Source organism: Nostoc sp. FACHB-888, assembly GCF_014696655.1.
GTDB lineage: Bacteria > Cyanobacteriota > Cyanobacteriia > Cyanobacteriales > Nostocaceae > Nostoc.
In genome coordinates, this window is record NZ_JACJQM010000033.1 from 1 (window position 1) to 57,671 (window position 57,671).

Genomic DNA, 57,671 nt, shown 5'->3' on the forward strand with positions numbered 1-57,671 from the left:
TGCGGTTTGTCCGCTAGGAATGGTGATGATATTGTTGCTAAGGTTGTAATCACTGGTGGTGATGCCTGTTCCTGTTACACCTAAATTGACTGTTTGATTACCAGATACGGCACTGGATGCAGTAGCAGTAACGGTGATAGCTGTTGTGTTTGCTTCCAAGCCAGCAGTAGTACTCAGGGATAAGTTGACGCTTGGAAAGGCAGCAATATCATTATCAGCGATAGTGATGTTTTGGGAAGTAGTGCCTAGTGTAATACCTGCGGAAGGATTACTGATGGTCAATGTAGCGGTTTCTGCGCCTTCAACCACAGCATCATCTACAACGCTGAAGGTGACAGAACCTGCGGTTTGTCCGCTAGGAATGGTGATGATATTGTTGCTAAGGTTGTAATCACTGGTGGTGATGCCTGTTCCTGTTACACCTAAATTGACTGTTTGATTACTAGATACGGCACTGGATGCAGTAGCGGTGACAATAATTTGGGTTGTTCCTGCTTCAGTTCCTGAGTTAGTGTTGAGAGATAAGTTGACTGTGGGATTTCCACTGGCGATCGCAAAGTTTATGGTGTTAGGAACTATCCTAGCCCCGTCACCTTCGGTATCAATTGTCCAATTAGCACTGTTGTTAACAAGCGCTTTATAGTTTACAAAACTGGTTTGTCCACTACGGGAACCAGTATACTGACCATAGTCAGTGCTACTGGTGAGTTTAATCGCATTAACTCCATCAGTTAATCCAACAGTAGTCAGACTGTTATTATTCGCCTCAGTTGAGACGGCAGTTAGAATTGTGGTTGGGGCAGTCGCACTATTTCCCAGAAAGGCATAAACAGTCTCATCAGTTGTATTGAGTCCCAAGTCGCTTGAGTTAACAACTGTAAATGTACCAATAGATGATGCGCGACTAGTACTATCAATTGCACTAAAGCGAACTACAGTACCACCAGTAATTTTCTGAGATCCCGTATTCCATACAAACGAGGATTCACTGTTACCAATAGCGGTCGGACTCGCAGCTGTGCCGTCACTAAAATAAATAGTTGTATTCGGATCTATGTCTACAAAGGTGACAATAGACCAGCCATCTTCATCGGCATTGAAAGAGATAAAAGCAATATCGCCTTGTGTCAAAACCATTAATAAGGTTTCCTTCAATTTACTTTGTATTGTTTGAAAAGCGCCTGAAAAGCTGATATTTACGAATAATTTGCAAACGTAATCAAGTAAGGCAATTTTGGATTTTAGATTTCTGATTTTAGATTGATCCCAGCAATCAAGTCACTGGCTCTGCCATTGAATTTTAGATTTTGAGTCTTCAATTCCATTATCCAAAATTTAAAATCCGAAATTTTGTCACATTGACAATCGCAATATCACCATTAAAAAAACTATTTGGCAGTCAAAAAGCTACGGATTTTACTATGATTAATCCACATTCAAAAACCTTAAGTTATGTCAACAACTTTAAGAAAAGATTTATAAAAGGTTAAAAGAACAAATATTTGGTATTGAAAAGAAGTCGGAAGGGCTAACCCTGTTTGCCACCAAGACAAGTACCAAGTTGAATCAAAAAGAATTTAAAATTGGGGTGCGATCGCTATTTCTCCCTAGTGACTAATTGGCGCTTTCGCTCCTGCATCGCCTACATCCAAAAATAGTAACACGGGTAGTGAGCAAATAAACAGCAAGTTTACCACTCGAAAGCAATCTGCGTAAGATAAAGGGGCAGGGAGCAGGGGAAGGAAATTCGTAGTGAAGTCCAGAAATTGGATAATTTATTTTTTAGAGTTCCCTAAGACAACATTTGCGATCGCATATCTAGTTACCATCTAAGATCGCACAAAGGGAAGCTGTAAAAGCGATCGCCCACTTCAATGGGCCCTGCACATAACCAAATTGGTCAAAACTAGAACGTTTAATGTTAGTAGCCATTGTCAGAGCGATCCCCAAAGCAAAAATTTAAATACCTCTTCCCCATTCCCAACTTGTTGCCAAAATAACTTTTCACGAACGGTTGTAAATGAGATGATGGATTAATTAGAGAAAAAGGTGAACAATTGTTATTTTTCTCCTTCCGCTTCTGGTTGCAAAATGGCATTACAGTATTGAATGAGGGTTGTCAAGCGATCGCTAATCGTCTGAAGTCTCGTTTGTACAGTAGATGCTTGCCGCGCTCCTTGCAAAAACATCACATCTATTGCCAACAAGCGCAATTGCTTGCTCATTTCCGTTTGATAAGACTGGACTCGCCAGTTTTCATCAGCCAAGGGCACAATTTGCTGCCCGAAAAATTGCTGCAACGAGGCTACACGCACTCGCAGTTCGGGCGCAACGATTTGGGTAGTTGTGGCATCGGAGCGTAATTGCTCTAGCAAGGTTACGAGTGCCTGATATTTCTCACGGTTTAAAGACATCCAGTGCTAGTTAAGATAGTATTAATGTCAAGTAATTTTTCTTCTACAATAAACTTTCTTAAACACTTATCAGCACCAAAAGCCTCAAATCGTTATTTGAGGCTTTGTTTGCCATCAATGGATTATTCTTTCTTTATGATCCTTGAAACTAAAACAGGATGACTACCGGACGCTCCTGCGTCGCTCTAAGCGAAGCCATGCCGCAGGCTTTACGCTACGCTATCGGCAATTGGACAATCATCCTTACAGTGTTTATTCTACCCGACTCTGGGCGAAAGCATCTTCTTAGGTTGATGCTGCCGGTTTTATTTATCATTCACTTATCTACCGATCTTATCCAAACTCGATTTTATGAGCAGTCTAGCTATAAATTCATCAGTTGATCTAACCATTCCAGAATGGTTAAAGAAATGTTTGAAGGAGTCATCTACAAGTAACAGCGTGGTAGAAGATGACCGAAGGCATAGTGATACGGTGTTAATTGGTCGCGCATTTGAATTTGCTTACCAACTGCATCAAGGCCAATACCGCAAATCAGGGGAACCATACATTGCTCATCCCATTGCTGTGGCTGAATTGTTGCGTGACTTGGGTGGTAGTGCTGCTATGATAGCAGCTGGATTTCTTCATGATGTCGTTGAAGATACAGAAGTTACAAGTCAAGAAATAGAAGAACGCTTTGGCCCAGAAGTCCGGCAATTGGTTGAAGGTGTCACCAAGCTTTCTAAAATCAATTTCACTAGCAAAACCGAAAGCCAAGCCGAAAACTTCCGCCGGATGTTTTTGGCAATGGCGCAAGATATTCGGGTAATTGTGGTGAAATTGGCAGATCGTTTGCATAATATGCGAACTTTACAATATATGTCAGAGGCCAGCCGCCGCCGCAGTGCCCAGGAAACGCGAGATATATTCGCGCCTCTAGCCAATCGCTTGGGGATTTGGCGAATTAAATGGGAACTGGAAGATTTGGCTTTTAAGTATTTGGAACCGGAAGCCTACCGCCAAATGCAGGAGCATGTTTCCGAAAAACGGACGGCGCGAGAAGAGAAATTGGCTAAAGCTACCAATATGTTGCAAGAACGTTTGCAGCAAGCCGGAATCCGCTTTCAGGAAATTAGCGGTCGTCCCAAGCACCTTTATAGCATTTACCAAAAAATGCACCGCCAGCAAAAGGAATTTCATGAAATTTACGATTTGGCGGCGCTGCGGATTATTGTTCAAAGCAATGAGGAATGCTATCGGGCGTTGGCGGTGGTTCATGATGCTTTTCGCCCAATTCCTGGGAGATTTAAAGACTATATTGGACTGCCAAAACCTAATCGTTACCAGTCGTTACATACTGGGGTGATTGGATTAACTGGCCGTCCTTTAGAGGTGCAAATTCGGACAATCGAAATGCATCATATCGCCGAGTATGGGATTGCCGCTCATTGGAAGTACAAAGAAACTGGAGGTTCTAGTATTAGCCATTTGACAGGGACGGATGACAAGTTTACTTGGCTGCGACAGCTGCTGGAATGGCAAACTGATCTTAAAGATGCACAAGAATATCTTGATAGCGTCAAAGATAATCTATTTGAAGATGATGTCTATGTCTTCACCCCTAAGGGGGATGTTGTTCCTTTATGCCCCGGTTCCACCACTGTAGATTTTGCTTATCGCATTCATACGGAAGTGGGAAACCATTGTTCAGGGGCGCGGGTGAATGGGCGAATGGTATCTCTATCAACGCGGCTACATAATGGCGATATTGTAGAAGTTCTCACCCAAAAGAACTGCCATCCGAGTTTAGATTGGTTAAACTTTGTCAGAAGTTCGGCGGCGAAATATCGGATAAAACAATGGTACAAGCGATCGCGCCGGGAAGAAAATGTCGCCCGTGGACGGGAATTGTTAGAAAAGGAACTCGGTAAAACTGGTTTTGATAGTCTGCTGAAGTCTGATGCGATGGAGACTGTCGCCGAAAAGTGTAACTACCACAGCGTGGACGATTTACTTGCTGGTTTGGGTTACGGAGAAGTTACGTTGAACTTGGTGCTAAATCGTTGGCGAGAAGTGGCGAAGGCACATCAACCAGTTTCCACTGTGCCTTTATTTATTCCCAAAGAACCAACTACATCAAAAGCTTTACGAGATGCACCGCCAACTACCTCTCGCTCCACAGATTCGCCAATTATTGGGGTAGAGGGGTTGGTATATTATTTAGCTGGATGTTGTACCCCGATTCCTGGCGAACCAATTATTGGTGTGGTGACGCGAGGTAGGGGGATTTCAATTCATCGCCAAGGCTGCAATAATCTGGAGACTGTAGAGTACGAGCGCTTAGTCCCAGTTAAGTGGAACCCAGCCGCCGAAAATAGTGGTCGTCCGCACACGTATCCTGTGGATGTTCAAATTGAAGCTCTTGACCGTGTAGGGGTGCTAAAGGATATTTTGTCAAGGTTGAGTGACCAAGGAATCAATGTTCGTCATGCTCAGGTGAAAACCTCTGTTGGTCAACCTGCATTGATCGACTTAGGAATAGATATACGCGATCGCTCTCAACTAGAGCAAGTGTTTGTCCAAATTAAGAAAATGAGCGATATTTTGAATATCCGTCGCGTTGGTCAAATTGACGAGTAGGTAATTGTTAGGGTGCGTTCATAGAGTGTAACGCACCAGTTTAAGTTCATTAGAATTGACAAACAGCTACTACTGCAAGGCGGAAGTCAAAAGTCAAAAGTGTTATGGAATAAGCTCTTTAGAGATTTTAAATGGTTGCTATCTTTACGCCGTGGTGTACTAAGTCGAGAGTCCTACTGGAGCTGGAAAATAAAGAATCTCTAGAGAAACACTAGCTTCTATCGTCTCAGGACTACCAATAATAGGAGTTGTAGCACCTGCTGCCAAAGCCCTATCTTCTGCTAGATTGAACAGTAAAGGAGATGGGCTAGGATTGTTAGCTGAGTTAATATCAATGTCAATAATCTCTCCAGGGGTTAACTGCAAGGTATTAAAAACAGCCCCAGCCTGAGCTTGAGCATCTTTAACAGCTTCGCTAAGAACTTGCAGGCGTGCCTGCTGCAATGCTTCGTCTGAAGCAGTAAAGCTTATATTCTGTATTACATTCGCGCCTGCTTGAATAGCTGTGTCAATTGCTGCCCCAGCTTGCTCCGTTGGTAACTCAAACTGAAGTGTATTGATTCCTCGAAAGCCAGTTAAGGTTTGAGTATCATTTTCAAAGCTAAAGACGGGATTTAGTTGAATAGATGTAGTTTGAAGTTCTTGTGCCCCAAGGTTTTGCAGCACATCAACTACTGCTGTTGAACGTTGAGCAACTTGTTCTTGAACTTCGCTTGCGGTTTCTCCCTGTACTTCAATCCCCAGTTGCACCTCAGTTAAAGTAGTAGGAACAGTGACCTCTCCTTGACCAGTAACTTCCAATATCTGAGCAGTGTTTGGATTAATGCTACTAGTCAGGGGAGCGACGAACACAAGAGTCTCCTCACTCGCACCCGTGGGATTATTTGTGTCAGCCATCTTATTCTCCTTACTTAGATGATGTTTGATATCTGTTAATGTTTTAATCTTAGGAGTACTTTGTTAAGGCCATGTGCGAGTTAATATTCTGTAACACGTTTGTCTTCTCGAACTGAAGAGGGTCACAATTGTTGGGGTTAAGCCAGAAAAAGACAGTATGAATTAGAATCTTTACGAGTGAGAACGACTAGTACGGCAAGGCGGAAGTCAAAAAAATCGGCGGGAATCGTATCCCCTCAATGGGTGTTTGGGATAGCCATCCACGGATTTAGCCATTAGTCCAATGACTAATGACTAATGACCGAAGAAAGGCAGAGGGCAGGAGGCAGAAGGCAGAAGGAAGAAATACAATTTTTGCTCTCTGCCAAAAGGGACACAAGCCCCTAAATTTATTTATGAAAAAATAAAGAAATATGTATTTCGATAGCGCAGCGTATACCCTTCTCTACGAGAGGCTGCGCCAACGGGATGCTTCGCTTAGAGCGAGTCTTGCCTACGGCACGCTACGCGAACGAGCGTCGACGCGCAGCGCAAGAAATACTGTGTCCTTGTTAAATCCCCTAAATTTATTTATGGGGATTACCTCCAGCAAGAACTGCCTTGTCTACGACACGCTGCGCGAACGTCCTCCTGCCTCCTTAATCAAAAGCGTTTCGATAGTCATACCTGAGCGTAGGTGGAGCCTGTTGTAGGCATCGGTTCTAATGGCAAAATTACTGTAAATGTAGACCCTTTTCCTAGGTGTGAATCTACTTTAATTTCACCATCCATTAACTGAACCAATCGAGAGACTATTGCTAAACCTAATCCTGTACCATCAGAACTTTGCACTTGGGGAGCAGTTACTTCCCGAAAATAGGGATTGAAGATTTGGGCTTGAGCATCTGGAGAAATACCAATACCACTATCAGTAATAGAGATAGCCCATTGCTGTTGAGATACCGTCCAGCACTCCAAATGAATTGAACCAGATTCTGTGTAGCGAACTGCGTTACTCAGCAGATTTGTCAAAATTTGCTGAAGCCGAAGCGGATCTGTGCTAACTTGACTTGGAGCGCGTTCGCATTCAACAACCAAGGATAATTCTTTAGCACGCGCTAATGGCTCAATCATTTCTAAAATGAAGTTGATTAAACTACGCACATCAGTTAAAGTAGGCTGCAATTTCATCTGTCCGGCATCATAGCGCGAAATTTCCAGAGTATCGTTAATTAATCGGACAAGAAGTCTACCACTCTTGAGAACTCGCTCGATACTTTCAAGATTTGCATAAGTGTCTTTGAATTCTGGTTGTTGACGCTGCTGGCGCAGAAATAAGTCTGCGTAACCGATGATTGAAGTGAGGGGCGTTTTCAGTTCATGAGCCAAATGAGAGAGGCTATCTTGATTGGCGCGAACCAAACGAGTTAGCTCTTGGTTAGTCAACCGCAACTGACTTTGGAGCTGTTTAAGCTCTTGTAATCTTCCTTGAGTATAACTGTTAAAACAACGGGCGATCGCTTCATCAATTACTGTATCAATCAGGCGAACAGCCCTAAGTACTTCTTGTGCAGATCCTTGTAATAAATCTTCTTCTAAAAAAGCAAAAATCACAAACCGGAGTAAACGATACTCTCGTGCAATTTCTTCTGGTTCAAATCCCTGTTGGGCGCGAAGTGTACCGTGTTCTAAACTTGCATCTACTACTGTCTGCAAATCACTCGTTTCAGATTCAGAAAGTACTGTTGCTAATGCTTTCAAAACGCGAGGTAAGCTATCCCGTACAGCTTTGAAAGTAAGTTCATTAGTAGCTTCAATTTGTTTATCTTGGTAAACCGCTTCTACCCATTGATGAAGAATGGCATCACTTTTTGCAATTAAAGTTTGACTAAAATCCATTTTTTGCCTAACCAAACAGAGTCAGCGCGAAGCCCCTTGCGCTAAAGCTAGCTTAGTGCATCTGATGTCAAGTTGACAACTGATGGAAGATGCAGGTTAGTGAAAAGACAGCTGATTGTTGAACTAATTACTTTAGTTTATTTTACCATCAACACAAGAGCGATCGCTTAATTAAGTAGATTGTGGCTATAGACTAAGATACTTAACATTCTCAAGTTTTTATTATCTTATTTATCTAACTTTATTAAAAGACACGACAAACATAATATTTCTAATTTTTATAGAATTATAATTTGTAAATATTTGCATCAGTATACTTGCAATACTACTAAATATAAAATCCGTGTAATCAGCAATTTGTAGTTTTTTACTGAGGGCTGCATTGAAAAAGAGTCTGCACAGTCAGCGTGAAGACAATGCAGATTATTTGTGATATCCAAGTTGCTCAGAATTAAGCTTAATTTCCAGTATTCATAGACTGCAACATTTTTTCTCGCTTCTTGCGGGCAATTTCTTGTAAATCAACAGTTCTATCAGTCTCATCTACAATTTCACCAGTTATCACCTCAAGCACATCTTCCAAAGTGATTACACCAGCGATGCTTCCATATTCGTCTACCACTACTGCTAGATGTTCACGAGCTTCTATGAAGTTTTTCAACAGTTTATCTGCCCGAATTATTTCAGGGACAAAGTTAACTTTTCGAGTCAAGTTAGCGATTTTTTGATTGTTACTTCCTTCAATCATTGCTGTTAGTAAATTCTGTTTTAAGGCGTATCCAATTACTTCATCAAGAGATTCATCTATGACAATAATCCGAGTGTGTTGAGACGCAATAATGTTTGCTTTCGCCTCAGTAAGAGTCATATCCCCATGAATGTATGTCAGCATAATTCGGGGTGTCATTAAATCAGATGCTGTCACATCATTTAATCTAAACACCCGCTGGATCATTTCTGCCTCATCACTTTCGATAATTCCCTCTTGATGTCCAATTTTCGCCAATAGCTTTATTTCAGCCTCATTCGTCGTTGGTCGTTTTTTCCCTTTGGCAAAGGGTGCAGTAACATTTTCTAGAATCCAGACTAAGGGTGTGAAAGCGATAGCAAGTCCAGCCACAGGTAGGGCTGCAAATATAGCGATTTGCTCAGAATAACGCTCTCCAATTGTCTTGGGGATGATTTCACCAAAAATGATAATCAAGAATGTCAATATTCCTGAAAATACACCAAGCCATTTATCTCCTAATACTTGAGTAGCAATGCTACCTGTGAGAATACTGCCAATGATATTAAAAGTATTGTTGAGGATGACAATAGTCGCAATAGGTCGATTCATGTTTTCACGAATCGCTAAAAGTCTCACTGCTGACGGGTTATTTGATTGTGCTAATTGTTTGACTCTCAGTATCGAAACAGAGAAGAGGGCTGTTTCTACACTAGAACAAAGTGCTGAACCTAACAGAACAAAAAACACAATGATTAGAAGCTGTGGCATATAGTTTCCCAAGTATGGGAAGCGAAAGTTGAGGTTAACTGATAGTCAAAGGAATTGCTATCTTGTTATCTTCTGAGTTTACCGCTTTCTTATTTTAAGCCCATCACCCAAGAAGGCTTTGTTCCCATAGCACTCAGTTTTCAGCCTTTAGGTAGTTGTATTATGTCTGCTTGATCGCTTACCCCAGAGAACCCCACTCCGCTTGCAAAAGCGATTAATTTAGAACAAGAATGATATTGATTAGCGATCGCTTAGATTGAACTGTCAAAATATAATCATATTTTTCGGTCTTGTGGCTAATTCGGGTAATGCGATCGCACAGCATCGTAGAGAAGCAGCTTGTTGTCAAACAGTGATTGCCACTAAACGAGGCAATGTGACTGATCTACCTGACAATATCCCTGATTTAATACTGGTATATTTTAACGAACTTAACTGCGATCGCTTGGAAACTGAGCTAGATAATCCAATTTCCTAAGAAATACCAAGGCTATAGCTTGGTAATGCTTAAAACAACGTAATTATTGACAAGCTAAGTATATACGCAATACAATTATTGTAGTAGCACCTAACGATAGAGTAAATCAAAATAATTTTCCCAGAGAATAATAGACGAGCAATATTAAAGATAATTTGGATAAAACAATGAACACCAAAATTATTGCTTTCTTGGGGATTATGGCAGGCTTTGCAAGCTTAGGAAGCCAGGTGTACGCACAGGCACCAACATCAAGCTCAAATCCAGGACAATACAGATTAACTGGTAATTCTCTAGTTGGAATTGATAATAGAACAGCCCAAGATGACTTTAGAAGTTTTTTTGAGCAAACTAATCCAACAAGCATCTCCAACAATAATATAAGAGATAATAAAACTCCAGTTAGAATCCAGTTTAACGAATCATTATCATTACCAGACACTTCTGTTTTCTTAGTGCCGGCTCAGTCTGGGAGTGAGAATGATCGATTGCAAGTACAGTTCGATCTAGAGGAAGAGTAATTCAGCTATAAAAGTTGATGCTGTAGTTTTGAATGTAGATCCTTTATTTACTTTTCTTTTAGAGCCAATACATAAAGTATTGGCTCTTCTTCTGTGCCCCTTTCCTCTTTTTTGACCTTGGTTACTGCCCTGACTTTTCACGGTATCTGAAAACCTCACTTCTATTTCTCTCTTCCTTTAAAGAGAGAGACTTTGAATTTTCCCCCTTCCCGGCACGGGAAGGGTAGGTTTTCGTGAACTTTTCCACATAACGTGAAAAGTTAGGGTTAATGCCGACAGTCACTAAGCTAATCGTCATTTGGTGATAAAAGCTGCAAACCCTCTCCCCTGCTCCCTGCCCCCTGCCCCCCTGCTCCCTGCCCCCCTGCGATCTCAATGTGCAAATTAAATGCGTAACAGCTTATCTCATCAGAGCTTACATTCTGCCCGAGTACAGAAACTTTATCCATAGGAAAGCCTGCCGTTTTCAGGTCAGCCTAAAAGTCATGTAAATTAGGTATTATCACCAAAAACTCAAATAATTCTCCCTCATGTCTCCAAAAATACAGGCTAGTGGGATATTCAAGGCGATAGAGACAGCAATTCCAGCAGCGATGTAAATGCCGTCTTAGCTAAATGCACCTTCCTTTACTGCTAATTGTGCAATCATTTTGCAGTAGAATTAATCGTCTAGATAAGAGGAGGGCTTTTAGATGACTCGTGTCATCATTGTGCGCCACGGTCAAAGCGGTTATAACACCGAGCGGCGTATTCAGGGACGCACTGATGCGTCAACATTAACCGAAAAAGGTCGTAACGATGCAAGTCTTGTAGGCAAAGCCCTCAGCAATATTTTATTTAATGCGATTTATAGCAGTCCTCTGCAACGAGCGAAACACACAGCAGATATTATCCATAGTGAGTTAGCTACTCATCCTGAACAATCTGTTGTAATCCAAGTTTCTGATTTACTGCTAGAAATAGACCTCCCTTTATGGGAAGGACTGCTGACTGCTGAAGTTAAGCAAAAGTTTGCCGATGACTACCGCACTTGGCATCAACGCCCTGATGAACTGCGGATGCTGCTAAATGATGCAGAAGGAACAAGAGAACATTTTCCTGTTCTTGCTTTATACGAACAAGCGCGGCAGTTTTGGCAAGAAACTTTGTCTCAACATCAAGGTGAAACCATTTTGATAGTGGGACATAACGGCATTAATCGCGCCCTAATTAGCACAGCCCTGGGAATCCCTGCAAGTCGCTACCATTCAATCCAGCAATCTAACTGTGGTATCACCGTACTAAATTTTGCTGGGGGATTGGGCGAACCAGTCCAGCTAGAATCCTTAAATCAGACGCAACACACTGGGGAAACTTTACCCTCATTGCGACCAGATCATCAAGGAATACGGTTGCTATTGGTGCGTCACGGTGAAACCGAATGGAATCGCCAAACCAGGTTTCAAGGGCAAATTGATGTCCCCCTCAACGACAACGGTAGACAACAGTCGCAAAAAGCAGGTGAATTTCTCAAAGAGGTAGCGATTGATTTTGCTGTAAGTAGCACAATGCTGCGCCCTAAAGAAACAGCAGAGATTATTTTAAAACAACATCCTAATGTAAAGTTAGACTTGCAAGCTGGTTTAAGAGAAATCAGCCACGGACTCTGGGAAGGAAAATTAGAAACAGAGATAGAGCAAGAGTTTCCCGGAGAGTTGCAGCGTTGGCGGTTAGTACCAACCCAAGTGCAAATGCCTGAAGGGGAAAATTTGCAAGAGGTGTGGGAACGCAGTGTTGCAGCTTGGCAATCAATTGTGGAAGCCGCAGCAACTAATCAATTCAAAACTGTATTGGTAGTAGCTCACGACGCAACTAATAAAACCTTACTTTGTCACATTCTGGGTTTACCGCTAGAAAATTTCTGGAATTTTCGCCAGGGTAATGGCGCAGTCAGCGTTATCGATTACCCTGCTGGAATCGATGGTTTACCAGTATTGCAAGCGATGAACATCACCGCTCACTTCGGTGGAGGCGTATTAGATAAAACAGCAGCAGGGGCATTGTAAAAAAGTTAGGAGTGAAAAATTATGAGTGATGAATAAAGTTAAAAATGATGAGCAAGGAACAAATAACTGATAACTCCTAACTCATAACTTATAACTCCTAACTCTTAACTTTATTCTTGACTGCTAACTAAAAAGTTTTATGACTGAACTGCTGCAAAAAGTACGGGTAATTGACCCAGTTTCTGAAATCGACGAACTCTTTGATGTGCTGATTGCTAATGGTTCTATCCAAGCAGTAGCTTCGCACATTGCGGATATAAGTCCCGATACTCAAATCAGAGATTGTCAGGGATTAGTTCTCGGGCCTGGATTAGTGGATTTGTACAGCCACTCCGGTGAACCAGGATTTGAAGAACGGGAAACCCTGTTATCTCTGTTACAATCTGCTGCTGCTGGCGGCTTTACCAGAGTTAACATCTTACCCGATACATCCCCAGCTATTGATAACCCTGCACTTGTGGCACAGTTGCAGCAGAAGAGACGCGAAGAGATGAAAGAGAGGGAAAAAATTAATTTAGCTCCCCCTGCCTCCTCTGCTCCCCCTACCTCTCCTCTCCCCCTGCTTCATCTGTGGGGCGCTATCACTCTAGATGTTGCTGGAAAGCAAATGACGGAATTTGCAGATTTAGCCTCTAGCGGAGTTGTTGGTTTTACCGATGGTAGGCCCTTTGAAAATTTGGCGCTGGTACGACGAGTATTAGAATATCTCCAGCCGTTGGGTAAACTAGTGGCATTTTGGCCTAGCGATCGCCAGTTATCAGCAAATGGTGTAATGAGAGAAGGTCCAGATGCTCTGCGTTTTGGTTTACCCCCAATACCCGCCAGCGCTGAAACTACTGCGATAGCAGCAATGCTTGAATTGGTTGCAGCCATCGGTACACCAGTCCATATTATGCGCGTCTCCACATCTCGCAGCGTGGAACTGATTGCTTCAGCTAAGGCTGCTGGTTTACCCATCACCGCCAGCACCACCTGGATGCACCTTTTACTTGATACAAAAGCAGTTAAGAGTTATAACACTAGCTTGCATTTAGACCCGCCTTTAGGAAATCCCAGTGATGTGGCGGCGTTGCGTGCAGGGGTGCGTGCAGGTGTCATAGATGCGATCGCTATTGACCACACACCCTACAGCTACGAAGAAAAAGTCCAAGCCTTTGCCGAAGCGCCTCCAGGAGCAATTGGTTTAGAGTTAGCATTACCCTTGCTGTGGCAATATCTCGTTGAAACTGAGGAGTTTACAGCTTTAGAATTATGGCGAGCATTGAGTACCAATCCAGCAGAGTGTTTGGGGCAAAAAGTCAGTGCGATCGTACCTCATCAACCAGCAGAACTTGCTTTATTTGATCCCCAGCAAACCTGGAAAGTCGAACGCAAAAATCTTTATACACTTTCACAAAATACACCTTGGTTAGGACAACAAGTGAAGGGCCATGTTGTGCAGACCTGGTGTTGAAAAATGCAAACCAGTCTGAGATGCATGAAATTTAATGAAGATACTAATGCATTGGTATTTTAAACTCAGCCTAACTTCAAATAATTAGACAATAGCTCGTGTAGCTTACCTAAAATCACTAAATACAACTGCTCTATTGATATAAAATTGCTTGGGTTTTGTTTACTAAATTATACCTAGTTTTTATTACTAGATTGTGTTATATTAACGCTTCAATAATTTTGATAACCTCGGAGATAACGTTACAAATAATACTACGATATGAATGGCGTGGCATCTCTCGCAAATACTGGAGCATATCGGAAAGATTTAGGCATCAAGCAGCGAGATTCTTGACTTTTATGTAGTGTTAAATACCTTTGTGCTTATGAACACAAAGCTATTTAACATTAGCCTGTTTTAGAAGGCGGAATAACTCTCATAAACAACAGTATTACTTGTGGAAAAAATTAAGTTGGGAGGGTAGAACTCTTGCTAGTAGCCAGTAATGATACCCCGATATCTATTTAGTACGCCACGGTGGAAATAGAGCAACGATTAAAAATCGCTAAAAACTAAAAAGCCAATTCCATAATCCTTTTGACTTCCGCCTTACGGTACTAGCTTTATAGAAGTCAAACAACCTAGTTTTATATTTAGAATGCAGCCAATTAAATCGAACAGAAAAGCTGCAATTAACGGTTGAATATTATTTTTTAAACGACCCATTTAAGTGTTTCATTTTGGTACATTTTTGCCCCATTGATAACTTGAACAAGGTTAAGTTCATCCCCATCACGCTCAAACGATTTCATTACCAGTTTTTGGTCACTCATTAGTTGCTATGACTTTGGCTAGCATCAAGAACATTATAAGTATTCCGATGTACCTTGATAAAAACTTCCAGCAGTTTACAAACACAAAGTATAGCAATCACTTTCTATTAGCGATCAATACCCTGTTAGCTTTTGACTTATGACTCACTTTGGCATTATTTGCCCGCCCTATCCCGGACACCTGAATCCCCAAGCTGCGTTGGGAAGAGAACTTCAATCGCACGGTCATCGCGTCACCTTTTTACAAATTCCAGATTTGGAATCAAAGGTGCAATTGGAGGGGTTAAATTTCTATCCGATTGGTGAAGCGATCTATCAACCTGGCTCAATGGCTCAAACCTTTGCTCAGTTGGGAAAGTTAAGCGCTTTGAAGGCGTTGGATTACTCCCTCGACTTCTGTCAGCAAATGGTTGAAATTATTTGCCAAGATGCACCTAAAGCGATCGCAGCGACAGGAATAGAAGTCTTACTGGTAGATCAACTCGAACCTGCTGGTGAAACGGTAGCAGAATATCTCAATCTCCCATTCATTTGCGTTTCTTGCGGACAGGTAATTCACCGCCGAGCCGATGTTCCTCCTTTTTTCACTCCCTGGAATTACCAGAATACCCATCTATCAAAAATCCGCAATCTCTTGGCTTATTACTTTTTAGATCGTAGTTGTCAACCGATTTTAAAAACAATTAATCGCTACCGCCAAGAGTGGAAGCTGTCTGATTATCGCCACATCTACGCTTCTAATGCACAACTTGCCCATATTAGTCAACAACCTGGGTTATTTGAGTTTCTCATTCCCAACCTGCCACCGCACCTGCATTATGTTGGCCCGTTGCGAAATGCTTCACCACAATTAGTTACATTTCCCTACGAGAAGTTGACTGGACAGCCGATGATTTACGCTTCTCTTGGAAGCGTGCAAAACACCAAAGAAGCAGTATTTCGTTGTATTGCTGCTGCTTGTAAAGGACTGGATGTACAATTAGTAATCGCTCATGGGGGTGGGATGAGTGAAGAAGCGGTGCGTTCGCTTCCTGGTTCTCCTTTAGTAGTTGAGTATGCTCCGCAACCAGATATACTAGCGCACGCTAGTCTGACAATAACTCATGCAGGCATGAATACGACATTAGATTCACTTAGCTATGGCGTACCTGTAGTAGCGATTCCGATCACCTTTGAGCAACCAGGAACTGCCGCGCGAATTCGCTCCACTGGAGTAGGAGAGGTGATTTCTCTAGAAAAACTAAATATTTCCAACCTGCGAACAGCAATTAAGCGAGTGTTGACGGAAAATTCTTACAAAAACAATGCCCGCAGAATTCAGCAGTCAATTCAACTTTTAGGCGGCGTGAAACGGGCAGCAAATATCATTGAGCAAGTTACTCAATCCCAACGTTCTAAGGTTATAGAGATGGTATAAATCCAATTCGCAATTCGCAATTCGCAATTCGCAATTCGCAATTTGCGATAAATTTCCTGATATCGTTATTTCGAGGTTTTAGTTGTATTACCCACTAAAAAATTGCTGATTCCTAGATTCGGAATTCTTCTTTAATAATTTTAAAACTTTGAAAAAGTAGAGAGTGATAAAGTAGCGATCGCATTCTTTGGAGATACAGATTTTCAGTTAAACTTTAACAGGCATGCCATTCGGTTCTGAGACGAATGGCACGCCTGTTAGGCATAATTAACGGCTTTTGAAAGGTTTCAACCCTTTGGTAAGGGATAGACTTAGGAAGAGGCGATCGCAACTAGCACGGTAAATAACTTGGCTTAAAAACCAACAAATATATCCCGCTTTAGATGTTTTTTCTTACCTTCAAAGTTAAGTATTTGCTGAACCTGCTAATACAGACACATCTGGTATAGAGCCATTATTTAAGATAGGTTGGCGAGTTTTCAAATCAAATTTGTAGCCACGCGGTAATATATGAAGCTTTGCTCCACAAATTGCTAAAGCCTCATCCTTTAAAATTTCGCCCATATTGTCATATGTAGACTCTACATCGACAATTGTAACTGAACCTTCACCAATGATTTCAACTTGTCTATCAGTAACTACCATTGCAGTATTCTCATCAATACCAAATCCTAAATCAGCAGGCTCTTGTATCAAAGCTGAAATTAAGCGTCCCAGGCGTCCACGCTGTAAAAAATGTTGGTCAATTACTACTCCAGGTAGAAAGCCTAAACCTGGACCCATATCTATAATTTCCATCCGAGGGTTAGTTTGAGAATCGCCTTCTACAATCATTTTATCTGGCATCACAGCTGCTCCTGCGCTTGTGCCTGCAATAACTGCCCCTTCAGCAAAACGCTTGTGAATAGCTGTGTCAAGTTCAGTATCTTTAAGAACGCTTGTGATCCGAGCTTGATCTCCTCCAGTAAAGAATATTCCTGTAGCTTTGCTGACAGCTTCTAATGCTGTAGAAGAAGATGCATCATCACGAGTTTCCGTATCAAGAATACGAGCATCTTCAGCTCCTAACCGTTCAAATACTCTAATATAATTTTCTCCAACCTCTCTAGGTAGTTCTGTCGCTGCTGTCATAATTACTATTTTTGCCTTCGTACCCCCAGCACGTCGTACAAACTCGCGCAATATTTCACAATCTTCCTTTTTATCTTCAGCGCCGCCAATAATTATGAGTTGTTTGCTAATACTTTCCACAATAACAGACTCCTAATATTAAGTTAATTTCAATTAACTATAATAATTAACGCTATACCATCAGTCTTTAGAGATATTGAAAGACATCTTTTAAGATGATTTTTTTATTAAGATTATTGAATTTAGGGTGAGTAGTCTAAAATCACAAGCTATAGGCTGTTGTCTAATATAGACAAGTTGTAAAATTGGCAATCATGGAGTTAGTTCGCACTTTCTGGTAAATTAAATGGTTTATAGGAATACGCTTTGACTTCTGCTTGCGTAGCATCGCGTAGCCATACATATTTGCATAGCTAGATAGTAAGGAATAGGGAATAAGAAATCAGTCTTTTGGAGTTCCCAAAAAGCAAGAATTTTGAATTCTTAATTCACCTTCTTCAGATAGTGACGAACTCCTTCACTCATTTGTTGGAAATTAGGTGTAATCTGTTTTCCTAGTGAATTCTCAACGATGCGGGCGATCGCCACTGTTAACTGTTGTGGTGTACCCTTAATCTGCTGCGGGTCAATAATTAGTTCACCCCGGCTCTGAATTAGCGTTCCTTTATCATCTTCGAGAAAGTGATTTTTGCCTGTACAGTGAACTGCTTCACTAAAGACGTGGGTTTTGATCTGCCAACTAGTTGTATATTCAGAATTATTCCAAATAGAATCTTCTGTCCAATTGAGCAAATCTTCGCTTAAAAAAGCACGCGCTAATGCTGGAAGATTGGCACCACCATACCAATCATGGACTAGGTATAAAAGTCCGTTTTGCTCTTGGCTTGATTTGAACTTAATTTGTCTGACCTTTGACATATACGGCACAAGTTCCGTTAGCTTGTCTCGATAAGTGGCATAAACTAAAGGACGAGGAAAAGGGATATGAGCTTCGATGCAAATCAACATGGAAATTCGTGCGGTAACGCACGTTGCTAACACAAAACGTTATTTAGGTTCTAGTCAAGGAAGCTTTCAGTTATTTCTATCAGAGTAGATAGTTACCGCTTTATTCCTAAGAAGTGCGGAATGTGGGTTGAAAATTATTATTGTGGCGATCGCACTGCTACACTATCACATGGTGTTGAAGGCCATCTCACGGTCAAAATAGTACAGTCGGACTGAGCAACCCAACAATGTGGTACACCTGCATACCACAACACATAATCACCCTCACGAGATAGAATCATCTCTCTATCCTCAAACTGAAGGCAAAATTGGCCATTAATCAAAATGGAAAGAGTAGCTGCTGTGTTGTTAACTCCCCACTCGTTTCTACAGTCTCCCGCTTTATGGACACCCCACTTTATTTCCAGCGCTGTGGTTGAGCGAGGATCATCATCTGGGGTGATGAAGTAACCCATAAACCAGCCCCAGCGATTTGCACCTTCGCTTGCAGCATTCCCAAAAATAACTTTAGGCTGCATCACTCACCTCAAAAGAAGGAAGTGAACTATTTACGCTTACCGTAATCTCAATTGACAACAATACCCGGTTATATTGTTGTAGAGAGTGGGGTATTAGTTGCTCTAGATGAGAAAAAGTGCGTAGGCGCAGCCTGTCGTAGACATTGCTCATCACCTTCCTGGAGGCTTCTTCATTCATAACTAATTAAAATAGATGAACACAGATGATTAATTATCAAAATTATTTGTATCCATCCGCGTCCATCTACGGTTTTAGATTAAGGTGAGTTCGACCAACTTCTCCCTCCCAAAGCTACGATGTACACACAAGTCCTAAAATCCTCTAGCCAAATTTTTGTCAACTGTTGACTGTTAACCGTCAACCATCAACGGCGTCGGGGCGTTTCTCATCCCATCTTTCAAAAGAGTGGGTTTCCCGACACCTTTTTATAAATAAATATATGGCTGCGGACTTGTGTGTACACAGCTACTCTTGACTGGGAGCAGCAGGTTGCGATTGAGGTTGTTGGCGTAAACCGCGCAAAGATTCCCGCAACTTGTTCTGATTAGCGTTGTCTGGGCGCCGCCGACGCCGCTTTGCGGTTGGTTGTGGCTTTGGTGATGAATCGGTAGCCGTTCGCTCACGTTGGATGCGGCGTAAGGACTCTCTTGCACTTCCTTGAGTGCGAGTTGTTCTAGCTGGAGATGATGGGCTTGTAGCAGTACTTTCCGCTTTTTGAGGTTCTAACCGTCTACTAAATCCAGATATTACTGGTTTTCTAACTGTAGCTTCAGTAGATGCAGGTATCATCCGTCTGGGCCTACGTTTTGGAGCTTCCTCTGTGGAGTTTGCAGCCGTTGTTTGCCGAGTTCTCTCTTCTGCTTGTCTTTGTGTTTTCCGTTCTTGAGCTTGGCGATATCGCCGTGAACCTTTTATGGCATATTCAGTGGCTATAGCTACCCCTTGTCTACCACCTTCTGTGGGTTTTAATTTCCAGTCACGCGCTTGTCTGATGGTTTCTTCATCCAAGTCACGGTTGCCACTAGAGCGAGCAATCCGCACATTAGTAACATTGCCTTGTGCATCAGTATCAACAGCTACTTCTACTCTGCCTTCGATGCCTCGCCGCCTTGCTGCCTCTGGATAGTTGGATCTACATCCGCCTTCACGGCAATCTGCACGACCATTACCTGAACTGTTAATTTTTGGAGGTGTTGGCGCTGTTGCTATTGGCGGACGCTTTACTCGTTCATTGCCTACACCACTACCAGAGCCAGAGCCAATTCCTGAACCCGTACCACTGCCAGAGCCAGAGCCAGAGCCAATTCCTGAACCCGTACCCAAACCAACACCAGAGCCACTTCCTGAACCCGTACCTAAACCAACACCAGAGCCGGAGCCTGTGAGAACTCCACTAGCACCGCCACCTCCACCAGCATTTTGGCTGGCTTTTGAGTCTCTTAGTTCGCTTAAAACTCCTCTTAACTTTTGACTGTCTTGGTTTGTGGAGGGAGCAACAGTTGTCACAGGGACTTCTGGCTTGGGAGCAATTTGTGTATTTGCTGGCTGTGGGTTTTGAGTAATTTGTTTTGGTTGTTCAACTGGCTGAATTTTTGGTCTTTCAATAAATTCTTGTACTGGTTTTTGTACTGGCGGAGTTTCTATAGACTGTTTTTGAATAACTTCTGGTAATTTTTTGGGTTCTTCTGGAATTTTTTCAAGCGGTTTTTCTGGTTCCGCAGTCGGAGAATCTACGATCGCTAATTCTATTGCTTCATCTTCTTCTTTAGGCATTCTCGTCAAATAATTACCTATGCCTGAGGACAGTACGCCGATATGCAGCGCCAGTGAACCTATCAGACTGTAAGTCAGAAAAGACTTGAGAGCCTCAACTTCTTTGGAACGTTGCTTGACAGTAATGCCAGAAAAGCTCATAGCTATTGCTACCTATTCTCACTAATTTAGCTATCTTAGAATGCAAGGTTACAAATATCAAGTAAAAACTTCAAATTACTTGGGATAGCTTTACGGAACCCTGGACTAGCAAAAAATCTTTTGAAAGCATCACATATCATGGTTTTTGGACAAGATTAATTTTTATTGCAATTTAATTAAATTTCTTTATGTAACGCGAAGAAACGATTAAATAAAAATCATGATAATTACATTTGAAAAAATTATCATTATATTTTATATTTTATTGAGAAAAAGTTTCAGCTTTCCTCTAGATTCTGGTAGTCTAATTTTGTATTGTGGATGACGTTATAGAGGCACTACATGGGAATTCAGAATTTGTTTGCAGCAGGCGGTATCGTCATGTGGCCCCTGTTGGCGTTTTCGGTATTGGGTGTGGCACTTATCATCGAGCGGATCAGGTTTTGGGTAAGGATCAATAAGCGTCAAAACCGGGTAGTGCGAGATGTTTTGAATCTCTACCGTCTCGATAATGTTGTCGGTGCAATGGATAAACTTCAGAAAAACGCAGACTTGCCACTCGCCCGGATTTTTCTAGCGGCTTTAGAATTAGAGGAGCCAAATCCAGAGGAATTTCGTCTAGCGTTAGAAAGCGAATCACAGGCTGAGATACCTGTGTTAAAACGTTTCCAAAACCTTTTTGAGACAATTATTAGTCTGGCACCACTGTTGGGTCTTCTCGGGACTGTGTTAGGATTGATAGCCTCTTTTGCCTCCCTAAACCTTGGTGATGTGGGAGGTACTAAAACAACTGGTGTTACATCTGGGATTAGTGAAGCTCTAGTATCAACAGCATCGGGATTGATCGTTGCTATATTCATACTCATGTTTGCCAACACCTTTCGGGGACTGTACCAACGGCAAATCGCCCTAATTCAGGAGTATGGGGGACAGCTAGAATTACTCTACCGCCGTCGTTATGAACGAGGAGAAAAAACTTATGCGTCTACAAGATGAACCAGAAATTCCAGTGCAGATCAACATTTTGCCGATGATTGACGTGATATTTGCAATTTTGACATTTTTTATTATGTCAACTCTGTTTTTAACACGCTCAGAAGGTTTACCAGTAAATTTACCGAAGGCAGCTACGGCAAAACAACAGCAAGTTCCCTCTAAAATTACGATCACGGTAGATGAACAAGGAATAGTAAGTTTGAACCGCAAACCAACCACAGTTGATGATTTAACAGCGCAAGTGCGTGCTCTAATCGGTTCTAACTCAGAAGTGTTGGTAATTATTAATGCTGATGAAAAAGTTGGTCACGGGCGAGTAGTGGCTGTGATGGATCGCGTACGTCAAGTTGAAGGGGCAAAATTAGCGATCGCTACCCAAAAATAAACAGTAGAAATATTGTATATAAGAAGTTCAGCGAGTCAGGAAAATTTTATATTCTGGCTCCTAGCTCCTTCCTATCTAATGGCTATTACGCATCTGCAATTTTTGAGATATAAGTTTAAATAATAATTCTTGCTGTGAATGGATAAAAAAGTGGTCACTGTTGAACTCATGTACTGAGAGAGCAGCAATAGTCTGTTCTCGCCATGCTTGCAAAGCTTCATGACTAACTTCTTGGTCTTGCAAACCACCAAAAACAGTAATAGGACACTCCAGTGGCTGTCTTTGAGTGTAAATATAAGTTTCTAGAACTGCAAAATCTGCCCGCAAAATGGGAAGGAACATCTGCATCAGTTCCTGGCTTTCTAATACTGCTTTGGGTGTACCGTTAAGACTGTGTAGCTCGTTGAGCAAATCAGGGTCTGATAAAACGTGGAGAGGTGGTTTTGTGGACGAAATTTGCGGGGCGCGACGAGCAGAGATGAAGAGGTGAAAGGGAGTAAGATTATACTGAGAGCGAAGTAGATGGGTCAACTCAAAACTAACTAATCCGCCCATACTATGACCGAAGAAGGCGAATGGTTTGTCTAAGTATGGCATGAGAACTGGAGCGATCGCTTCAATAAGAGGTTCTAATCGCGTCAAGGGTGGTGACTTAATCTGTCTTCCCCGTCCCGGATATTCCACAGCACAGACTTCGACATTACTAGGTAAATTATTAGGCCAAGTCCGAAAAATTGCTGCGCTACCACCAGCGTAGGGGAAGCAGAATAAACGCAGGTTTGCTTGAAGATTAGGTTGGGGACAGATAACCCAGGAATTAAAGCTTGGCGTAGTTGTCATAATAGAGCTTAGAGTTAGAGAACACAACTCTGGTTTAATTTTTAAATATATTCACTGATAATCTTATGACAGGAATGGAACCTTGGGCGATATCAGCCGTTAGTGGTGAGTCTGATAAAGCGATGCCTTGTACAAGGGACTTCCAACTAAAAAAATATTCCATTGCGACTGTTAACTGTTAACAGTCAACTACCTCAAGTGGAATAATTTATTTTTTGGAGTTCCCTAAAAGTACCTTGCCCTTTATTTGAATGTTTACGGTATATTGCTGTTTATGCTGCGTAATTGGATAAAGTTGAGCTAAGGGGATTAAGTTTTTCGTGGCTTTTTTCAGATGACCAAATAATTATTAATTATTCGGTCAATCCAAAGATTCCATTAAGTCAATACACTTGTGCATCTGCTGGCGCATGGTTTCCCTATCAGCATGAAACCTTCGCCCATGACCTGGTAACACCCACTCGAAAGAGTAATTAGCCAAGTTACGCATTGATTTAGTCTGTTCTGACCAAGAATACCAACAGGCATTGTGGAATGCAATCAGTTGGTGCAATCTTTCTGACCAAGCGAGATGGTCGCCAGTGAACAGAAACTTATTTTTGTAGAGTAAAACAGTTTGTCCTTTGGTGTGACCGGGAACTGGGATAATTAATAAATCAGGTGTCAAAGCAAATGGTTCAGAACCAGTTAGCTGTATTTCTACATTGCGAGTATCCGTAGTAATATCATCAGCATGGAGGATGCGATCGCACTGAAAATGCTCGGCAAACTTTTGATGATCTGCCACATCATCCTTATGAGTTAGGTACATATAACGAATTGGCCCCATTTCTTCTAAACGCTTGACTAAAGGCGGCGTAAACCGGGGAGAATCTACCAAAATGTTACCTTCTGGAAGTTGAATTAAATAGCTAGCAGCACCATAAGATTTTTCAGAATGATAGCCACAGTGGTAAACATTTTCTGCTACTAATATTGGAAACTGTTGTTGAGCAACTTTGATATCTTTTGGTTTTTCAACAGTGCCAATAGAACTAGTAGGACATGCCAAAAGTGCTTCAAGCGCTGCTAATCTTTCCGCCTCATTGGTTGGTTGATGATAAACAGCCGATTGATCATCAACATCATAAAATACTTCAGGAGCCATCCAGCGACAGGTATCACAATCAATACAGGTGGTATCTACATAAAAATCGCCGTTGACATTTTGGAGACGACGCTGATTTAAATGAGCCATATTAATCCTTTTGCTTCCAAGCGCTTACTGGGGAGCGATAAACCTTATATCACTACGCTAGCAAAAGTAACTTGAGACTGTAGCCGCCACTAGAAGTAAATCTGCTCAAAAAGATTAAGACTCGTGAAACTCAGTAAGCAGAAATTGGGAAAACTGAACATAGACACTATCTGCTGATATATTCCCAAATATGCTTTACTGTTCTAATTCCAGTTGTTCAAATCCCTTTAACCCTGATGACAATAAGTTTTGCATTAAGTGTGGACAAACACTTACACCATTATTTAGAAACCGTTTCCGAGTAATACGACTTTTGGGTGAGGGTGGATTTAGCAGAACTTATGAAGCTAGGGATGCAGATAAGATAGACGAACCTTGCGTAATTAAACAATTTGTCCCGCAAGTTCAAGGAACGAATGCACTTGAGAAAGCTACGGAGTTATTTAAGCAAGAGGCGAAGCGACTGTATGACTTGGGAGAACACCCGCAAATTCCCCGTCTGATTGCTTATTTTGAACAAGATAAGCGGCTGTATCTGGTGCAAGAGTTAATTGAGGGGCAGAATTTATTACAGGAATTGCAGCAGCAGGGAGCTTTTAGCGAAGAAAAGATAAAACAGCTTTTGGCTGATATATTGCCTATCCTGAAGTTTATCCATGAACGCGGTGTGATTCATCGAGACATCAAGCCAGAAAATATCATGCGCCGCCGCCAGGATGACAAGTTAATATTAATTGATTTTGGTGTTTCTAAACAAATTACAAAAACTTTTGTAGGTGTTGGCACAACAGTAGGAACACCTGGATATACACCACTTGAGCAAATGCGTGGTCAAGTTTTCCCTGCAAGTGACCTTTATAGTTTAGGTGTAACTTGTATTCGGCTATTAACCCAATGTTTACCAAAAGCAGATGGTTCTAATGAACTTTATGATGCATTAAATAGTGAATGGATATGGAAAAATCATTTACTAAAAGATACACATATTATACCTTACTTGATCAAAACTTTAGATAGATTAATTGAGGAATACGTTAAAAAGCGCTATCAATCGGTAGATGAGGTATTTCTAGATTTAGATTTTTATAATAAGCCACAATCTAATCGAGATATAGATTTAAAATCGAATACAACTCAGTTAAGTGGAGAAGGTTGGAGACAACGGAAAAATTGGGGAACCCGTTCAATTTGGGATAATTCAGATGACTCGGATAGTGAAGAAAATTCTAGAGATTGGGATAGTTGGGAAAGTTCCGCAGGCAGCTATACTTGGTAAAGTTATGAAGATTGATGTAGCTGTTGATTCCTCTTTATGCTTGACAATAATTTAATTTTACAGGCAATGATTAAGTATGACTGAAATTGTATTTATCGTTGAAGATAATCCAGATGGTGGTTATACAGCTAGAGCTTTAACCGAGTCAATTTTTACTCAGGCTGACGATATAGAAACACTACGAGAAATGATCCGTGATGCGGTTCATTGCCATTTTCCTAATGAACAAAACCGTCCCAGAAGAATCTTACTTAAATAATAAGGTATTCAAATTTTTAAGTTTTGGATTTTCAGTTTTAGAGATGTGATTGCCCTTGGCGTTGGCGCAGGCATCGCTGTTCCCAATCTACAATAATTACATCCCAGAGGAATAGCTATGAAATGGCGTGTAATTCTTGAATCAGACCCAGAAACAGGCGATTGGGCTATATGCTGTCGAGAGTTACCAGGTTGTACTTCAGCAGGAGAAACTGAAGAAGAAGCCTTGGAAAATATTAAAGAAGCAATTCAATTGTATTTACAGCCGGAGTCAACACCATTAACTATTGGTAGAGTATGACCCAAACGCAATCCTAATACAATCCATCCTTCAAGAGTATCTTGCAAATCCTCCCGGCAAGCTTCTAGCGTTGCAGCGTTTGCCCACACACCTTGACATTCTAGAATTTCCCCATAAAAAGTTCCATCCTCAAGCAACTCATAAGTTGCTTTGTGCATTGCTGTACGAATGTAATTTGTCAACATTCAGCTTTTAATTAATTTGCTTATAACTGAAATTTTGCTTTTAATTGCAAATCCGCCAAACTCCTGAAAATGCGATCGCGCCCCTTTACCAAACGCGATCGCTAAATTTTCCATCCCCTAACCAAGAAAATGCAAATGATTACTCACCGCACTAATTAGATTATGGGTAACGGGAAGACTATCAACTACCATCCCTAGACACAACAGCATCATGTAGGAGATGGAGAAGAGAAACAACTCTTTAGCTACAGCGCGATCTTCTGGATTTTGCAACAAACGCCAAGATTTGTGGATAAATAATCCTCCCAGAATTACAGCGATCGCAGCATAAAGAATTCCACTTGCGCCCAAAGGATAAACCAATAACACGGTTGCAAATACTGTTACCAGCGTATAATACCAAATCTGCTTCACGGTTGCTGTATCACCTTCAATCACAGGTAGCATTGGTATCCCCACCTTTGCGTAATCATCCCGAATCATCAGAGCTAAAGCCCAGAAATGGGGTGGCGTCCACAAAAAGACGATGGCAAAAATTAACCATGCTGACCAGCTTAAAGTGCCTGTGACAGCAGCCCAACCCACTAACGCTGGAATTGCCCCAGCAGCCCCACCGATAACGATATTCTGGGTGCTGTGGCGTTTTAGCCAGTGGGTATAAACCAAAATATAAAAGACGATCCCAGAGAAGGCTAGCAGGGCGGCTAACAGGTTGGCAAATACTGCCAGGAGTGTAAAGGAAATCGTCGCCAGTGCGATCGCAAAAATGAGAGCATCACGCGGCTGAACCTTACCCGAAGGCATCGGACGATGGCGCGTCCGCTCCATGTCATAATCAATATCCCGGTCATAGACACAGTTAATCGTCTGGGCGCTTGCAGCAGCCAAAGTGCCACCAGTGAGAGTTACTAGCAACAGCAATGGGTCTACTTCTCCCTTAGCAGCAATCCACATACTCCCAGCCGTGGTAATCAAAAGCAACGGAATAATCCGAGGCTTCGTTAACTGGTAGTAACTTTGAATTACCTGTAAAAATGTTCCGTGGTGGCGAGAGACATTAGTCTCAATCATTTTGGCTCTGGTTCCTTATTTTTCAACAATTTATATGCAGCCCCCGCTCAAGCTGGCTCTTTTAGGCAAACGAAAACACAGATTTTCTGCACCTGCGTGGGTCGCAATACTCGCCGTTGCGGCTTTCGTCGTTTAGTGGAGAGTGGGGAGCAGGGGGAGATTAAGGAGAAGAACCAATGCTCAATGACGGCAGTTGCTCCACTTGGGGAGACCCCAAGACCGCACTGCCTCCCCAATGCCCAATGCCCCATTCCCTACTCAGCACTTAACACGGGCTAAACGCCCCGCTACCGCTAAGGTGAATCAGCACTAACTGAGTCACGCAGTGCAAGAACTGTGAAAACCACCAAGGTTCCCAGCAAAGTAGCTCCTATGGCTTGGTGAGAGACAGTGAGAGGCTCAACTTGGAGATGTAATTTGAAAGTGGCGAATCCCAACAAGATTTGTAAGGTTAACAACGCACCAGCCAAATTTGCCAGTCGCCGTAAGGCTGGATGTAGTGCTGGTGTCCGCCAACAGATAAATACCATTGCCAAAGTTGCCAAGGAAGGCGGTACCAAACCAGCAATATGGCTGTACATTACAGTACAAAGTTGAGAACCGCCCAGGCATTGGTGTAGCGCCCAGCGAGAGCCTACCAAAGCACCTAGCAAACTTTGCAGGTAAACCAAAACAGCAGCAGTTAAACCGACCCAAGGTAACTTACCAACGGTTCCAGTTCCCTGATACGGAGTGAGTGCCGTGCCAATAATCAGGAGGGTGCAAAAAAACAACAGCGCCGTTCCTAAATGAGCGGTAACGATATCAAACCGCAACAGTTCGGTAACGGTGAGTCCACCCAAGATGCCTTGGAAGACAATTAAAAACAGGGCGAATGTGGATGCCCAAGGCAGCCATTTGGGTAAGAAACGACGATGCCACCAGGACAAACCAAAGAGTGCGATCGCGCTTACACCAATTAAAGCTGCATCTAATCTATGAAACCACTCCAGGAACACCTGGAGATTCATTTGCTTGGCTGGCACCAGTTCGCCATAGCATAAGGGCCAGTCTGGGCAGGCAAGTCCAGCATTCATCACGCGGGTGGCACTGCCTATTGCCATCAAAATTAAGGTGGCTATGCATATTTTCCACACCAAGCGACGAATCATTTCCTTGGGCTTTCGCTGCTGAAGCGCCGCTTCATTTTGTTGTTGTAGGACAAATTCGCTCATGAATGATACCTTCTGCCCGCTCTTGGTGGCTCTCTTAAAATTTTCAATTTTCTTTTAGCGTCCTATCTTCACCCTAGCGTATAGGCTAAGGGTTTATAGATTAGCACTCACTTATACTTTGAATCACTCCAGAAAGGTTTTGCTTGAAGCTTTAGGTATTTTTCAAGATGTGAAAAATTGATTAATGATAATTAATTTAAACATTCTAAATTTTTCCTTAAATTTTCCTACTGATTTGTATCTACTTTCGGCAGTATCTGATAGTCACCTTGTACTCAAAATTAGTAAAATAGTTAAAAAACTTAATAAAAAATTCAGACCTTTTGACTCTATGCCTTCCAGCCTAGACTACCTTAGTAAGTGAGCAGCTTTAAGATAACGTAGTAAATTCAATTAAGTAAGCCGTGAAGATTCCAAGTTCAATCTGGACATTACTGATTGGCATCGTGCTAACGCTAGTCAGCCTTTGGTACGGTCAAAATCACGGACTGTTGCCAGCAGCAGCCACGGATGAAGCCGAATTAGTTGATGGTCTGTTCAACGCGATGATGATCATTTCTACAGGTATATTCCTGCTCGTAGAAGGTATTTTAATTTACTCTGCGTTTAAATATCGTCGGCGTGCAGGTGACAATGAAGACGGCCCACCAGTTGAGGGCAATGTACCTTTAGAAATTCTCTGGACGGCGATCCCAGCAATTATCGTTATCGGTATTTCTGTTTACAGCTTTGATGTCTACAACGAAATCGGTGGCTTTGATCCCCATGCTATTCATGAAGCACCGATGATGAATCAGGAATCAATGGCAATGCCTGGAAGTGCCATGGCAGCAACTTTAAGCGATACTCCTCCTAGCACCGAACCCAACCTCAATCAAGAAAAATCTGATGAGGCAATGCAAGACCCAGCTACTGCAGAAGTCCGCAATGCTGACCAAATTCCCCAACTGCGGAATGCTCCAGGTGTCGGTAGTGTTGCTCCGACAATTGGGGGAACTCCTGATAAAGCAGGCAAACCAGCAGGATTACAAGTCAACGTCACAGGTCTACAATATGCTTGGCTTTTCACCTATCCTGAAACTGGTATAACTACAGGTGAAATGCACGTCCCCATCGGGCGAGAAGTGGAAATCAATATGACAGCCAACGATGTCATCCATGCCTTTTGGGTGCCAGAGTTCCGTCTGAAACAAGATGCGATCCCTGGTAGGCAAAGCGAGATTCGCTTCACTCCCAAAAAAGCAGGGGATTATGTCCTAATCTGTGCTGAACTTTGTGGCCCCTACCACGGTGCAATGAGAGCAACAGTAGTCGTTGAGCCAGAAGAAGCCTTTGACAAATGGATGCAAGAACAGCTAGTTGCTAGTAAAGAAACACTAAATCAAGCCGTTGCTGTTAATCCTACGGATCTATCCCCAAATGAATTTCTCGCTCCTTACACCAAGGATATGGGAATTAAGCCAGAAATCCTCCATCAAGTTCACCATTAGTCATTGGTCATTGGTCATTAGTCATTAGTCATTGGTCTAAATAAATGACAAATGACAAAAGAACAACTGACAAAGCGCAAAGTCTGAGCGGAGGTTTCCTCCGTTCCCCGAAGGGGTTGCCGCAGGCATCAGAACTTTGTAAGAGAGGACAAATGACAAAAGATAACTAACGACTATGACCCAAGCTCAAGTGCAAGAAACTGCCAACGCCCCTGCTCTTGTTGAGGAGCCAGGGATTAGAAAATGGCAAGACTACTTTAGTTTCAACACCGACCATAAGGTGATTGGGATTCAATACCTAGTCACTACATTCATTTTTTACTGTATCGGTGGCGTGATGGCTGACTTGGTTCGTACAGAACTGCGAACTCCAGAAATCGATTTCGTCACCCCTGAAGTTTACAACAGCTTATTTACGCTGCACGCCACGATCATGATTTTCTTGTGGATCGTGCCAGCCGGTGCGGGTTTTGCTAACTTCCTCATTCCCTTGATGATTGGGGCAAAGGATATGGCATTCCCACGCTTGAATGCTGTTGCCTTTTGGATGATTCCCCCTGCGGGTTTATTGTTGATCGCTAGTTTAGTGGTAGGCGATGCACCGGATGCGGGTTGGACTTCCTACCCTCCCTTGAGCTTGGTAACAGGTCAAGTAGGTGAGGGAATTTGGATTATGAGCGTCCTCCTACTAGGTACGTCATCGATTTTAGGGGCAATCAATTTCCTCGTCACATTGCTCAAGATGCGTATCCCGGGTATGGGGGTTCATCAAATGCCCTTGTTCTGCTGGGCGATGTTTGCAACCTCGGCATTGACTCTGGTATCTACGCCAGTGTTAGCAGCAGGTCTAATTCTGCTGGCTTTTGACTTAATTGCCGGGACAACATTTTTTAACCCAACTGGAGGTGGCGACCCAGTAGTTTACCAGCATATGTTCTGGTTTTACTCCCACCCAGCCGTTTACATCATGATTTTGCCCTTTTTTGGGGCAATTTCAGAAATTATCCCGGTGCATTCCCGCAAGCCAATTTTTGGCTATAAAGCGATCGCTTATTCGTCTCTTGCCATTAGCTTTTTGGGGCTAATTGTTTGGGCGCACCACATGTTTACCAGTGGTATTCCTGGTTGGTTGCGGATGTTCTTTATGATCACCACCATGATCATTGCCGTACCCACAGGAATTAAAATTTTCAGCTGGTTAGGAACCATGTGGGGTGGAAAAATCCGGCTTAACACTGCCATGCTGTTCGCAATGGGTTTTGTTGGTACCTTTGTGATTGGCGGGATCAGTGGCGTAATGTTGGCAGCAGTGCCCTTTGACATTCACGTTCACGACACCTATTTTGTAGTAGCGCACTTGCACTACGTGCTGTTTGGTGGTAGTGTTCTCGGCATTTATGCGGCGATTTACCACTGGTTCCCAAAAATGACGGGACGGATGGTAAACGAATTTTGGGGCAAGGTTCACTTTGCCTTAACAATAGTGGGTCTGAATATGGCCTTCTTACCAATGCATAAGCTGGGATTAATGGGCATGAACCGCCGTATTGCCCAGTATGACCCCAAATTTACCTTTCTCAACGAAATCTGCACTTATGGCGCTTACATACTAGCAGTTTCGACATTCCCCTTCATCATCAATGCGATTTGGAGTTGGTTATACGGCGAAAAAGCTGGTAATAATCCCTGGAGGGCACTGACTTTAGAGTGGATGACAACCTCACCACCTGCGATCGAGAATTTTGATCAAACTCCAGTACTAGCTACAGGCCCCTACGATTACGGTTTGGAAAAGGCTGACGAAGGTGTACCTTTATCTGATCCAGATCCAGTCTTGTCTGGTGGGCCAAACTCAGTATTGAGAGCAAAACCCGATCCAGCCGTTGCTGCTAATCCCGAAGATCGTAAATAAACAGGTTCTGGGGTATTGGATATTGGGCATGGGGCATTGGTTATTTCTGCCTTGCCCCATTCCTCATTCCCCATTCCCCATTCTCCATTCCCCAATTTATCCTTTAAAAAATTCATGCAAAGTCAAACGATTGACCCAGCTAAAACCGAATTAAATCATCACCATGAAGCGGAAACGTCCGTCGGTCATCACGAAGAACATCCAGACCATCGTCTGTTTGGGCTAATTGTCTTCCTGATTGCTGAAGGGATGATTTTCCTGGGGCTGTTTGGAGCCTATCTGGCTTTCCGTGCTACCTTACCTGCATGGCCCCCAGCAGGGACTCCAGAATTAGAACTATTGTTACCCGGAGTGAACACCATCAATCTGATTTCTAGTAGTTTTGTCATGCACAATGCCGACACTGCTATTAAAAAGAACGATACACGGGGGGCACAAATCTGGTTAGCAATTACGGCGGCGATGGGTGCTATTTTCTTGGTAGGTCAAGTATATGAATATACCCATTTAGAATTTGGCTTAACTACCAATTTATTTGCTAGTGCATTTTACGTTTTGACTGGTTTCCACGGATTGCACGTTACCCTCGGCGTTTTAGCAATTGTTGCTGTATTATGGCGATCGCGCGTTCCTGGTCACTACAGTAACGAAAAGCACTTTGGCATTGAAGCAGCCGAAATCTACTGGCACTTCGTTGACGTGATTTGGATTATTTTGTTCGGATTACTGTATCTACTGTGAGTATTAATTATTTAGTTGTTCATTCCACGCGGACAACTTAATAAGCCTCCACTAGGGGGCTTTTTTCATTAATAGAATGCTGCTCTTACAGTTAGCTGTCCGGATGTCGCATTATTTTATGTATCGGCTGGCAGCAAAATCTAAATTAGAACTGTTTCTAAAAGGCTAGATATCTAGGTAGTTATCTAAAACGTTTTTTATTTTTATAAAACAGTTTTATCCTTTATCTATCAAAAGTTACAGATAATATATTAAAATCAGCGTAGGCTTTTTTTATTATAACTTTTGCTAAATGCAACTGAGTTAATACAAGTAATACAGCCACGAGTAAAAGGTAGGAAAGGTCGGAAAAGTTGGATGTTTCTTATAAACTATTGAATAAACTTTAATGGTTGAGAAGTTACTCCTATTTATCTAAAAACTCATCACTCGTTATTCACCCCAAAGGCTTACTTCCTCTTTTTTCTTTTGTCGAACATTTAGATATGACAAGGCAATCACGTTTAGTGATGGACGCTGTGAAGATACTTATGTCTTTAAATGCCACTGTTCAAGGCTTTGTCAGCAATCAGACCCAATATTTAAAATAAATCTATCAACTCGTGAAAGTTGTCTTCTACCCACAGTTATAAATACTGTGGGATAGTGTAAAATTTACTTAAGTGATACAATTTATTCAACTATTCCAGAAATAAATTTTTATATTAAGATACCAATATAAGGTATGGAATAAACCAGTTAAGCGGCTAACTATAAAACGGCTTAAAAGCATAGGTCGCCTGAGAAGCTAACTGCCTCAAATACCAACAAACCTAGCCGCAGGTATTCATAATGCCACCCAAGCTCGAATGGTCAGTAAATTAACAAGTAGTATACGCCATATGAGCCAGAACCCTCTAGTTAGAAAAAAACTCCGGAGTCGCTTTGAGACTGTCAAACTGCTGGAAAGTGGAGGATCTAGTAATACTTACTTGTTAAGAGGTGCTATACGTAAAAAACATCAATACTCTCTCGCCAGAAAAACACTTCGGAATCGATTTGAAATTGTCAAACACTTAGGAAGCGGAGGATCTGGTGATACCTATTTAGCGGTAGACCTAGATTTACCAGGACGACCTCATTGTGTTGTCAAACATTTCCAGCCAAAAGATTCCAATCCTGCTATTTTGCCCATAGCTAAAAGTCTATTTGATCGGGAAGCGGAAGTTTTATACCAGCTAGGCAACGACCACGACCAAATTCCTAGACTATTTGCCCATTTTAATGAAGATGGGGATTTCTATTTAGTCCAGGAATTTATTGATGGTCATGCATTGACTCAAGAAATTGTACCGGGTCAGCGTCTTAGCGAGAATGCAGTCTTAAATTTATTGAAAGAAATCCTGGAAGTACTGTCTTTTGTCCACCAAAACAACATTATTCACCGGGATATTAAGCCCCAAAATCTAATGCGTCGGCACTCAGATCAGAAGATTGTGCTAATTGACTTTGGGAGTATTAAGAAAATTGGTGCTTTAGGAGCAGGCTTAACAATTGCTGTTGGGACTCCTGGCTATATGCCAAGCGAACAGGCTAAGGGAAAGCCAAGACTTTGCAGCGATATCTATGCATTAGGGATGATTGGCATTCAAGCTTTGACAGGTTTAATACCTGAGCAACTACAAGAAGATCCTAATACTGGAGAAGTTCTCTGGCGCCATCAGGCACAGGTAAGTAATGTTCTGGCAGATATTTTAGATACAATGGTTCGCGATCGCTTTAGCCAGCGTTACCAATCTGCCTCAGAAGCTTTGCAAGCGCTTAATTCTGATCTGGTATTGTCAAAATCCTCAGAAGCTGATGGTATAGAGCAAAACAGCGACAACACTTATCCACTAACTTATAGAAACTTTATTTTGCTGCTAGGAATAGGGCTTGGTGTTACCACTAGTTTAATGGTATTAGTTTTAATTTATACACTTATTAATACAGGTATATCGCCTCCAAACCAACCAACTCAATTAAATAATTTTATACAAAAATTACTTGAGCCACGGTTGGCTAATGTTAATGTCAATAGGACTTACGCATTGACAGAGAAGCCAAAGTAATAGGTATAGTTTTCAAGGCTTATAGCTAGGTTTTTCAATGATATTTTGGCGATGCTTGCGGCGGGCTACGCCTACGCAACCAATCAAGAGTTATTAATAAAAGCCTGAAACAACGTATTTACCTTAATACATAAGATGGTTATTTTGTACAGTGCGTAACTCTTAGTCAATAGCCTAGTACCTTACGGCGTAAATAGAGCAACCATTGAAAATTCTTAAAGAGCTTATTCCATAATACTTTTGACTTTTGCCTTGTGGTACTAGTAGCTAAATCAGCAGCTTACAGAGGAGTCAATAGGAGCAATTCCACCATTGCAAAGGATACCAAAGAGCAAATTTATCCATACTACATTAGGAAGAATTAATCATCTACCAACAATTAGATAAAATCCGCTATTAACTGGTTTATTCCAAATTTGCTCTTAACCTCAATATTTATAGATTCCTGTAGGATAAATAGAATAAACAAGATTTAAAGATATGGACAATACAAATCAAAAAAAAGCTTTAATTAACGGTGAAATCGCCCTCTTTCTTAGAGGTTTGATTATTGGTAAAGTACTGACACTTATGGTTATTGGCGGACTGCTTTGGTGGTTACTCAAGCCGAACTTAGCTTCCCGTAACAGCGTTAGCTCCTCTAATCAAAATTTCAATAGCCTCTCTAGTACTGCATCAACTTTTCAGACAGTTACTAATGTCCCCACTGCCTCATTTAACTACGGAGGTAGTACAGCTTGGGCATCTATCCGGCAATTGGTAGATTCTCAGATCCAGAGCGATCGCCCGGAACTACAATTACGTTATGTAGACCCTGTTAATGGTAGCCCTGGTTCTAGCTCCGGCATTCGGATGTTACTTGATGGAAAACTAGACTTTGCTCAGTCCTCTCGTCCCCTTACAGATGAAGAACGAGCTATTGCAAAAGAGCGAGGCTTCACCCTTGAGCAACGTCAGGTTGGTAGGGATGCGATTGCAGTAGTAGTCAACCCATCACTCAATCTGCCTGGTTTAACTGTTCAGCAATTGCAGCAGATTTATTTGGGGAAAATTACTAACTGGAACCAAATAGGTGGGCCAAACCTACTTATCACACCTTTATCTCAACGACCAGAGGACGCAGATACAGTAATATTCTCTAGCAACAGCGACTTGAAGGGGCAAACACTTAGCTCTAATGTACAGTATGTCTACTCTACTACAGAGGCAGTGCGGCAACTCAGTAAAACCCCTGGCGGTGTCTATTATGCTTCTGCCCGTTCAGTATTACCTCAATGTAGTGTGAAGGCTTTGCCATTGGGACAGACTTCTAGTCAGCTAATTCCTCCCTATAGCGAACCTTTGGTATCACCTGAGCAATGTCTACGTCAGCGCAACCAGCTAAATACTCAGGCTGTCAAAAATGGTAGCTATCCTATGATTGCTAACTTGTTTGTGATTATTAAGCAAAATAAAGGTCGGGAACAGCAGATTGGGGATGCCTATGCCAAACTTTTATTAACTGACCAGGGACAAAGGGCAATTGAGCAAGCTGGTTTTGTTGGGGTTCGCTAGTAGAGCACAACGTAAATCTAGCTACCATCTCAAATAACAAGATTTGGGGCAAAAATCTCCTTGTTAAAAGAAAGTAGGTAAATTTGGGCCACAGTGTACTATAACTCAAGTTATTAGTTATTGTTGAGTGCGATCACGCTTTCTACTACACCTCATTCAGACTTGTTCAAAAAGTCAGGGTTCTAGAGGAAGCGATCGCACCACTTACTGCTGTTCAATCAATATTAATGTATTCATCACTTGAGTTGAAAATATTTTTACTCGACGGCATAAGAAGTAAATTGGCGTTTAAAAGGAGAATGAAACCCAATGACAATATCAGAAGTGGGTACACCTAACTCAACCAATCGTTCAGCAACAGACTCTTCTGTACCGTTATACTGAATCCATATTTTACCATTTTGAATATCAAAATGCATGACTGGGCCAAACACCCGCTTATCTCCTTGCCAGCCAACATAAGCTAATTGATAATGGTCATTTTCACTATCAATAATTAGTTGTGAATTGACTGTATCCGTATTATTGATATTTTGTGCATGTTCTGTCAATATTTGTTTTATTAGTTGTCGATAATGTTTTATCTTATCCATTGCCGAATCTCCTCCTGTCTAGGATCATAGACTATTAACTTAACTTGGTAACGTTGAAGGGCACGTTGGACGAAGGGAAGTTGAAAAAAATTTTGATAGGTTTCGCTAGGGACAGCTAAGTATCCAATTCTGTCTGCTTCTTGTTCTTCGAGAGCTTGGCAGTAATTTAGATATTGTCCAAGTGCAGTATGAAATTCACTAATATCTGAATCTGCAATAAAACTCTTAATTTCAACAGCTATTTTCTCTGTATTACGTTCTGCGGCAATAGAATTTTCAGCCGCTAAATCTATTTGTAGTTTAATTGCTTCACTAATACGAATTGTAAAAGGATCATGAGTAATTATCCACCCATCTTTAATTAATCTTTTTTAACCTGTTCATGAAAAACATCTTTAGCCATTTTGCTATCTCTAGATTTAGGACCAGATTAACCCAAAATAATGTTTTTGTTTTATGTAATGCGTTCCTCGAAGGGGTTGTCAAAGACATCGCATTCTCCATTATTCTGCATTGCTGCGGCGAGTTTTTCTAGATTTTGACGAACAGTAACACTACGAAGATGATCTACACCCCAGACTCGTTCACAAATATCTAAAGCCTGCAAATAAAGCGGTTCTGCTTCACAGTAACGTCCAGTTTCACGATAAATTTCTGCTAGATTATTGAGACTTTCGGCAACATTGGGATGATTTTCTCCTAATAGGTGCTTATCAAGTTCTAAGGCTTTTATACATAAAGGTTCCGCTTCATTAAAACGCCCTTGCTCCCTGTACATATAACTAAGAGCGTAGATAGTATCTGCTAAAAGCGGATGCGCCTTTTGCAATAGACGCTCTTTAAGTTCCAAGGATTCCAAAAATAAAGATTCTGCTTGATCGTAGCGTCCTTGAGCGCGGTATATCAATCCTAAATTGTGTAAATCTGTTGCAACATCAGGATTTTCTTCTCCTAAAAATCGCTTATCTAATTCTATTGCTTGGAGCGACAACGGTTCAGCTTCAGTGTAACGCCCTTGATGGTAATAAAGTAGCGCTAAATTATTTAGTATAAGAGCCAAAGAAAGATGATTTTCGTCAAGCAAACGTTTTTCGAGTTCTAATGCTTGCAGATACAGGGGTTCAGCTTCGTTATAACGTTCTTGTTCATCATATAGTAATGCCAAATCGTTGAGACTGAAAACGACATCGGCATGATTTTCTCCCCACAAGTGTTTCCTCAGTTCCAAAGCTTGTTGATATAAGAGTTCCGCTTTAGTATATTGTCCAGTAGATTTGTAGAGTCCTGCCAAATTATTCAGGCTAGTAGCGAAAGAAGGGTGATTGTCTCCTAACAAGCGTTTCGTTAGTTCCAAAGCTTGTTTATATAGTGGTTCTGCTTCGCTGTAACGTCCTGTTGCACGATATATTCCTGCTAAATTGTTGAAGTTAGTAGCTAAGTCTATCTGCAAACCTGATTCATTTTGTAGTTCAATCGCCTTACGCCAGTACTTTATTGCTAGTTCTTGTTCTTCTTGATAATTCTGAGACTCACCCCGCTCTAATCTGCTACGGTAAATATCGCCTAATCTTGAGTATAAAGTAGCCAAGGTGGGATGTTTAGTTCCGCGTTCCTGTTCTACTTTTTCGATTAACCCTTGTAAATCTTGGATGGGCAAGAAAAAGGAGTTATCTTCATTAGTATCTGTGCTGGCTAATTCAGTGTCTCTAAAAACAAAGCGTATATGTTCTAGTTCTTTACCAGGAATAGCATTTGTCTTTTTAGATTCAAACCGAAATACCCCGTTGCGCCAACTCCAAAAATCAGGGGCTTTTTTAATCAGGTTGACTAAAATTTGGTTAGTTACCCAAAGTACAATCGCAAAGGGAAACTCGCGCAATCCTTCTCTTGTCCACTGTAAGTAACCAAAAAATTTCTCTTGTTCTGATTGCTCATTTCCCAATCGGAGAAAATAAAGTTGTTCAGCACCCGTCACAGTAATTACCGCCGGGTTTTGCTGACGAAGATATTCTTCTTGTTGTACCAGTTGGTTAAGAGCAGCTTTGAGGCTCGGCTCTTGACGTGCTAAAGTTACTCGATATGTACGGAAAGCAGGTTGTAGTTCAGCTTCATATTGGGCAATAATCTCATCACGAAAATTAGCATCATCACAAACTGCAATCAGTAAATTTAATCCCCTTTTCTGAGCTTCAATAGAAACAATTAAATCATCATACGCGTCTTGATTTTCTCCTTCATCAAATAGTTCTTCATTTAACATTAATCGCTCCCTGTCTTTTCAGGCTTTCGATAATAATTGGATGAACATCATACCAAGTTTCTTCAGTGCGATATTCTAGAACATATAGCCCATGAAGTAAATCCAAAAATTCTGCTTGTTTGGGGTCATTAGGCATGAATTGTTCATAGATACTCTGCAAAATATCTGTATCAACCTTTCCTAAACGTATGGAAAAATCATTACGGATTTTATTGATTGCTTGAAGAAGAATTTTATCGTCAATAATAACTTCGGCTGAGGGATTTCTTCGGATAGTCCGCAAACAAATGCGACAACATTCCTTTGAGATACGAATTAACTCTCGCAACACGCCACCACTGTAAATCACAATTTTTTCAGCTGTTTCTGCTGCAATTAATTCACTGGAAATCCGCTTTTGTAAAACTTCACCGAGAATCATTGTTGCTTCCGGGCGAGGTTCAGCATTAGGAAAGCGATTTTTACCTTTATCAAATATTTTTAAGACAGGCATTGCGACAACCTGATCGTTGGTTTCAGTGGCAATTATTGTACTGATGAATGTTTCCCGAAGTACTGCGATCGGGATAGTATAAATAATTTGGAAGTTTGGTTGACAAAGAGCTTTAATGTTATCTCGATAAATTTCGTTAACTCTTCCTAAGTCCAGTTTATCTAAATCATCAATAATGACTAAAACGTTTTGTTTAGTTGCAGCTTGAATTAGAGCAGCAATTTCATTAATTCTGGCAACTAAATCTGATAACTTGCGTTCAAATTCTTGCTTAATTTCATCCCGAACGCTAGCATCAGCTTTTAATTTAGAGCTAATCAACTTTAGAAGGTCAAAACCTACCCCAGCTTCTATCTGTATATTTGATTCTTCAGTGCGGGTGCGAGTAGCAAACCACTTATAAAGAGCTTCTTTAGTAGATTGCGGAATATCAACTCGGCGTGCTTCTGCCTCTGTCATTAAATTAACTGCGATCGCAAACAGTATATTAATATGATTAACAGCCGACATTTCGATTTTGTCAGCAATAGAAAAGAGGACTACAAAATATTTATTTTGAATTTGTCGGCTAAACTCAGCTAACAAAGTAGACTTACCACATCCCCGATGTCCTGTAAAGACAATTTTGCCATCTCCATTAGGACTATCTTCCACTAATTGGTTCAGGTCTGCAATCAAATCATCGCCATATTCGACTCGAAATCTTTCCATTTCGTTCCGTTCCATCAACGGAAAGAGTTCGAGATTACTGTATGCTTCTTGAAAGGAGTTTAATAAGTCTTGAGACATTGGATAGTGCCGTAAACATGGGAACTATTCATATAATGGCTCATGATTTTTAAAGTAGAAATTCAAATAATTAGAAATTTTCTAACTCTATTAATAAATAATTACTAAGTGGATACTGTCTTATATTTTCAAAGAAGATACTCCAGCTTCCACAATCCCAACCGAGAAATAAGTAATAGAGGTGAATTTAGATAAGAACGAATAATAGATTATACATTCAATAAATAAAAATAAATTATAAAGTATACATTTGAAATAGTGAAAGCTACCTAACAGATAAATAAAATTAAATTTTCCCCATCTTATGTTTGTGTCTCTTCCGGGTATTATTGCAACAGTAGCTGTCTCAGTTACAACATAGGTCGTCTATATTGAAACATTTATGATTTTTGGGCATTAGGATTTTAATTAGTCCAGCGATCGCAAATAGACTAAAGGTGTCTTCAACGAAGGCGCAGGGGGAAGGGAGTAGAGAGAAATGACCCCTTCAAGAACTGCTCCCTTGCCTCTTTTTGAAATTTTCAATCTTTTGATTGGGTAATGCGGAGAATTTTATCTTGCTGTGAAGGACAACTTCCTCGCCCATCACAATTACTGGTTGTGATATACAATTGGCCATCTGGCCCCATAATTGCCTCTCGAAGTCGTCCGTGTTTACCTTGTAAATACACCTCATGGCGCTGGACTTGCTGGGGTGACTCTGGGTTAAAGACGACACGCTGCAAGTGTTCGGAGCGGAGGGTAGGAATGATTAAGCTACCCTTCCATTCTGGAATAGAATTTCCTGTATAAATTGCTGCCCCGCCTGGGGGTAAAGCTTCACGCCAAACAATGGAAGGAGTCACAAGTCCTTCCCCTGATTCACAACGGTAGATGGTGGGCCAGCCGAGGTTGTCGCCTGCTCTTGCTAGGCTGACTTTATCGTGACCGCTTCTGCCTAACTCGCCACTGGGACCATGATCTGTTACCCATAGTGTTGATGCATCGTACCAATCAAACCCTTGAGTGTTGCGAATACCAGTGATATATACGGGATTTTTAAACGGATTGTCTTGCGGTACTTGTCCATCTGGCGTTACACGCAAAATTTTTCCAGCAAGGCTATTAACATCCTGGGAACTTTGCGGATCTCTCGCATCGCCAGTCCCAATGTAGAGCATTCCATCAGCACCAAAGCGAATACGACCACCGTTGTGATACACTGCCACGGGAATATCATCAAGAATTATTCTATCTGACGAGGCACTAAGCCCATTTTGGGATAATTGCCATCGTTCAACACGATTGACCTGTGAACCATTTCTATCAGCAGTGTAGTAAACGTAAAAAAGTCGGTTTTCGGCAAACTTAGGATGAGTTGCAATGCCAAGTAAACCACCTTCACCACTTTCTGTAACATCAATGGTAGCTACTGGTTTTTGAATAAGTTTACCATCCCGTACCAACCGAACCCGTCCAGGTCGTTCACTAACTAACATATCTTGATTTGGCAGAAAAGCTATTCCCCAAGGAACTTCAAAACCTGTTGCCACTTCTTCAACCCGCAGGTTTACCTGTCCTTGTGAACCAAAGCCATCTTTGACTAGAGTACACGCTTGATTGTTGGTAGAAGTTTGTTCACTGATTTGTTTAGTTATTTCTCTTTCTTGATTATTAGTGTTTGCAGATTCAGATGTTGGTGAGGTGCAAGAAGAAATTCCCAGCCAAAATATGCAAACAAGCAATTTCCCTGCAATAATTTTTGTCAGGATCATAATAATTGTCTCCAAAAAATTGCTACTTGCATGGTTTTAAAATAGCTAAATGAATATTTTTCCTTTTGTTGCGAACTTGCTAGAGATGTAGTTTAAGGCTTGATTCTCCGGTTACCATGAAGACCTTCAAGTTTTACAGATTGTATGTGTAGTTAAGTTTTGTTACCTCTATCCACAGGCCTACTTAAAAAGCTACTATTTCACCCTACTTCTTTTTTTCATAGCACCCAATAGTGAAACAAACAGCAGCAACACAGAAACTATTTCCAATCGTCCTACCCAGATAAACAGAATAATAGTGAGTTTACCTCCCCAAAGTAAATTCGGATCTGTAATTCCTGTGGATAATCCGACGTTACCTAATGCAGAAGCGGCTTCTAAAATAATATCGCTGAGTGTATATTCTGGTGGAACAAAATGCTGCAAAGCAAAAGTCCCGATTGCAAGTAAAACTATCCACAATGTAGCGAATGCAGCCGCGTAAAACTGACGATAAGCTTTGGCTGCCGTTAAGACTTCATTATTGATTTTGTGTTGCATCAATTTTTGAGGTTGTAAAAACAATTGTTGAAAGTGCCACAATATAGCCCGATACAGTGTCACAACTCGCCTTAGTTTCAGTCCACCTACTGTAGAACCCGCAGTACCACCAAAAATCATTGCTACACTTAACAGGAATTTAACACCAAAACCCCAAGGTTGCAGTTCTGTTGTGTGGAAACCACAGGTTGTTAAGGCAGAAACCCATTGAAACAATGAATCTATCCAGAGAAAGGTTCCCCTCAATTGCTGGCAAATGCAATAGTACTTAGGTACATCAAAAAATTAAATTACTCAATTCCTGCGTCCAATACGACTGTCCGATTTCTTCTCCCCCTGCTCCCCCTGCTCACCAAAGCGATTGATTATTTTTTTATTTGGAAGTCCCTAAGAGCCAACAGGTTCGCGATCGCTATAATAAATCATAATTTCTACTAAATGGGCATCCTTGTCGTTAGCATTAAGAACATACACAGTTTCATGACTGGTAAACTGAGGTTTCGGGCCGTTGCTGTATGCAGGGATATACCCTTCAGTTATAGCCCAGCAAATACGTTGGTAAGTCTTCTCTCTTATCTCGTGAGACTTAAATTTTAGTTCTGTTTGCTTTACTATTTTTGGCTCTACTTTCCATAAACACTCCCTGTCATCTATCAGTAGGGTAAAATATATAACTCTTCAGAAGGATTGACATTTTAAAATTTTCAATAATTCATCTTGCATATTCTGAAAAAAAGTTATAAATTATTAGTTTATAGGGGAATAATCTGACTTCTTAGTGTCAAAAACTAATCGTGATGAAGTAAATATACCGTAACCAGTTTTAACTTCATGCAAATCCTAAACAGCACTGAAGATATGTTTTTATTTGGTAAAGCTTAAGATTCTGGACATTAAACAGAACAATAAATAATCTAAAAATATATTTTGTGTGACTGTTTTGAAGAATCATGTTACTGCTTGTGATAACAACAACTATAATTCACCAAAACAGTAATCGATTATAAATGAACTAACTATCAATAAATTTGCGTAAATGCCAGCATATTTATTCATCGTTAATTGATTGATTTTCTCAAAATTATATTTGCTATTCAAAGAATCGTTTTTGTTATGCTGAGAATAGCAAAAATAGGAAATGAAGACGTATCTACCACAACTTTACAATCCCAATGGAGCTATTTTGGCGATGCACTTGAACGAATTGGAAACTACTGAAAATTTAAAAGAAGTAGAAGAAGCGTGGCTAACACTAGAAAAATCAATTCTCTATTATCAAGGACGCCCTGTTGGTACGGTAGCAGCTTATGATGTATCCGTAGAGGCGCTCAATTATGACCAATGTTTTATTCGGGATTTTGTCTCTTCAGCTCTAATTTTTCTGATCAAAGGTAGAACAGATATTGTTCGTAATTTCTTAGAAGAAACCTTAAAGTTACAGCCTAAAGAAAGGGCATTAGATGCTTATAAGCCTGGGCGAGGATTAATTCCAGCTAGCTTTAAAGTTGTATCTGAAAATGGGCACGAATATTTAGAAGCAGATTTTGGTGAACATGCGATCGCTAGAGTTACGCCAGTAGATTCTTGCTTATGGTGGATTATTTTGTTGCGTGCTTATGTAGTTGCCACAGAAGACTTTTCTCTAGCCTATCAACCTGAATTCCAAAATGGGATCAGGTTAATCATGGAAATCTGCTTGGCGAATCGTTTTGATATGTACCCAACGCTGTTGGTTCCAGATGGCGCTTGTATGATTGACCGTCGTATGGGCATTTATGGGCATCCTATAGAACTACAAGTTCTCTTTTTTACGGCATTGCGTGCATCTCGTGAATTGCTAATTTGCCAAGGCAATTCCGATATTGTTGAAGCCATTGATAACCGATTGCCTCTTTTATGCGCTCATATCCGCCAGCATTATTGGATAGATATTAATCGCCTGAATGCAATTTATCGTTTCAAAAGTGAAGAATATGGCAAGGGTGCTGTTAATCTGTTCAACATCTATGTAGATTCTGTTCCCTATTATGAATTGGACAAATGGCTGCCGAGAAAAGGTGGTTATCTAGCAGGTAATGTTGGGCCGTCGCAGCTAGATACTCGCTTCTTTTCACTCGGAAACTTAATGGCAATCATTTCAGACTTAGCTACCGAAGAACAGTCACAAGGGATTATGACTCTCATTGAGGATCGATGGGATGACTTGGTAGGAGATATGCCAATGAAAATTTGTTTCCCAGCTTTGGAACATGAAGAATACAGAATTGTAACTGGATGTGACCCCAAAAATATCCCTTGGTCGTATCATAATGCTGGTAGTTGGCCTGTTTTAATGTGGATGTTAGCGGCTGCGGCTGTGAAAACTAACAGAACAAGTCTTGCACAAAAGGCTATTGAAACTGCCCAAGGACGGCTCAGTACAGATGAATGGCCAGAATATTACGATGGTAAGAAAGGGCGGTTGATTGGCAAACAAGCTCGGAAATATCAAACTTGGACAATTACCGGGTTCTTATTGGCAAAAGAATTGATGGCGAACCCCACTTATTTGCCATTAATCAGCTTTGGAAAATTACCAGCAGAACAGGTTTCTAGAGCGTGTGAGTTTGAAATCGCCAGTGTAGACCCCCATATACCTCGATAAGGAAGTTAGGAGTCATTCAATTTTGGATTTTAGATTTTATATTTTGGATTGAAGGAAAAATCTAAAATCCGAAATCCAAAATCCAAAATTGGCAGAGTTAGAATACAAAAGCCTCCTGACTCCTGAATCATGTTTCCATGACAAACCCCCGTCAACTAGCTTTTATTGCCCTGCGAGATGTTCACAAGGGGGCTTATGCTGATGTTGCCCTAGATAGAGTACTGCAAAAAGTCAGTTTGCCTGATAACGATCGCCGCTTGGTGACAGAATTGGTTTATGGAAGCGTCAGAAGGCAGCGCACTCTTGATACTCTCATTGATCAACTCGCCAAAAAGAAATCTCATCAACAACCCCCAGACCTCCGCACCATCTTACATCTGGGTTTCTACCAGTTGCGTTATCAAGAACGTATTCCCGCTTCAGCTGCTGTTAATACCACTGTTCAACTCGCTAAAGAAAACGGTTTTTCTGGGCTAACGGGTTTTGTTAACGGTTTATTACGGCAGTACATCCGCCTTGCAGAAAAGATAAAGGGAGATGCAGATCCGTTACAACTTCCAGAAAATCCAGTGGAACGCTTGGGCATTTTACACAGCTTTCCTGACTGGATTATTCAAGTTTGGTTAGAACAATTGGGTTTGGTTGAGACAGAACAACTGTGTGAATGGATGAACCAATCACCAACAATTGACTTGCGTATCAACCCTCTTCGCACTTCAATCGAGGAAGTTGAGGCGGCTTTGCAATCTGTTGGTATTTTGGTAAGACGGATTCCTCATTTACCCCAAGCTTTACGATTTATTGGTAATACTGGGTCAATTCAAAAACTACCTGGTTTCAAAGAAGGTTGGTGGACTGTACAAGATGGTAGCGCCCAATTGGTAAGCCATTTGCTCGACCCCCAACCAGGTGAGGTGGTAATTGATGCCTGTGCTGCACCAGGGGGTAAAACAACCCACATGGCCGAGTTAATGGCAGATAAAGGAAAAATTTGGGCTTGCGATCGCACTCCTTCTCGTCTTCGTAAACTCCAAGAAAATTCTCAACGGCTAAATTTACAATCTATTCAAATTTGCACTGGCGACAGCCGCCACTTCAACCAATTTCAAAACACCGCAGACCGCGTATTACTGGATGCTCCATGTTCTGGATTAGGAACCATGCACCGTCATGCTGATGCTCGTTGGCGACAGACACCAGAATCTGTCCGTGAACTTTCGGTGCTGCAAAAACAACTTTTAACACATACATCTACTTTTGTCAAGGTTGGTGGTGTACTAGTTTATGCCACTTGTACATTGCATCCAGCAGAAAATGAAGAAGTGATTTCGGCATTTTTAGCTAAGTCACCTGATTGGCAAATTGAGTCCCCCAAAGGCTTTGAGCTACCTGATTTTGCCCAAAACACGCCTCAAGGTTGGTTTAAAGTCTGGCCCCATCGACAGGATATGGATGGCTTTTTTATGGTGCGCTTAAGAAAAACCAATAATTCCGAGTGAATACTGTTTGGGATTGTACGATTTGATGGTGGCCTGAATCTACCAGAGGAGGCAGCAATGGTTACCCCTTCGAATGTCAAAAGCTTAGTTAAGATCCTGATTGGAGCCGCCTGGATTGATGGCAGAATCCAGCCAGAAGAACGGCAATATCTTCGCGAAATAGCTCAAGCAAAAGGTTTAGCTAACGATCCCGAAATTAAGCCTTGGCTGTACGAATTAGTTCCTGTACAGCCAAAAGAATGCTATGACTGGGTGCGGGAGTATTTAGGCGATCGCCCCAGCCTTGAAGATTGTGAAAATCTGATTGAAGCCATCAGTGGCTTAATTTATAGCGATGGCGAAGTTGCCGTCGAAGAAGCTAGACTCCTGACGGAGTTACAGGATATAGCCAAGCCCAATGGCTCAAATCAACCAGCTCACACTGCACTTCTCAAACAAATTCAAAAGCTTTACCGCCGTTGGGTTGAAGTGCAAAACTAATCATAGTCAAAAGTCTATAGTCTAATAACTAATAACTAATGACTAATGACTAAATTATGACTTCGGTTCACCCAGACCCGGAGTTTCTTCTTTATCAACCTTAGGTACAAAATCAGGACGCTCTTTGCTTTCCCAACCTGCGGGGCGTTTCGAGTTGTACCAAGCTATTGAACCAATGGTTACAGCAGCAATAAAACCAACGACATACACCAAGGTGAAAGCATAAGGAAAATGAGTACCATTTGTTGCGATTGAATCTGCTGCCTGCATCAATATGTGCATGAGTATATTCTCCAATGTTAAGTAACGCTACTTGACACACTATAGAATGAGCGTATCACTTAACATCCCTCTGGAGTTTAGTTTGAGCAACTTCATATTGCATAGAAAAGAGGATGGGGAGCAGGGGAGCAGGGGGCAGGGGGCAGGGGAGCAGGGGAGCAGGGGAGCAGGGGAGCAGGGGAGCAGGGGAGCAGGGGAGGTAGAGGAAGAATAACAACTTATTGATTATTGCCCAATGCCCAATGCCCAATCCCCAATCCCCAATGCCCAATCCCCACTTTTCATTAATTAGAAGGTCTAAGTCTATCGCGCCAGGATGGTTGTGATGATGAACCGGAACTATTGCCGGAAGGGGAAGATCGCCGAGTTCTTCGAGGTGGGGAAGAATCAGATTCTACTGTTCTAGATCGCCGCCGTGGACTAGATGACTCTGAGGAAGAGTTATTGGAACTTGATTCTTGGCTGCGATCGCGCCTTCTCCGTCTTGGGGTATAATCGGTCGATTGCTGTTCTTCTTGAGAATAGCTCCTCCTTCTTCTACGTCTCCTAGATGAACCACTCTCCTCAGAATTTCTAGTACTTTCCCCTTTTGAGTCATCATTAGAGGAAATAGAACGATTCAGCACTTGTTTGGGCTTGATGGACTGGGCTTTGATGGTAGCTTTACGACCTTCTAACTTAGGGCGTTTAGGAAACTTTTCTACGGGCATCCCTTCTACCGCTTTTGCCATAAATTCGCGCCAGGTGTAAGCCGCACTACCACTACTGCCGTATGTGGGGCGGTTATCATCGTTACCTAGCCAGACCCCTGTGACTATTTGGGGAATGTAGCCAATAAACCATAAATCGCGGGCTTCGTCGGAAGTGCCTGTTTTGCCAGCAACGGGTCTATTACCTAATTGAGCAGCAGCACCAGTCCCCGCTTCTACAACGTTGCGTAGCATCCAAGTCATAATGGCGGCACTGTCAGCATCAAGGGCGCGTTTTGATTTAAAATTAGCTGACCAAATCACCTTGCCTTGACGGTTGAGGATGCGAGTAATACCATGAGGCTCTATATGCAATCCCTGAGTAGCAAAGCTACCATAGGCGCTAGTCAACTCTAGCAGATTGACTTCATTTGAGCCGAGAGCCAAGGAGTAGGTGGGCTTGAGTTCAGATTTTATCCCCATATCATGGGCAAGTTTAATCGTTGGCGTAAATCCCACATCAATCAATGTCTTTACCGCAACAACATTAATAGACCGGGTGAGGGCATCTCGGATGTTCATCGAACCCCGAAACCTTTCACTATAGTTTTTCGGCTCGTAGCCGTCTACGACAAAGGGCGCATCTTCGTAACTATCGTAGGGACTTTTACCGGTAGCGATCGCAGTTGCATATACAAATCCTTTAAATGTCGATCCTGGCTGACGCTGTGCCTGGGTAACTCGATTAAACTGATTTTTACCAAAATCTTTTCCCCCAACCATTGCCTTAATTTCACCGTTACGGGGGTCAATGGCTACCATTGATGCTTGCTTAAAGTTTTCCCAGCGTCCTTGATTTCGCAGCGTTTTGGCAACCGCCTCTTCTGCAACTTTCTGCCAAGTTGGATTCAGCGTGGTTTCCACTACTAATCCCCCATTCGCTAACACATCAGAAGAAACGTACTTCGACAATTCTTTTTGGATGTAGCTGGTAAAGTAGGGCGATTCTACTTGCACTCGTTTGGGCAAACTGCTCTTGAGAGTTAGCGATTCTTGGGCTGCTGCTTGCCTTTGTTCTGGTGTAATTACTTTATCTTCTTCCATCCGTAACAATACCAGATTCCGCCGCCGTTTTGCAGCTTCTGGATTCTTGTCTGGAGCATATAAGCTAGGAGCAGGAGCTAATCCAGCAATCGTTGCCATTTCCGCAAGAGTAAGCTGGTCTGGCGATTTACTAAAGTATACCCAGGATGCATCTGCCACACCATAAGCTCCACCTCCCAAATAAACCAGATTCAGGTAACGTTCTAAAATCTGATCTTTGGTTAATTCATTTTCCATTTTTTGAGCTAGGCGGACTTCCTTAAGTTTGCGCCAGATTGTCTGTTCTTGTTTCAAAAACAGAATCCGGGCTAGCTGTTGGGTAATGGTACTAGCACCTTCGACTACACCTTGCGATCGCAAATTATTCAAACCCGCTCTGACAATTCCTTGAGGATCAACTCCGTTGTGTTGCTTAAATCTTCTATCTTCTGAGGCGATAAAAGCTTTTTTTAAATTATCTGGTATTTGTTCCAGGTTTAGCTGTTCTCTGGCAGTTTCACCTTGTTGTTGTAATATGGTTCCATCGGCAGCTTTGATGGTCAGTGTTTGCTCTCTAACCACGGCATTCAACTCAGCCTGATCTGGCAAAGTCTGATCTATCAAACTAATACCGTAGATCAAGGCAACTATCCCACTACCTAAACCCAACCCTGCCCAAAACCATAAGCGACGATAGAGTGGTTTACCGCGAGTTGCCTGATTGGCCTTCATCCTAGATGGTAAAATTTTCATTTGCTCAGTAACTGCCTCGGCTGCGCCAGATTTTCTGGTGGTAAGCTCTCATTTGTTCCACCTTGTCCAGAGTCACTCAAATTAGTTGGTCTTCGCTTGAACCAGGAGGTAAGCTTACCCACATCAGTTCCTCGCTCAAAGTAGTAACTATAATAACCACGATCAATCAACTTTGGGGTTATAGCACCACCTCTGTGTTAGTATAATATCCTATAAATAATTAACTAAATTCACCACAAAATAAATGTTTTTTACGTTTAGTTAATTGAGTTTTGTAAAAATACTGTAACTTTGATAACTATTCGGAATATAAAAATTATCGTCACTTTTGGGAACAAGTGCAGCGAAGTATTTGTACATACAGCCCGAAAACAGCTTACTTCAGGAGAGCATGATGCCTAAGGCGAACTACGCCGAAGCAGAGCTAAGAAGAAGCGCCGTTGCTCTTGGTAGTAATATCGGTGATTCACAGACAATTTTAGAAGCAGCTATAGAAACTTTAGCCCAAACTCCAGGTATTTTCTTAGAAGCTAGATCCAATTGGTACAAAACCAAAGCTGTGGGGCCACCACAGCCAGATTACCTAAATGGCTGCGTCACATTGCATGTAGAAATGCTACCACAGCAATTATTAGAAATTTTGTTAGGAATTGAACAACAATTTGGGCGTGTGCGTCAGGAACGCTGGGGGCCACGAATCTTAGATTTAGATTTGTTATTATTTGATGACTTTATTGTGGATACACCAAAACTCCAGATTCCTCATCCACGAATGCGGGATCGGGCCTTTGTGTTAGTACCACTGGCAGAAATTGCCCCAGATTGGATAGAACCAGTATCCGGGTGTGTTATTAAAGAACTGCTGAAAGAGGTAGACTGTTCTGATGTACATTTATTGATGGGCAATTAGAATTACCATCCTTAAACGCAGAAGAACGCTGATTTCACCTCTGTTTCACAGATAATCAGAATTATACTATGCCATTAGGTAGAGAATTACCACAACTACTAAAACAACGCTTGTTTTATAAAGGACGCAAGTTTGATTTTGAAGTTAATCGCTTACGTTTGCCTAATAAATCGGAAGGAGAATGGGAATGTATTCGTCACCCTGGTGGTGCTTTAGCTGTGCCGGTGACGCCAGAGGGTAAACTTGTACTCGTGCGCCAGTATCGTTTTGCAATTCAGGGACGCATATTAGAATTTCCGGCAGGAACATTGGAAATAAATGAAGATCCTTTAGAGACAATACAGCGTGAAATAGAAGAAGAAACTGGCTATAGTGCCCAAAAATGGGACAAATTAGGCGAATTTTTCTTAGCGCCTGGTTATTCTGATGAAATTATCTATGCTTTTCTGGCACGAGATTTAGAAAAGCTGGAGACACCACCGCCACAAGATGGAGACGAAGATATCGAAACTGTATTTTTGACTCCCGAAGAATTAGAGAAAGCTATTCTAGAGGGAGAGCAGGTAGATGCTAAATCAATTGCTAGCTTCTTTCTGGCGCGTCCGTTTTTAATTTAATAGTTTTTCATATAACAAAACCCCCTAAACTTTATATATTTAGGGGGTTTATTTAAAAAACGCAATCAAAATTAGATTTCTTTACGCCAGGGTCATAACTCGCTTTTACGAGACATAGGACGTTCTGGTGTCTACAGAATATAATATAGCGGATATTATAAGAGTTGTCAATGCCTCAGCTTAAACTAACAGATGATGAGCTAATAGATATTGTGATGAATTTTTCAGCTGCACGTATGAAACCATATCTTAGCGCTGCGAATAGTAATCACGGTAACGCCATCAGAATATGTCAGATCAATACTCAACTTTGCGAGGCACTCTATCCAAGTCTACATACTTTAGAGATTGTCCTACGTAATAGAATCAACAATGTATTATTAGTTGAGCATGGTAATGATTGGTTATGTAACGAAAAAATTAAATTAGACAGTTACGAACATGAGACTGTTAACGCTGTTCTTAAAAAATGCAATCATAACTTCAATCACTTAATTCCAGAACTGAATTTTGGATTTTGGAAAAGCTTAATAGAGAAAAAATATTATGAAATTACGATATGGCGTCCTTTTTGTAAACAAATATTCAAATATGCTAAATCTTATGAACTAAATATTAAACAAATACGACCAAAGATAAAAAGTATACATTGGTTACGTAACCGCAATTTTCACCATGAACCAATTTGGAATTACCTGCAACTTGACAACATCCATAGAACCTATCCCACTAATAATATTTGTGCTACAAAGCTTAAGCTTATTGAGAACTGAAAACGAAAAATTAAGGTTTTCAAGCACATTTTACGAAAAGGAGTATGGATTTTTAGAATAGTGGGATAGGTTCATAGTGATATTTATTGTTTTCTCAATTGGATTAATCCAAAAGTTAGTGCTTGGCTGAAAGAATATGACCGATTTCCACAAGTATATCTAAGTACATCAACGCTACTTGAACAAATGAAGGTTGCTCGAAATAAAAGATGCCCATTTGCTTAAAAAAATCAAATGTTTGGGCTGAACTGGCGCTAGCTGCTGCTGTGCGTTGCTTCCCCATGTTCCAGCTTATGTGCTAACACACGCAGTGCTAATGCTTGAACTCTAGCAACTGCTTCTTCTGGTGTCTGCCTGTAAGCCAGTACACCAGGAAAAGCAATCACTTCTGCTTATTGCGTCTATCCTCTTCTTGTTCAATCTCTATCGTCAAGTTCATAGCCAGTGAAGGTATTGTAATAAAAGCGATTCCTGGATAAAACAAAAAATTTATATGACCTCAGTTTCTCCTCACAAAAAAGCCAGAGCCTTAAAATCTACTAGCCGCCGCCCTGCTAAAGAACTCTGTAGCGAGTGCGGACTATGCGATACATACTATATTCACTATGTCAAGGAAGCTTGTGCTTTTATTAATCAGCAAATAGGCGAACTTGAAGAAGAAACACACACGCGATCGCGCCATCTCGACAACCCTGATGAACTCTACTTTGGTGTTCACCAAGACATGATAGCGGCGCGGAAACAACAGCCCATTGAAGGCGCACAATGGACGGGTATTGTTAGCAGCATTGCCATTGAAATGCTCAATCGCGGCATTGTTGAAGGTGTCGTCTGCGTGCAAAATACCAAAGAAGACCGCTTTCAACCCATGCCCGTCATCGCCCGTACCCCAGAAGAAATACTAGCGGCGCGGGTAAATAAACCAACGCTTTCCCCAAATCTTTCCGTGTTGGAACAGATAGAGAAATCGGGGATGAAACGGCTATTAGTAATTGGTGTTGGTTGCCAAATCCAAGCGCTACGAGCCGTAGAAAAACAATTGGGTCTAGAAAAGCTGTATGTTTTGGGTACGCCCTGCGTAGATAATGTTAACCGCGCCGGACTACAAAAATTCTTAGAAACCACTAGCCGATCGCCTGATACAGTTGTGCATTACGAATTCATGCAAGACTTCCGGGTTCACTTCAAACATGAGGATGGCTCATCAGAAACTGTGCCTTTCTTTGGCTTGAAGACTAATCAACTCAAAGATGTCTTTGCTCCATCCTGTATGAGTTGCTTTGATTATGTTAATTCCCTAGCAGATTTAGTTGTTGGCTACATGGGCGCACCCTTCGGCTGGCAGTGGATTGTAGTTAGAAATGACACAGGTAAAGAAATGCTGGATTTGGTGAAAGACCAGTTAGACACCCAACCAGTTACGTCTAAAGGCAACCGGAAGGAAGCTGTACAGCAAAGTATTCCCGCTTACGATAAAGGCGTTACCCTTCCTATGTGGGCGGCAAAACTTATGGGTGTGGTCATCGAAAAAATCGGCCCCAAGGGTTTAGAATATGCGCGGTTTTCGATTGATTCTCACTTTACTCGGAATTATTTGTATGTGAAGCGAAATCATCCAGAAAAGTTAGAAGGGCACGTTCCAGAGTTCGCCAAGCGTATTGTTGAACAATATAAGTTACCAGAGTAGTCTTTCGCGTTCGTGTGAAATATATCTGAGCCTGCAAAAGCAGGCTTTTTTGTTTGCTAGTAAATTCATATACTGAATACTGAAAGCTTGCTTGTAATTTTTTCTGAGCAACAGTACTTAATACTTGGTAATTATTAAGGCTGCTTAAAACTTAATCGCTTACGGGCTAGAGTAACTGCTTTGATATTCTCAGTAATTAAAGCTACTTGACCACAAAATCTAACTAGATTACTCATTCCTTCCATTTTTCGATCATCTTTTTCTCCGTATGAAACGATACCTACCATAAAAGCAGTGACAAAAACATATCCAACAATTTTTAGATTATTTACTCCTCTGTTGAGATAAATCATGCCAGCAGGGAGAAGAAAAAATGTTAATACACCAGCAACGATAGGGCTTTTTTTTGCTAGTTCTTCAGTTCTGCTTATATCTCTTTCAGTGGGGAGGAAAGGATTTCAAGGAGAATCTGGGGTTTGGTTTTGATTAAAGTTAGTTGCCATTTTTTTGTCAATACTTTTAACAGGCAAGTAGTTAGCTTGCATACCTTAAGAATCCAACAGAAACATCATTCTTGGCTTCAGAGTCAACACGGTTTTTATTTACAAGTTTTTCTAAAATAGAAAGTAAAATTACTGATTTTAAATAAAACAAGTATAAAAATTAACTTTAAATGAAGGAAGCTATAGGGCAAAATCTTCTTGAATCGCAATCATTTTTTAAATTGGTATGAGCAAGAAAAAATTTTGATAATTGGGCAACAATTTTCCGAAATTGATAACCTAAGTTTGGTAGTTATTACCAGAACACTAATTTATAAATAACTTCTATAACTAGCCTTGGGGAAATATGACCCCACAAAAACCTGGTTTCATGACCGGGTTTTTTGGCATATGTAAATTAACAGCAATCAGAAGCGAAACCCAACCTTAAGTTGATTGTGACCGAATCATCCACACTAAAATACCTAAGACTTGCTCGACTGGCGGAATTAAATATTCAGTTAAATCAATAGTAACAGTAGTGTCCTCTAACTTGAGGAATGTCCACAGGTTGCCACTAGTAACACTACCGTAGATAGTAGCAATAGGTTTTTCGTATTTGGCATTAAACCTTTGGGCGGCGATCATTTCTGCGATACACTGTCCCAAACCACCTTTAAGATTTTCCTTTTTGGCTTCCACAATCACCACTGCTGGAGCTTCAATAAATAACTGTTCTGGCGAAGCGCTAATCAGAAAGTCACAAAATCCTGCCAGTCCCACTTCTGGTTCAACATTAAATTCTTCTCCAGAAAAGAAACTGATTTGTCTGTTAAGAATTTTTCGGACTTCAAACAAGATTGGGCTAATAATCAATTCTGATCTAGCTTTCTCAGAACCCATTGCAATTGCTAGCTGGATACTTTCTGCTAAAAATTCAGCCAACAAAGGACTAGGTGAGATTGGTTCTATAGGAGGTAAAAATCGCCCACCTTCTACTAAGGTAAGATTAAAGTCTTGTTTTACTTTTCTTAAAGAAAACTCTCTATAGGACATCAAGTGTCTCCTAGCGACATCCCCTCTCCGTACTACGAAGAGGGGTTAGGGGTGAGTTACGCCGGATAAATCCGCAATCTTCTATTTGGTTCTTCGCCAAAACTATGCGACTTGAGGCGATAGTGTTCTACTAACTCATGTTGCATTTTTCGGACTTGGGGAGAACGTGGTAATAACTCGACTGGCTGTCCTTTAGGAATCACAATTTGCTCAACAGCAAGTCTAGCTTCTTCCAAGGCATCCATCTCATCATCGCTACCATTGTGCAAAAACAGCTGCAATTCTAGGTCATCGGCCATTTCTGGGTCGTCCATGTTCAGCAAGCGCCGCAAGCCACGGGTAATTTGCGGAATTGTGCTGGACTTAATCATGTGGATGGGTACATGACGCGCTTTTGCCATCTGGCGTAATTTAGCATGGTTTTTGACGTGCGATCGCAGTGCTAAAATTGCATCAGCAGTATCTATATCTTTTGTCAATACCACGGGCAAAGTTAGCACGCTAATTACCTGTTCTAGTTGATGACGACTAACCCCATATGGGTAAACGTGCAGTGGTAAATCTTCACCATTGGGCCCTGGCACTCTTGTAGCAGCATCCAAATCAATGCTTTCAGAATAATTAAAGGATTCATCCAGCAAACGATCAAACTCACTGCGTCCAGTCACGCGCTCTACAGGCAATTGCGGCAGTGCAACCATTTGTCCAGATGAACGCCAGCCATTAGCCTGTCGCGCCGATGGGAAAGATTCTTCCACTGTCGCTAGCTGTCCACCGCGACCATTGACAACAGCTAACTGCCTTGTAACAGCAATTTTGCCTTGGTCATCAACGGTTCTCGTTTGTGGAGTAGGCTGACGCCCCCGCAGCAGATTATCTACTGTGTCAGCAACGCTTTCGTGTACTACCCAGCGTTGGCGTTCTAACATTTCCACAGCAATCTCAAAGGTAGGAGGGGCTTTACGCTCCAAAACAGTCTTTTGAGAACCTCGCCGTCTGGCTTCGTCGTCTCCCAGCGTTACAGCTTGGATACCCCCAACTAAATCAGCCAGGGTCGGGTTTTTAATCAGATTTTCGATCTGATTCCCGTGGGCAGTACCTACCAACTGTACACCCCGTTCCGCAATGGTACGAGCCGCTAAAGCTTCCAGTTCCGTGCCAATTTCATCAATGACGATGACTTCTGGCATATGGTTTTCCACTGCCTCAATCATCACCTGATGCTGTTCTTCTGGACGAGCTACTTGCATCCGCCGAGCGCGACCAATAGCGGGGTGGGCAACATCACCATCCCCAGCGATTTCGTTGGAGGTGTCAATAATCACCACTCGCTTATGCAGATCATCCGCCAAAACACGGGCAATTTCCCGTAAGGCAGTAGTTTTGCCCACGCCTGGACGCCCCAGCATGAGAATCGATTTACCAGTTTCTACCAAATCGCGGATCATGCCAATGGTTCCGAATACCGCTCGGCCAACGCGACAGGTCAAGCCTATAATCTTACCCGTGCGGTTGCGGATGGCGCTGATCCGATGCAAAGTTTGCTCAATTCCTGCCCGATTATCTCCGCCAAAAATTCCAACTCGTTGAATACAATCATCTATCTGTTCTTGAGTAACGGGTACTTCGCTCAAATACTCAGCTTGATTCGGAAAGCGAGCCTCTGGGCGACGACCCAAATCCAAGACCACTTCTACTAAACTATCTCGTTTGGGATGACTCTCTAGTACTTGTTGCAGGTCTTGGGGCAAAATGTCTAATAACTTTTGGAGATCGTCTGTAATCGTCATGCTTTCTATGGTGACGTTTTTAGAGATAGCGAGGACATTTGCATACAGGAGAACCCGCTCTGGGTAATTTCCCGAAACGAGCAATTAACGCTCCTGCTGTGACTTAATCTGGGAAACGAGAGAATGGGCAAGTTTTACAGCTTGCCAAAGTAATACGTCATTTTCTTCGAGGCGAAGATTCGCTTGTACATTGGTGTTATTTACCTCCTTATTCTCTAACTGTTCGAGAATTGGTGACAGCAGTACACGGGCGTAGCTACCGTAGGCGACCCCGGCGATGGAGGAGGGGGGGCGGGGAGCAGGGAGCAGGGGGAAAATTTCTTCTCCTCTGCCCCCC

50 protein-coding genes and 4 pseudogenes (1 of these 54 running past the window's edge) are annotated in these 57,671 nt (G+C 41.7%); 23 read left to right on the plus strand and 31 right to left on the minus strand.

Annotated elements, in window-relative coordinates:
* Together H6G26_RS20325 and patD are read right to left on the minus strand one after the other, a co-directional pair.
* Positions 1-1,137, minus strand: a pseudogene (locus H6G26_RS20325) (hypothetical protein); the annotation flags it as partial.
* Positions 1,138-2,060: 923 nt separating this feature from the next.
* On the minus strand, positions 2,061-2,414 hold the full coding sequence (gene patD / locus H6G26_RS20330; protein ID WP_190730979.1) for a heterocyst frequency control protein PatD: 354 nt from the start codon (positions 2,412-2,414) through the stop codon (positions 2,061-2,063).
* Positions 2,415-2,765: 351 nt separating this feature from the next.
* On the opposite strand from patD, the gene H6G26_RS20335 reads away from it, so the two are divergent.
* Positions 2,766-5,036 (plus strand): bifunctional (p)ppGpp synthetase/guanosine-3',5'-bis(diphosphate) 3'-pyrophosphohydrolase, encoded by a 2,271-nt coding sequence (locus tag H6G26_RS20335; RefSeq protein ID WP_190730980.1) that lies wholly within the window; start codon positions 2,766-2,768, stop codon positions 5,034-5,036.
* A gap of 159 nt (positions 5,037-5,195) precedes the next feature.
* On the opposite strand, the gene H6G26_RS20340 is transcribed toward H6G26_RS20335, so the two are convergent.
* The 4 genes and pseudogenes from H6G26_RS20340 to H6G26_RS20350 form a co-directional block, all read right to left on the minus strand.
* Positions 5,196-5,933, minus strand: coding sequence for an SIMPL domain-containing protein (locus H6G26_RS20340; protein WP_190730981.1), 738 nt, complete (start codon positions 5,931-5,933; stop codon positions 5,196-5,198).
* A gap of 49 nt (positions 5,934-5,982) precedes the next feature.
* Positions 5,983-6,174, minus strand: a pseudogene (locus tag H6G26_RS42720) (hypothetical protein); the annotation flags it as partial.
* A gap of 419 nt (positions 6,175-6,593) precedes the next feature.
* A complete protein-coding gene (locus tag H6G26_RS20345) occupies positions 6,594-7,811 on the minus strand; it encodes a HAMP domain-containing sensor histidine kinase (protein ID WP_190730982.1) in 1,218 nt (405 codons plus the stop codon).
* Between the two features lie 457 nt (positions 7,812-8,268).
* On the minus strand, positions 8,269-9,309 hold the full coding sequence (locus H6G26_RS20350) for a hemolysin family protein (RefSeq protein WP_190730983.1): 1,041 nt from the start codon (positions 9,307-9,309) through the stop codon (positions 8,269-8,271).
* A 292-nt stretch (positions 9,310-9,601) separates the two neighbouring features.
* Between H6G26_RS20350 and H6G26_RS20355 the strand changes: the two genes are divergently transcribed.
* From H6G26_RS20355 to H6G26_RS20375, 5 genes are all read left to right on the plus strand, one after another.
* A complete protein-coding gene (locus H6G26_RS20355) occupies positions 9,602-9,787 on the plus strand; it encodes a hypothetical protein (protein WP_206757547.1) in 186 nt (61 codons plus the stop codon).
* Between the two features lie 167 nt (positions 9,788-9,954).
* On the plus strand, positions 9,955-10,308 hold the full coding sequence (locus tag H6G26_RS20360; protein ID WP_190730985.1) for a hypothetical protein: 354 nt from the start codon (positions 9,955-9,957) through the stop codon (positions 10,306-10,308).
* A gap of 692 nt (positions 10,309-11,000) precedes the next feature.
* On the plus strand, positions 11,001-12,353 hold the full coding sequence (locus H6G26_RS20365) for a histidine phosphatase family protein (protein WP_190730986.1): 1,353 nt from the start codon (positions 11,001-11,003) through the stop codon (positions 12,351-12,353).
* Positions 12,354-12,492: 139 nt separating this feature from the next.
* Positions 12,493-13,806 (plus strand): dihydroorotase, encoded by a 1,314-nt coding sequence (locus H6G26_RS20370; RefSeq protein WP_190730987.1) that lies wholly within the window; start codon positions 12,493-12,495, stop codon positions 13,804-13,806.
* A gap of 954 nt (positions 13,807-14,760) precedes the next feature.
* Positions 14,761-16,038: a glycosyltransferase gene (locus H6G26_RS20375; protein WP_190730988.1), complete on the plus strand. Its 1,278-nt coding sequence runs from the start codon at positions 14,761-14,763 to the stop codon at positions 16,036-16,038.
* Between the two features lie 405 nt (positions 16,039-16,443).
* Here the strand turns inward: H6G26_RS20375 and H6G26_RS20380 are convergent, their stop codons facing one another.
* The 5 genes from H6G26_RS20380 to H6G26_RS20400 all read right to left on the minus strand — a co-directional run bounded on the left by H6G26_RS20380 (position 16,444) and on the right by H6G26_RS20400 (position 20,610).
* Complete coding sequence (locus H6G26_RS20380; RefSeq protein ID WP_190731029.1) at positions 16,444-17,292, minus strand: cyanophycinase; 849 nt, start codon at positions 17,290-17,292, stop codon at positions 16,444-16,446.
* 360 nt (positions 17,293-17,652) lie between these two features.
* Positions 17,653-18,177: a hypothetical protein gene (locus tag H6G26_RS20385; protein WP_190730989.1), complete on the minus strand. Its 525-nt coding sequence runs from the start codon at positions 18,175-18,177 to the stop codon at positions 17,653-17,655.
* A gap of 137 nt (positions 18,178-18,314) precedes the next feature.
* Positions 18,315-18,695 carry a signal peptidase I gene (locus H6G26_RS20390; RefSeq protein WP_190730990.1) on the minus strand — a complete coding sequence of 127 codons (381 nt, stop codon included), beginning with the start codon at positions 18,693-18,695 and terminating at the stop codon, positions 18,315-18,317.
* Positions 18,685-18,873 carry a hypothetical protein gene (locus H6G26_RS20395; RefSeq protein WP_190730991.1) on the minus strand — a complete coding sequence of 63 codons (189 nt, stop codon included), beginning with the start codon at positions 18,871-18,873 and terminating at the stop codon, positions 18,685-18,687. Before H6G26_RS20395 ends, H6G26_RS20390 begins: the two co-directional genes overlap by 11 nt.
* A gap of 288 nt (positions 18,874-19,161) precedes the next feature.
* Positions 19,162-20,610, minus strand: coding sequence for an energy transducer TonB (locus H6G26_RS20400; RefSeq protein WP_190730992.1), 1,449 nt, complete (start codon positions 20,608-20,610; stop codon positions 19,162-19,164).
* Between the two features lie 342 nt (positions 20,611-20,952).
* Between H6G26_RS20400 and H6G26_RS20405 the strand changes: the two genes are divergently transcribed.
* Both H6G26_RS20405 and H6G26_RS20410 read left to right on the plus strand, forming a co-directional pair.
* Positions 20,953-21,606 (plus strand): MotA/TolQ/ExbB proton channel family protein, encoded by a 654-nt coding sequence (locus tag H6G26_RS20405; protein WP_190730993.1) that lies wholly within the window; start codon positions 20,953-20,955, stop codon positions 21,604-21,606.
* Positions 21,590-21,991, plus strand: a complete 402-nt coding sequence (locus H6G26_RS20410) for a biopolymer transporter ExbD (protein ID WP_190730994.1) — start codon at positions 21,590-21,592, stop codon at positions 21,989-21,991. Before H6G26_RS20405 ends, H6G26_RS20410 begins: the two co-directional genes overlap by 17 nt.
* A gap of 75 nt (positions 21,992-22,066) precedes the next feature.
* On the opposite strand, the gene H6G26_RS20415 is transcribed toward H6G26_RS20410, so the two are convergent.
* Positions 22,067-22,831 (minus strand): thioesterase II family protein, encoded by a 765-nt coding sequence (locus tag H6G26_RS20415; protein WP_190730995.1) that lies wholly within the window; start codon positions 22,829-22,831, stop codon positions 22,067-22,069.
* Positions 22,832-23,192: 361 nt separating this feature from the next.
* On the minus strand, positions 23,193-24,068 hold the full coding sequence (locus H6G26_RS20420; protein WP_190730996.1) for an MBL fold metallo-hydrolase: 876 nt from the start codon (positions 24,066-24,068) through the stop codon (positions 23,193-23,195).
* A 190-nt stretch (positions 24,069-24,258) separates the two neighbouring features.
* On the opposite strand from H6G26_RS20420, the gene H6G26_RS20425 reads away from it, so the two are divergent.
* From H6G26_RS20425 to H6G26_RS20435, 3 genes are all read left to right on the plus strand, one after another.
* On the plus strand, positions 24,259-25,344 hold the full coding sequence (locus tag H6G26_RS20425) for a serine/threonine-protein kinase (protein ID WP_190730997.1): 1,086 nt from the start codon (positions 24,259-24,261) through the stop codon (positions 25,342-25,344).
* 76 nt (positions 25,345-25,420) lie between these two features.
* Positions 25,421-25,603, plus strand: a complete 183-nt coding sequence (locus H6G26_RS20430; protein ID WP_190730998.1) for a 2-oxoisovalerate dehydrogenase E1 subunit beta — start codon at positions 25,421-25,423, stop codon at positions 25,601-25,603.
* A gap of 117 nt (positions 25,604-25,720) precedes the next feature.
* Entirely contained in the window at positions 25,721-25,903 is a 183-nt protein-coding gene (locus tag H6G26_RS20435; RefSeq protein ID WP_190730999.1) for a type II toxin-antitoxin system HicB family antitoxin, read from the plus strand.
* Here the strand turns inward: H6G26_RS20435 and H6G26_RS42725 are convergent.
* From H6G26_RS42725 to H6G26_RS20445, 3 genes are all read right to left on the minus strand, one after another.
* Positions 25,852-26,088 (minus strand): type II toxin-antitoxin system HicB family antitoxin, encoded by a 237-nt coding sequence (locus tag H6G26_RS42725; protein WP_242053814.1) that lies wholly within the window; start codon positions 26,086-26,088, stop codon positions 25,852-25,854. The two genes, H6G26_RS20435 and H6G26_RS42725, sit on opposite strands and share 52 nt — an antisense overlap.
* A gap of 117 nt (positions 26,089-26,205) precedes the next feature.
* Positions 26,206-27,159 (minus strand): heme o synthase, encoded by a 954-nt coding sequence (locus H6G26_RS20440; RefSeq protein ID WP_190731000.1) that lies wholly within the window; start codon positions 27,157-27,159, stop codon positions 26,206-26,208.
* Between the two features lie 293 nt (positions 27,160-27,452).
* Positions 27,453-28,373, minus strand: coding sequence for a heme A synthase (locus H6G26_RS20445; RefSeq protein ID WP_190731001.1), 921 nt, complete (start codon positions 28,371-28,373; stop codon positions 27,453-27,455).
* A 404-nt stretch (positions 28,374-28,777) separates the two neighbouring features.
* Between H6G26_RS20445 and H6G26_RS20450 the strand changes: the two genes are divergently transcribed.
* From H6G26_RS20450 to H6G26_RS20470, 5 genes are all read left to right on the plus strand, one after another.
* Positions 28,778-29,863 carry a cytochrome c oxidase subunit II gene (locus tag H6G26_RS20450; RefSeq protein ID WP_190731002.1) on the plus strand — a complete coding sequence of 362 codons (1,086 nt, stop codon included), beginning with the start codon at positions 28,778-28,780 and terminating at the stop codon, positions 29,861-29,863.
* A 175-nt stretch (positions 29,864-30,038) separates the two neighbouring features.
* Entirely contained in the window at positions 30,039-31,775 is a 1,737-nt protein-coding gene (ctaD, locus tag H6G26_RS20455; protein ID WP_190731003.1) for a cytochrome c oxidase subunit I, read from the plus strand.
* Positions 31,776-31,889: 114 nt separating this feature from the next.
* Positions 31,890-32,516 carry a heme-copper oxidase subunit III gene (locus H6G26_RS20460; protein ID WP_190731004.1) on the plus strand — a complete coding sequence of 209 codons (627 nt, stop codon included), beginning with the start codon at positions 31,890-31,892 and terminating at the stop codon, positions 32,514-32,516.
* Positions 32,517-33,397: 881 nt separating this feature from the next.
* Positions 33,398-34,606 carry a serine/threonine-protein kinase gene (locus H6G26_RS20465; protein WP_229559057.1) on the plus strand — a complete coding sequence of 403 codons (1,209 nt, stop codon included), beginning with the start codon at positions 33,398-33,400 and terminating at the stop codon, positions 34,604-34,606.
* A 480-nt stretch (positions 34,607-35,086) separates the two neighbouring features.
* Positions 35,087-36,160, plus strand: a complete 1,074-nt coding sequence (locus H6G26_RS20470) for a substrate-binding domain-containing protein (RefSeq protein ID WP_190731006.1) — start codon at positions 35,087-35,089, stop codon at positions 36,158-36,160.
* A gap of 257 nt (positions 36,161-36,417) precedes the next feature.
* On the opposite strand, the gene H6G26_RS20475 is transcribed toward H6G26_RS20470, so the two are convergent.
* From H6G26_RS20475 to H6G26_RS20505, 7 genes and pseudogenes are all read right to left on the minus strand, one after another.
* Positions 36,418-36,753 carry a XisI protein gene (locus tag H6G26_RS20475; protein WP_190731007.1) on the minus strand — a complete coding sequence of 112 codons (336 nt, stop codon included), beginning with the start codon at positions 36,751-36,753 and terminating at the stop codon, positions 36,418-36,420.
* Positions 36,741-37,156 (minus strand): annotated as a pseudogene (locus tag H6G26_RS20480) (XisH family protein). The gene H6G26_RS20475 and the pseudogene H6G26_RS20480 overlap by 13 nt, the downstream one beginning before the upstream one ends.
* A 51-nt stretch (positions 37,157-37,207) precedes the next feature.
* Complete coding sequence (locus tag H6G26_RS20485; protein ID WP_190731008.1) at positions 37,208-39,013, minus strand: tetratricopeptide repeat protein; 1,806 nt, start codon at positions 39,011-39,013, stop codon at positions 37,208-37,210.
* Positions 39,003-40,295 carry an ATP-binding protein gene (locus H6G26_RS20490; RefSeq protein ID WP_190731009.1) on the minus strand — a complete coding sequence of 431 codons (1,293 nt, stop codon included), beginning with the start codon at positions 40,293-40,295 and terminating at the stop codon, positions 39,003-39,005. The genes H6G26_RS20485 and H6G26_RS20490 overlap by 11 nt, the downstream gene beginning before the upstream one ends.
* A gap of 521 nt (positions 40,296-40,816) precedes the next feature.
* Positions 40,817-42,049, minus strand: coding sequence for a PQQ-dependent sugar dehydrogenase (locus H6G26_RS20495; protein ID WP_190731010.1), 1,233 nt, complete (start codon positions 42,047-42,049; stop codon positions 40,817-40,819).
* A gap of 195 nt (positions 42,050-42,244) precedes the next feature.
* Positions 42,245-42,805, minus strand: coding sequence for a TrkH family potassium uptake protein (locus H6G26_RS20500; RefSeq protein WP_190731011.1), 561 nt, complete (start codon positions 42,803-42,805; stop codon positions 42,245-42,247).
* A gap of 171 nt (positions 42,806-42,976) precedes the next feature.
* Positions 42,977-43,261 (minus strand): sensory rhodopsin transducer, encoded by a 285-nt coding sequence (locus H6G26_RS20505; RefSeq protein WP_347242486.1) that lies wholly within the window; start codon positions 43,259-43,261, stop codon positions 42,977-42,979.
* 517 nt (positions 43,262-43,778) lie between these two features.
* On the opposite strand from H6G26_RS20505, the gene H6G26_RS20510 reads away from it, so the two are divergent.
* The 3 genes from H6G26_RS20510 to H6G26_RS20520 all read left to right on the plus strand — a co-directional run bounded on the left by H6G26_RS20510 (position 43,779) and on the right by H6G26_RS20520 (position 47,212).
* Complete coding sequence (locus H6G26_RS20510; RefSeq protein WP_190731030.1) at positions 43,779-45,233, plus strand: glycoside hydrolase 100 family protein; 1,455 nt, start codon at positions 43,779-43,781, stop codon at positions 45,231-45,233.
* A 137-nt stretch (positions 45,234-45,370) separates the two neighbouring features.
* A complete protein-coding gene (locus H6G26_RS20515) occupies positions 45,371-46,732 on the plus strand; it encodes a 16S rRNA (cytosine(967)-C(5))-methyltransferase (protein WP_190731012.1) in 1,362 nt (453 codons plus the stop codon).
* A 57-nt stretch (positions 46,733-46,789) separates the two neighbouring features.
* A complete protein-coding gene (locus H6G26_RS20520; protein ID WP_190731013.1) occupies positions 46,790-47,212 on the plus strand; it encodes a TerB family tellurite resistance protein in 423 nt (140 codons plus the stop codon).
* 54 nt (positions 47,213-47,266) lie between these two features.
* On the opposite strand, the gene H6G26_RS20525 is transcribed toward H6G26_RS20520, so the two are convergent.
* Together H6G26_RS20525 and H6G26_RS20530 are read right to left on the minus strand one after the other, a co-directional pair.
* Positions 47,267-47,494 (minus strand): hypothetical protein, encoded by a 228-nt coding sequence (locus H6G26_RS20525; RefSeq protein ID WP_190731014.1) that lies wholly within the window; start codon positions 47,492-47,494, stop codon positions 47,267-47,269.
* A gap of 284 nt (positions 47,495-47,778) precedes the next feature.
* Positions 47,779-50,027, minus strand: a pseudogene (locus H6G26_RS20530) (penicillin-binding protein 1A).
* 386 nt (positions 50,028-50,413) lie between these two features.
* On the opposite strand from H6G26_RS20530, the gene folK reads away from it, so the two are divergent.
* The 3 genes from folK to H6G26_RS20545 all read left to right on the plus strand — a co-directional run bounded on the left by folK (position 50,414) and on the right by H6G26_RS20545 (position 52,319).
* On the plus strand, positions 50,414-50,929 hold the full coding sequence (gene folK, locus H6G26_RS20535; RefSeq protein WP_190731031.1) for a 2-amino-4-hydroxy-6-hydroxymethyldihydropteridine diphosphokinase: 516 nt from the start codon (positions 50,414-50,416) through the stop codon (positions 50,927-50,929).
* 68 nt (positions 50,930-50,997) lie between these two features.
* Positions 50,998-51,546, plus strand: a complete 549-nt coding sequence (locus tag H6G26_RS20540; RefSeq protein WP_190731015.1) for an NUDIX hydrolase — start codon at positions 50,998-51,000, stop codon at positions 51,544-51,546.
* Positions 51,547-51,716: 170 nt separating this feature from the next.
* Entirely contained in the window at positions 51,717-52,319 is a 603-nt protein-coding gene (locus tag H6G26_RS20545; protein ID WP_190731016.1) for a hypothetical protein, read from the plus strand.
* A 115-nt stretch (positions 52,320-52,434) separates the two neighbouring features.
* On the opposite strand, the gene H6G26_RS42080 is transcribed toward H6G26_RS20545, so the two are convergent.
* Positions 52,435-52,602: a hypothetical protein gene (locus H6G26_RS42080; protein ID WP_206757548.1), complete on the minus strand. Its 168-nt coding sequence runs from the start codon at positions 52,600-52,602 to the stop codon at positions 52,435-52,437.
* Positions 52,574-52,705, minus strand: a complete 132-nt coding sequence (locus tag H6G26_RS43845) for a hypothetical protein (protein WP_277883905.1) — start codon at positions 52,703-52,705, stop codon at positions 52,574-52,576. The genes H6G26_RS42080 and H6G26_RS43845 overlap by 29 nt, the downstream gene beginning before the upstream one ends.
* Before the next feature lie 107 nt (positions 52,706-52,812).
* Between H6G26_RS43845 and H6G26_RS20555 the strand changes: the two genes are divergently transcribed.
* Positions 52,813-54,006 (plus strand): Coenzyme F420 hydrogenase/dehydrogenase, beta subunit C-terminal domain, encoded by a 1,194-nt coding sequence (locus H6G26_RS20555; protein ID WP_190731017.1) that lies wholly within the window; start codon positions 52,813-52,815, stop codon positions 54,004-54,006.
* A gap of 134 nt (positions 54,007-54,140) precedes the next feature.
* Here the strand turns inward: H6G26_RS20555 and H6G26_RS42730 are convergent, their stop codons facing one another.
* The 4 genes from H6G26_RS42730 to H6G26_RS20575 form a co-directional block, all read right to left on the minus strand.
* A complete protein-coding gene (locus tag H6G26_RS42730; protein WP_242053815.1) occupies positions 54,141-54,359 on the minus strand; it encodes a hypothetical protein in 219 nt (72 codons plus the stop codon).
* Positions 54,360-54,935: 576 nt separating this feature from the next.
* Positions 54,936-55,544 (minus strand): hypothetical protein, encoded by a 609-nt coding sequence (locus H6G26_RS20565; RefSeq protein ID WP_190731018.1) that lies wholly within the window; start codon positions 55,542-55,544, stop codon positions 54,936-54,938.
* A gap of 56 nt (positions 55,545-55,600) precedes the next feature.
* Positions 55,601-57,334, minus strand: a complete 1,734-nt coding sequence (locus H6G26_RS20570; RefSeq protein WP_190731032.1) for a R3H domain-containing nucleic acid-binding protein — start codon at positions 57,332-57,334, stop codon at positions 55,601-55,603.
* 84 nt (positions 57,335-57,418) lie between these two features.
* A protein-coding gene (locus H6G26_RS20575) for an LdpA C-terminal domain-containing domain (protein WP_190731019.1) crosses the window boundary here: on the minus strand, positions 57,419-57,671 show its 3' portion. 908 nt of this gene lie beyond the right edge of the window; 253 of the gene's 1,161 nt are visible here — the last part of the coding sequence; its start codon lies off the right edge, out of view; the stop codon is at positions 57,419-57,421.

Excerpts from the sequence above, each read along its gene's own strand:
- H6G26_RS20520 (WP_190731013.1), top strand. The coding sequence starts at position 46,790 with ATGGTTACCCCTTCGAATGTCAAAAGCTTAGTTAAGATCCTGATTGGA.
- H6G26_RS20570 (WP_190731032.1), bottom strand. The coding sequence starts at position 57,334 with ATGACGATTACAGACGATCTCCAAAAGTTATTAGACATTTTGCCCCAA.
- H6G26_RS20470 (WP_190731006.1), top strand. The coding sequence starts at position 35,087 with ATGGACAATACAAATCAAAAAAAAGCTTTAATTAACGGTGAAATCGCC.
- H6G26_RS20365 (WP_190730986.1), top strand. The coding sequence starts at position 11,001 with ATGACTCGTGTCATCATTGTGCGCCACGGTCAAAGCGGTTATAACACC.
- H6G26_RS20565 (WP_190731018.1), bottom strand. The coding sequence starts at position 55,544 with ATGTCCTATAGAGAGTTTTCTTTAAGAAAAGTAAAACAAGACTTTAAT.
- H6G26_RS20405 (WP_190730993.1), top strand. The coding sequence starts at position 20,953 with ATGGGAATTCAGAATTTGTTTGCAGCAGGCGGTATCGTCATGTGGCCC.
- H6G26_RS20415 (WP_190730995.1), bottom strand. The coding sequence starts at position 22,831 with ATGACAACTACGCCAAGCTTTAATTCCTGGGTTATCTGTCCCCAACCT.
- H6G26_RS20420 (WP_190730996.1), bottom strand. The coding sequence starts at position 24,068 with ATGGCTCATTTAAATCAGCGTCGTCTCCAAAATGTCAACGGCGATTTT.
- H6G26_RS20485 (WP_190731008.1), bottom strand. The coding sequence starts at position 39,013 with ATGTTAAATGAAGAACTATTTGATGAAGGAGAAAATCAAGACGCGTAT.
- H6G26_RS20410 (WP_190730994.1), top strand. The coding sequence starts at position 21,590 with ATGCGTCTACAAGATGAACCAGAAATTCCAGTGCAGATCAACATTTTG.
- H6G26_RS20350 (WP_190730983.1), bottom strand. The coding sequence starts at position 9,309 with ATGCCACAGCTTCTAATCATTGTGTTTTTTGTTCTGTTAGGTTCAGCA.
- H6G26_RS42725 (WP_242053814.1), bottom strand. The coding sequence starts at position 26,088 with ATGTTGACAAATTACATTCGTACAGCAATGCACAAAGCAACTTATGAG.
- H6G26_RS20475 (WP_190731007.1), bottom strand. The coding sequence starts at position 36,753 with ATGGATAAGATAAAACATTATCGACAACTAATAAAACAAATATTGACA.
- H6G26_RS42080 (WP_206757548.1), bottom strand. The coding sequence starts at position 52,602 with ATGGGGAAGCAACGCACAGCAGCAGCTAGCGCCAGTTCAGCCCAAACA.
- H6G26_RS20540 (WP_190731015.1), top strand. The coding sequence starts at position 50,998 with ATGCCATTAGGTAGAGAATTACCACAACTACTAAAACAACGCTTGTTT.
- H6G26_RS20390 (WP_190730990.1), bottom strand. The coding sequence starts at position 18,695 with ATGCAGCCTAAAGTTATTTTTGGGAATGCTGCAAGCGAAGGTGCAAAT.
- H6G26_RS42730 (WP_242053815.1), bottom strand. The coding sequence starts at position 54,359 with ATGATTTATCTCAACAGAGGAGTAAATAATCTAAAAATTGTTGGATAT.
- H6G26_RS20335 (WP_190730980.1), top strand. The coding sequence starts at position 2,766 with ATGAGCAGTCTAGCTATAAATTCATCAGTTGATCTAACCATTCCAGAA.
- H6G26_RS20385 (WP_190730989.1), bottom strand. The coding sequence starts at position 18,177 with ATGTTGATTTGCATCGAAGCTCATATCCCTTTTCCTCGTCCTTTAGTT.
- H6G26_RS20495 (WP_190731010.1), bottom strand. The coding sequence starts at position 42,049 with ATGATCCTGACAAAAATTATTGCAGGGAAATTGCTTGTTTGCATATTT.
- patD (WP_190730979.1), bottom strand. The coding sequence starts at position 2,414 with ATGTCTTTAAACCGTGAGAAATATCAGGCACTCGTAACCTTGCTAGAG.
- H6G26_RS20440 (WP_190731000.1), bottom strand. The coding sequence starts at position 27,159 with ATGATTGAGACTAATGTCTCTCGCCACCACGGAACATTTTTACAGGTA.
- H6G26_RS20345 (WP_190730982.1), bottom strand. The coding sequence starts at position 7,811 with ATGGATTTTAGTCAAACTTTAATTGCAAAAAGTGATGCCATTCTTCAT.
- H6G26_RS20435 (WP_190730999.1), top strand. The coding sequence starts at position 25,721 with ATGAAATGGCGTGTAATTCTTGAATCAGACCCAGAAACAGGCGATTGG.
- H6G26_RS20375 (WP_190730988.1), top strand. The coding sequence starts at position 14,761 with ATGACTCACTTTGGCATTATTTGCCCGCCCTATCCCGGACACCTGAAT.
- H6G26_RS20490 (WP_190731009.1), bottom strand. The coding sequence starts at position 40,295 with ATGTCTCAAGACTTATTAAACTCCTTTCAAGAAGCATACAGTAATCTC.
- H6G26_RS20510 (WP_190731030.1), top strand. The coding sequence starts at position 43,779 with ATGCACTTGAACGAATTGGAAACTACTGAAAATTTAAAAGAAGTAGAA.
- H6G26_RS20545 (WP_190731016.1), top strand. The coding sequence starts at position 51,717 with ATGCCTCAGCTTAAACTAACAGATGATGAGCTAATAGATATTGTGATG.
- ctaD (WP_190731003.1), top strand. The coding sequence starts at position 30,039 with ATGACCCAAGCTCAAGTGCAAGAAACTGCCAACGCCCCTGCTCTTGTT.
- H6G26_RS20555 (WP_190731017.1), top strand. The coding sequence starts at position 52,813 with ATGACCTCAGTTTCTCCTCACAAAAAAGCCAGAGCCTTAAAATCTACT.
- H6G26_RS20460 (WP_190731004.1), top strand. The coding sequence starts at position 31,890 with ATGCAAAGTCAAACGATTGACCCAGCTAAAACCGAATTAAATCATCAC.
- H6G26_RS20515 (WP_190731012.1), top strand. The coding sequence starts at position 45,371 with ATGACAAACCCCCGTCAACTAGCTTTTATTGCCCTGCGAGATGTTCAC.
- H6G26_RS20465 (WP_229559057.1), top strand. The coding sequence starts at position 33,398 with ATGAGCCAGAACCCTCTAGTTAGAAAAAAACTCCGGAGTCGCTTTGAG.
- H6G26_RS20525 (WP_190731014.1), bottom strand. The coding sequence starts at position 47,494 with ATGCACATATTGATGCAGGCAGCAGATTCAATCGCAACAAATGGTACT.
- H6G26_RS20430 (WP_190730998.1), top strand. The coding sequence starts at position 25,421 with ATGACTGAAATTGTATTTATCGTTGAAGATAATCCAGATGGTGGTTAT.
- H6G26_RS20400 (WP_190730992.1), bottom strand. The coding sequence starts at position 20,610 with ATGAGCTTTTCTGGCATTACTGTCAAGCAACGTTCCAAAGAAGTTGAG.
- H6G26_RS20370 (WP_190730987.1), top strand. The coding sequence starts at position 12,493 with ATGACTGAACTGCTGCAAAAAGTACGGGTAATTGACCCAGTTTCTGAA.
- H6G26_RS20445 (WP_190731001.1), bottom strand. The coding sequence starts at position 28,373 with ATGAGCGAATTTGTCCTACAACAACAAAATGAAGCGGCGCTTCAGCAG.
- folK (WP_190731031.1), top strand. The coding sequence starts at position 50,414 with ATGCCTAAGGCGAACTACGCCGAAGCAGAGCTAAGAAGAAGCGCCGTT.
- H6G26_RS20395 (WP_190730991.1), bottom strand. The coding sequence starts at position 18,873 with ATGAATGAAGAAGCCTCCAGGAAGGTGATGAGCAATGTCTACGACAGG.
- H6G26_RS20340 (WP_190730981.1), bottom strand. The coding sequence starts at position 5,933 with ATGGCTGACACAAATAATCCCACGGGTGCGAGTGAGGAGACTCTTGTG.
- H6G26_RS20360 (WP_190730985.1), top strand. The coding sequence starts at position 9,955 with ATGAACACCAAAATTATTGCTTTCTTGGGGATTATGGCAGGCTTTGCA.
- H6G26_RS20425 (WP_190730997.1), top strand. The coding sequence starts at position 24,259 with ATGCTTTACTGTTCTAATTCCAGTTGTTCAAATCCCTTTAACCCTGAT.